Source organism: Haloglomus irregulare (genome assembly GCF_007421925.1).
In the GTDB taxonomy this organism is placed as follows: domain Archaea; phylum Halobacteriota; class Halobacteria; order Halobacteriales; family Haloarculaceae; genus Haloglomus; species Haloglomus irregulare.
The window spans coordinates 1-56,174 of sequence record NZ_QMDX01000008.1 but is presented as its reverse complement, the minus strand read 5'-3'; the positions used below and the strand labels follow the sequence as shown (position 1 = coordinate 56,174).

Annotated in this window: 53 protein-coding genes (1 of these 53 running past the window's edge); 30 read left to right on the top strand and 23 right to left on the bottom strand. The window is 71.1% G+C overall.

The features are described from left to right. Positions 1-438: the 3' portion of an HAD family hydrolase gene (locus DP107_RS12620; RefSeq protein WP_144262511.1), read on the top strand. 240 nt of this gene lie to the left of the window's left edge; the window shows 438 of its 678 coding nt (coding positions 241-678); the start codon falls outside the window, past its left edge; the stop codon is at positions 436-438. Positions 439-461: 23 nt separating this feature from the next. Here the strand turns inward: DP107_RS12620 and DP107_RS12615 are convergent, their stop codons facing one another. The 4 genes from DP107_RS12615 to DP107_RS12600 all read right to left on the bottom strand — a co-directional run bounded on the left by DP107_RS12615 (position 462) and on the right by DP107_RS12600 (position 4,355). Continuing rightward, complete coding sequence (locus DP107_RS12615) at positions 462-2,465, bottom strand: AMP-dependent synthetase/ligase (protein ID WP_144262510.1); 2,004 nt, start codon at positions 2,463-2,465, stop codon at positions 462-464. A gap of 168 nt (positions 2,466-2,633) precedes the next feature. Further along, positions 2,634-3,074 (bottom strand): Hsp20/alpha crystallin family protein, encoded by a 441-nt coding sequence (locus tag DP107_RS12610; RefSeq protein ID WP_144262509.1) that lies wholly within the window; start codon positions 3,072-3,074, stop codon positions 2,634-2,636. Positions 3,075-3,106: 32 nt separating this feature from the next. Continuing rightward, positions 3,107-3,565 carry a hypothetical protein gene (locus DP107_RS12605; protein ID WP_144262508.1) on the bottom strand — a complete coding sequence of 153 codons (459 nt, stop codon included), beginning with the start codon at positions 3,563-3,565 and terminating at the stop codon, positions 3,107-3,109. 46 nt (positions 3,566-3,611) lie between these two features. Next, a complete protein-coding gene (locus DP107_RS12600; protein WP_144262507.1) occupies positions 3,612-4,355 on the bottom strand; it encodes a CehA/McbA family metallohydrolase in 744 nt (247 codons plus the stop codon). Between the two features lie 203 nt (positions 4,356-4,558). On the opposite strand from DP107_RS12600, the gene DP107_RS12595 reads away from it, so the two are divergent. The 3 genes from DP107_RS12595 to DP107_RS12585 all read left to right on the top strand — a co-directional run bounded on the left by DP107_RS12595 (position 4,559) and on the right by DP107_RS12585 (position 9,288). Then, positions 4,559-6,526, top strand: a complete 1,968-nt coding sequence (locus tag DP107_RS12595) for an AMP-dependent synthetase/ligase (RefSeq protein ID WP_144262506.1) — start codon at positions 4,559-4,561, stop codon at positions 6,524-6,526. 287 nt (positions 6,527-6,813) lie between these two features. After that, entirely contained in the window at positions 6,814-7,584 is a 771-nt protein-coding gene (locus DP107_RS12590) for a fumarylacetoacetate hydrolase family protein (protein WP_144262505.1), read from the top strand. 51 nt (positions 7,585-7,635) lie between these two features. Continuing rightward, positions 7,636-9,288: a GMC family oxidoreductase gene (locus tag DP107_RS12585; protein WP_144262504.1), complete on the top strand. Its 1,653-nt coding sequence runs from the start codon at positions 7,636-7,638 to the stop codon at positions 9,286-9,288. Positions 9,289-9,406: 118 nt separating this feature from the next. Here DP107_RS12585 and DP107_RS12580 read toward each other — a convergent pair whose 3' ends face one another. Continuing rightward, on the bottom strand, positions 9,407-9,766 hold the full coding sequence (locus DP107_RS12580) for an alpha/beta fold hydrolase (protein WP_144262503.1): 360 nt from the start codon (positions 9,764-9,766) through the stop codon (positions 9,407-9,409). A 26-nt stretch (positions 9,767-9,792) separates the two neighbouring features. Here DP107_RS12580 and DP107_RS12575 point away from each other — a divergent pair, with 26 nt between their 5' ends. Next, positions 9,793-10,002 (top strand): hypothetical protein, encoded by a 210-nt coding sequence (locus DP107_RS12575; protein ID WP_144262502.1) that lies wholly within the window; start codon positions 9,793-9,795, stop codon positions 10,000-10,002. 36 nt (positions 10,003-10,038) lie between these two features. On the opposite strand, the gene menD is transcribed toward DP107_RS12575, so the two are convergent. The 5 genes from menD to DP107_RS12550 all read right to left on the bottom strand — a co-directional run bounded on the left by menD (position 10,039) and on the right by DP107_RS12550 (position 16,732). After that, complete coding sequence (gene menD, locus DP107_RS12570; protein ID WP_144262501.1) at positions 10,039-11,898, bottom strand: 2-succinyl-5-enolpyruvyl-6-hydroxy-3-cyclohexene-1-carboxylic-acid synthase; 1,860 nt, start codon at positions 11,896-11,898, stop codon at positions 10,039-10,041. A 123-nt stretch (positions 11,899-12,021) separates the two neighbouring features. After that, positions 12,022-13,470, bottom strand: a complete 1,449-nt coding sequence (locus DP107_RS12565; protein ID WP_144262500.1) for an isochorismate synthase — start codon at positions 13,468-13,470, stop codon at positions 12,022-12,024. 206 nt (positions 13,471-13,676) lie between these two features. Beyond that, positions 13,677-14,144 (bottom strand): MaoC/PaaZ C-terminal domain-containing protein, encoded by a 468-nt coding sequence (locus DP107_RS12560; protein WP_144262499.1) that lies wholly within the window; start codon positions 14,142-14,144, stop codon positions 13,677-13,679. Beyond that, complete coding sequence (locus DP107_RS12555; protein ID WP_238330877.1) at positions 14,137-14,769, bottom strand: PaaI family thioesterase; 633 nt, start codon at positions 14,767-14,769, stop codon at positions 14,137-14,139. Before DP107_RS12555 ends, DP107_RS12560 begins: the two co-directional genes overlap by 8 nt. Position 14,770: 1 nt before the next feature. Beyond that, entirely contained in the window at positions 14,771-16,732 is a 1,962-nt protein-coding gene (locus DP107_RS12550) for a 3-hydroxyacyl-CoA dehydrogenase/enoyl-CoA hydratase family protein (protein ID WP_144262498.1), read from the bottom strand. 177 nt (positions 16,733-16,909) lie between these two features. On the opposite strand from DP107_RS12550, the gene DP107_RS12545 reads away from it, so the two are divergent. Then, positions 16,910-18,904: a DUF7527 domain-containing protein gene (locus tag DP107_RS12545; protein ID WP_144262497.1), complete on the top strand. Its 1,995-nt coding sequence runs from the start codon at positions 16,910-16,912 to the stop codon at positions 18,902-18,904. Between the two features lie 30 nt (positions 18,905-18,934). Here the strand turns inward: DP107_RS12545 and DP107_RS12540 are convergent, their stop codons facing one another. Continuing rightward, entirely contained in the window at positions 18,935-19,240 is a 306-nt protein-coding gene (locus tag DP107_RS12540) for a hypothetical protein (protein ID WP_144262496.1), read from the bottom strand. A gap of 191 nt (positions 19,241-19,431) precedes the next feature. Between DP107_RS12540 and DP107_RS12535 the strand changes: the two genes are divergently transcribed. The 4 genes from DP107_RS12535 (at position 19,432) to DP107_RS12520 (ending at position 24,835) form a co-directional block, all read left to right on the top strand. Next, complete coding sequence (locus DP107_RS12535; RefSeq protein WP_144262495.1) at positions 19,432-20,844, top strand: adenylosuccinate synthase; 1,413 nt, start codon at positions 19,432-19,434, stop codon at positions 20,842-20,844. Between the two features lie 77 nt (positions 20,845-20,921). Beyond that, complete coding sequence (locus DP107_RS12530; RefSeq protein ID WP_144262494.1) at positions 20,922-21,155, top strand: hypothetical protein; 234 nt, start codon at positions 20,922-20,924, stop codon at positions 21,153-21,155. 244 nt (positions 21,156-21,399) lie between these two features. After that, positions 21,400-23,541, top strand: a complete 2,142-nt coding sequence (locus tag DP107_RS12525) for a flippase activity-associated protein Agl23 (RefSeq protein WP_144262493.1) — start codon at positions 21,400-21,402, stop codon at positions 23,539-23,541. A gap of 82 nt (positions 23,542-23,623) precedes the next feature. Beyond that, positions 23,624-24,835: a 5-(carboxyamino)imidazole ribonucleotide synthase gene (locus DP107_RS12520; protein WP_144262492.1), complete on the top strand. Its 1,212-nt coding sequence runs from the start codon at positions 23,624-23,626 to the stop codon at positions 24,833-24,835. Positions 24,836-24,956: 121 nt separating this feature from the next. Here the strand turns inward: DP107_RS12520 and DP107_RS12515 are convergent, their stop codons facing one another. Further along, entirely contained in the window at positions 24,957-26,819 is a 1,863-nt protein-coding gene (locus DP107_RS12515; RefSeq protein WP_144262491.1) for an acetyl-CoA carboxylase biotin carboxylase subunit, read from the bottom strand. Positions 26,820-26,951: 132 nt separating this feature from the next. Beyond that, positions 26,952-28,502 carry an acyl-CoA carboxylase subunit beta gene (locus DP107_RS12510; RefSeq protein ID WP_144262490.1) on the bottom strand — a complete coding sequence of 517 codons (1,551 nt, stop codon included), beginning with the start codon at positions 28,500-28,502 and terminating at the stop codon, positions 26,952-26,954. A gap of 419 nt (positions 28,503-28,921) precedes the next feature. Between DP107_RS12510 and DP107_RS12505 the strand changes: the two genes are divergently transcribed. Next, positions 28,922-30,088, top strand: a complete 1,167-nt coding sequence (locus DP107_RS12505; RefSeq protein ID WP_144262489.1) for a hypothetical protein — start codon at positions 28,922-28,924, stop codon at positions 30,086-30,088. Positions 30,089-30,203: 115 nt separating this feature from the next. Here DP107_RS12505 and DP107_RS12500 read toward each other — a convergent pair whose 3' ends face one another. The 4 genes from DP107_RS12500 to DP107_RS12485 all read right to left on the bottom strand — a co-directional run bounded on the left by DP107_RS12500 (position 30,204) and on the right by DP107_RS12485 (position 33,785). Continuing rightward, a complete protein-coding gene (locus tag DP107_RS12500; RefSeq protein WP_144262488.1) occupies positions 30,204-30,827 on the bottom strand; it encodes a CDP-alcohol phosphatidyltransferase family protein in 624 nt (207 codons plus the stop codon). Next, positions 30,824-31,477 (bottom strand): adenylate kinase family protein, encoded by a 654-nt coding sequence (locus DP107_RS12495; protein WP_144262487.1) that lies wholly within the window; start codon positions 31,475-31,477, stop codon positions 30,824-30,826. Before DP107_RS12495 ends, DP107_RS12500 begins: the two co-directional genes overlap by 4 nt. Further along, a complete protein-coding gene (hisC, locus tag DP107_RS12490; protein ID WP_144262486.1) occupies positions 31,477-32,628 on the bottom strand; it encodes a histidinol-phosphate transaminase in 1,152 nt (383 codons plus the stop codon). The genes DP107_RS12495 and hisC overlap by 1 nt, the downstream gene beginning before the upstream one ends. 68 nt (positions 32,629-32,696) lie before the next feature. Continuing rightward, a complete protein-coding gene (locus DP107_RS12485; protein WP_144262485.1) occupies positions 32,697-33,785 on the bottom strand; it encodes an ATP-NAD kinase family protein in 1,089 nt (362 codons plus the stop codon). Positions 33,786-33,906: 121 nt separating this feature from the next. Between DP107_RS12485 and DP107_RS12480 the strand changes: the two genes are divergently transcribed. From DP107_RS12480 to DP107_RS12450, 8 genes are all read left to right on the top strand, one after another. Then, entirely contained in the window at positions 33,907-34,779 is an 873-nt protein-coding gene (locus DP107_RS12480; RefSeq protein ID WP_144262484.1) for an HpcH/HpaI aldolase/citrate lyase family protein, read from the top strand. 140 nt (positions 34,780-34,919) lie between these two features. Further along, positions 34,920-36,179, top strand: a complete 1,260-nt coding sequence (locus tag DP107_RS12475) for a Glu/Leu/Phe/Val family dehydrogenase (RefSeq protein ID WP_144262483.1) — start codon at positions 34,920-34,922, stop codon at positions 36,177-36,179. A 67-nt stretch (positions 36,180-36,246) separates the two neighbouring features. Further along, on the top strand, positions 36,247-36,927 hold the full coding sequence (locus DP107_RS12470) for a DUF1330 domain-containing protein (RefSeq protein WP_144262482.1): 681 nt from the start codon (positions 36,247-36,249) through the stop codon (positions 36,925-36,927). A gap of 201 nt (positions 36,928-37,128) precedes the next feature. After that, positions 37,129-38,091 carry a phosphomevalonate decarboxylase MvaD gene (mvaD, locus tag DP107_RS12465; RefSeq protein WP_144262481.1) on the top strand — a complete coding sequence of 321 codons (963 nt, stop codon included), beginning with the start codon at positions 37,129-37,131 and terminating at the stop codon, positions 38,089-38,091. Between the two features lie 362 nt (positions 38,092-38,453). Then, on the top strand, positions 38,454-39,659 hold the full coding sequence (locus tag DP107_RS12460; protein ID WP_144262480.1) for an alpha-hydroxy-acid oxidizing protein: 1,206 nt from the start codon (positions 38,454-38,456) through the stop codon (positions 39,657-39,659). A 179-nt stretch (positions 39,660-39,838) separates the two neighbouring features. Continuing rightward, positions 39,839-40,000, top strand: a complete 162-nt coding sequence (locus tag DP107_RS20115; RefSeq protein WP_185977303.1) for a hypothetical protein — start codon at positions 39,839-39,841, stop codon at positions 39,998-40,000. Positions 40,001-40,288: 288 nt separating this feature from the next. Beyond that, complete coding sequence (locus tag DP107_RS12455; RefSeq protein WP_144262479.1) at positions 40,289-40,654, top strand: hypothetical protein; 366 nt, start codon at positions 40,289-40,291, stop codon at positions 40,652-40,654. A 39-nt stretch (positions 40,655-40,693) separates the two neighbouring features. Beyond that, positions 40,694-40,879: a hypothetical protein gene (locus DP107_RS12450; protein ID WP_144262478.1), complete on the top strand. Its 186-nt coding sequence runs from the start codon at positions 40,694-40,696 to the stop codon at positions 40,877-40,879. Positions 40,880-40,893: 14 nt separating this feature from the next. Here DP107_RS12450 and DP107_RS12445 read toward each other — a convergent pair whose 3' ends face one another. Further along, complete coding sequence (locus DP107_RS12445; RefSeq protein ID WP_144262477.1) at positions 40,894-41,721, bottom strand: enoyl-CoA hydratase/isomerase family protein; 828 nt, start codon at positions 41,719-41,721, stop codon at positions 40,894-40,896. 117 nt (positions 41,722-41,838) lie between these two features. Here DP107_RS12445 and DP107_RS12440 point away from each other — a divergent pair, with 117 nt between their 5' ends. Next, positions 41,839-42,186 (top strand): uracil-DNA glycosylase family protein, encoded by a 348-nt coding sequence (locus DP107_RS12440; RefSeq protein ID WP_144262610.1) that lies wholly within the window; start codon positions 41,839-41,841, stop codon positions 42,184-42,186. Between the two features lie 30 nt (positions 42,187-42,216). Here DP107_RS12440 and DP107_RS12435 read toward each other — a convergent pair whose 3' ends face one another. Both DP107_RS12435 and DP107_RS12430 read right to left on the bottom strand, forming a co-directional pair. Continuing rightward, positions 42,217-43,143, bottom strand: coding sequence for a DUF5794 domain-containing protein (locus DP107_RS12435; protein WP_202877402.1), 927 nt, complete (start codon positions 43,141-43,143; stop codon positions 42,217-42,219). Position 43,144: 1 nt separating this feature from the next. After that, complete coding sequence (locus tag DP107_RS12430; protein WP_144262476.1) at positions 43,145-43,366, bottom strand: hypothetical protein; 222 nt, start codon at positions 43,364-43,366, stop codon at positions 43,145-43,147. A 274-nt stretch (positions 43,367-43,640) separates the two neighbouring features. On the opposite strand from DP107_RS12430, the gene DP107_RS12425 reads away from it, so the two are divergent. From DP107_RS12425 to DP107_RS12405, 5 genes are all read left to right on the top strand, one after another. Continuing rightward, the gene (locus DP107_RS12425; RefSeq protein ID WP_144262475.1) at positions 43,641-44,573 is read left to right on the top strand and encodes a shikimate kinase; all 933 of its coding nucleotides are present in this window, start codon (positions 43,641-43,643) and stop codon (positions 44,571-44,573) included. Further along, the gene (locus DP107_RS12420; RefSeq protein ID WP_144262474.1) at positions 44,570-44,896 is read left to right on the top strand and encodes a chorismate mutase; all 327 of its coding nucleotides are present in this window, start codon (positions 44,570-44,572) and stop codon (positions 44,894-44,896) included. Before DP107_RS12425 ends, DP107_RS12420 begins: the two co-directional genes overlap by 4 nt. Before the next feature lie 796 nt (positions 44,897-45,692). Then, positions 45,693-46,091 carry an ArsR/SmtB family transcription factor gene (locus tag DP107_RS12415; protein WP_144262473.1) on the top strand — a complete coding sequence of 133 codons (399 nt, stop codon included), beginning with the start codon at positions 45,693-45,695 and terminating at the stop codon, positions 46,089-46,091. Then, positions 46,084-47,244 carry an ACR3 family arsenite efflux transporter gene (gene arsB / locus DP107_RS12410; protein ID WP_144262472.1) on the top strand — a complete coding sequence of 387 codons (1,161 nt, stop codon included), beginning with the start codon at positions 46,084-46,086 and terminating at the stop codon, positions 47,242-47,244. The genes DP107_RS12415 and arsB overlap by 8 nt, the downstream gene beginning before the upstream one ends. A gap of 6 nt (positions 47,245-47,250) precedes the next feature. After that, a complete protein-coding gene (locus DP107_RS12405) occupies positions 47,251-47,697 on the top strand; it encodes an arsenate-mycothiol transferase ArsC (RefSeq protein WP_144262471.1) in 447 nt (148 codons plus the stop codon). A gap of 6 nt (positions 47,698-47,703) precedes the next feature. On the opposite strand, the gene DP107_RS12400 is transcribed toward DP107_RS12405, so the two are convergent. Further along, positions 47,704-48,384, bottom strand: a complete 681-nt coding sequence (locus DP107_RS12400) for a carbonic anhydrase (protein WP_144262470.1) — start codon at positions 48,382-48,384, stop codon at positions 47,704-47,706. 109 nt (positions 48,385-48,493) lie between these two features. On the opposite strand from DP107_RS12400, the gene DP107_RS12395 reads away from it, so the two are divergent. Then, a complete protein-coding gene (locus tag DP107_RS12395; protein ID WP_144262469.1) occupies positions 48,494-49,600 on the top strand; it encodes an AI-2E family transporter in 1,107 nt (368 codons plus the stop codon). A gap of 8 nt (positions 49,601-49,608) precedes the next feature. Here DP107_RS12395 and DP107_RS12390 read toward each other — a convergent pair whose 3' ends face one another. Beyond that, complete coding sequence (locus DP107_RS12390; RefSeq protein ID WP_144262468.1) at positions 49,609-50,415, bottom strand: aminoglycoside N(3)-acetyltransferase; 807 nt, start codon at positions 50,413-50,415, stop codon at positions 49,609-49,611. Between the two features lie 115 nt (positions 50,416-50,530). Here DP107_RS12390 and panB point away from each other — a divergent pair, with 115 nt between their 5' ends. Then, the gene (gene panB / locus DP107_RS12385) at positions 50,531-51,343 is read left to right on the top strand and encodes a 3-methyl-2-oxobutanoate hydroxymethyltransferase (protein WP_144262467.1); all 813 of its coding nucleotides are present in this window, start codon (positions 50,531-50,533) and stop codon (positions 51,341-51,343) included. Between the two features lie 350 nt (positions 51,344-51,693). Here the strand turns inward: panB and DP107_RS12380 are convergent, their stop codons facing one another. Beyond that, positions 51,694-52,464, bottom strand: coding sequence for an alpha/beta fold hydrolase (locus DP107_RS12380; protein WP_144262466.1), 771 nt, complete (start codon positions 52,462-52,464; stop codon positions 51,694-51,696). Positions 52,465-52,656: 192 nt separating this feature from the next. Here DP107_RS12380 and DP107_RS12375 point away from each other — a divergent pair, with 192 nt between their 5' ends. From DP107_RS12375 to DP107_RS12365, 3 genes are all read left to right on the top strand, one after another. Beyond that, positions 52,657-52,938 carry a DUF7127 family protein gene (locus tag DP107_RS12375; RefSeq protein ID WP_144262465.1) on the top strand — a complete coding sequence of 94 codons (282 nt, stop codon included), beginning with the start codon at positions 52,657-52,659 and terminating at the stop codon, positions 52,936-52,938. Next, positions 52,935-55,196 (top strand): CDC48 family AAA ATPase, encoded by a 2,262-nt coding sequence (locus DP107_RS12370; RefSeq protein WP_144262464.1) that lies wholly within the window; start codon positions 52,935-52,937, stop codon positions 55,194-55,196. The genes DP107_RS12375 and DP107_RS12370 overlap by 4 nt, the downstream gene beginning before the upstream one ends. Before the next feature lie 155 nt (positions 55,197-55,351). Beyond that, positions 55,352-56,174, top strand: an 823-nt coding sequence (locus DP107_RS12365) for an acyl-CoA dehydrogenase family protein (RefSeq protein WP_144262463.1), incomplete at its 3' end; no start/stop codon positions are given.

Here is a 56,174-nt window from a genome sequence, read left to right as displayed (position 1 = left end):
GACGCACAGCTCGACGCGTTCCGCGCCGGCGAGCGTGCGACGTACGACGATATCGGTGCCCTGGCCGACGTCGCCGGGCCACGTGCCGTCGTCAGCAACAACCACCACAGCACCGTCTCGTTCGTGCTCGACTTCTTCGACCTCGACGCCCGGTTCGACACGCACTACGGCCGGCCGATGACCCTCGAGAGTCTTACCCGGAAGAAGCCGGAGCCACACTACCTGAACCGCGCTCTCGCCGACCTCGGCGCCTCGTCGGGGCTCTACGTCGGTGATAGCGCGAGCGATATCGTCGCCGCCGAGCGCGCTGGGCTGGACTCCGTCTTCCTCCGCCGGTCACACCGGCCGACCGTACCGGCCGACGTCACGCCGACTCACGTGGTCGACGGGCTGGAGGCGGTCGCGACGCTGGCGAGCGACGCGGACGCAGCGGAGTAGGAGGGGAGCGGGGACGGGCGGGGTCAGTCGTCCGCGGCGGCGCGGGCGGCCTGCTCGCCGTAGATCTCGTCGTACGCCTCCGAGAACCGTTCGAGCACCCTCCGGCGCTTCACCTTCATGGACGGGGTGAGGAGGTCGTTCTCCGGGGTCCACTCTGCCGGGACCATCCGGAACTCCTTGATGCGCTCGTACTTCTCGAACCCCTCGTTGACGCGGTCGACCTCCTGCTGGACGTACTCGTGGACACGGTCGTCCCGGCAGATCGCCTCGTTCGTGTCCGGGATGTCGATCCCCTCGCTCTCGGCCCACCGGCGGATGGCCTCGAAATCGGGGACGACCAGCGCGGAGACGAACTTCTCGTCGTCGCCCATCACCATGATCTGCTCGACGCGGTCGGAGGTGGCGAAGCCGTCCTCGATGGGGCCCGGGGCGACGTTCTTCCCCGTATCGAGCACGAGCAACTGCTTCAGCCGGTCGTGGTAGACGAGATAGCCGTCGGCGGTCCGCTCGATGATGTCGCCGGTCCGGAACCAGCCGTCGTCGGTGAAGGCGTCCGCGGTGGCCTCGGGCTTCTCCCAGTAGCCCTCGAAGAGGTTGGGGCCCTTCACGAGCAGTTCGCCGATCTCGCTGTCGGGCCGGGCCTTCTGTGCCTGTTCGACGGTGATGACGGAGCTGTCGAGGTCGAGGTCGACGTTGGCCAGCGCGGGGCCGAGCGTCCCGGGGCGGGGGTCCTCGGGCGGGTTCGTCGAGACGACGGGCGCGGTCTCGGTGAGACCGTACCCCTCGAGGATTGGGAGGCCCATCCCCTCGAACAGCTCGGCGAGGCGCTTGGAGAGCGAGCCGCCGCCGCTGATGAAGAAGTCGACGTTGCCGCCCATCTGCTCCTTCACCTGCGAGAATACCAGCCGGTCGGCGAGCGTGTGCTTCAGGCGGAGTCCGATGCCGGGGTCCTCCGTGCGGGCGTGCTCCCGGCCGATCTCGATGGCGCGCTCGAAGATGGACTGCCTGAGGTCGGACTCGGCGGCCTGGGCCCGCATCCGGTCGAAGATACGCTGGTACACCCGCGGGACGCTCGTGGCCGTGGTCGGCTCGACGAGCTGGATGTCCTCCGAGACGGTATCAGTCGACTCCGCGTAGGCGACGGTCCCGCCGGCGGCGAACATCACGAAGTTACCCGCGGTCCGCTCGAAGACGTGCGCCAGGGGGAGGAAGGAGAGCGACCGCGCGGTCTCATCGAGGGTCGGCACGTCGTCGGGCTTGTCCGGGCGCGGGCCGAACCGCTTGCGGACCCCGTTGACGTTCGCCCGGAAGTTGGCGTGGCTCAGCTGGACCCCCTTGGGCTGGCCGGTGGTCCCGGAGGTGTAGATGAGGCTCGCCAGGTCCTCGGGGTCGCGGCTGTCGAGCCACGAGGCCCACTCGTCCGGGTCGAAGGCAGCGTCGCCGCGCTCGTACACATCGGCCAGCGTGAGGACGTCGAACCGGCTCGTGGGCGCCTCGGTCCCCAGCTCGTCCATCACGACGACGAACTCCAGGTCGAGGTCCGTCTCCACCTCGATGACGCGCTCGAGCAGCTCCTCGTTCTCCACGATGACCCCATCGGCGTCGGGGTCGTCCAGCAGATAGCTGACCTGGCGAGGGCTCGACTCGCGGTAGACCGTCGTGACGACGCCGCCGGCCGAGAGGACCGCGAGGTCACTCTGTGCCCACTCCATCCGCGTGTCGGCGAAGATGCCGATACGGTCGCCGTTCCCGACGCCGATATCGCGAAGTCCGGCGGCGAGCCGCTGGACGATGTTGCGTAGCTCCTCGTAGGTGAGCGCGGCGTACTGGCCCGGTGGCGCCGCCGGCACCACCCCATCGGCCAGCGACCGCTCGTACACCCCACCCTTGTACCACTGGGCCTCGCGGTCCGCGTGGCGGGTCGCGCTCTCCTCGAACAGCCGCGGGATCGTGTCCGTCCCGATGACCGCGTCCTCGTAGTCGCGCTCCGCCTGGAGCCACGGCGGCTCGTTTGAGCTGTCGGACATGTCTGTTGACCTGACTCAACGTCCCGGGGATAATCAATGGTGACGTTCGTTCGCCGGCGACGGGGAACAGCGCGGTCGAACCGAGTACTCGGGCCTCGAACGTATCTGAGACGACCGACTCGCGGAGGAGGGAGCGTCCGAGACATCCACCGTGTGGACCGTCCGTCCTCAGTCGATGTCGATGCGGTGGGCGCCCTCGTCCGCGTCGGTCACCGGGACGTGGATCTCGAGGACGCCGTTGTGGTAGCTGGCCTCGATCTCCGCCACGGCGATGTCGCGGGTGAGGAGGTGGACGCGCTCGAAGGCGCTCCGGGACCGGGTGTGGCTCATCGTCTCGTCGTCCTCGTCGACCGTGTGCTCGGCCTCGATGGTGAGGGCGCCGTTCTCGAACCGGAGGTCGATCCCGTCGCGCTCGAAGCCCGGCAGATCCGCGAGGACGACGTAGCCGTCGTCGCCCGCCTCGATGGTGAGGTGGATGTCGCCACGGCCCATCCGGCCCTCGCCGTCGTAGCCCATGCCGACACCGCTCTCGAGGTCGCGCCACACGGTGTGGAACATCCGGCTCATCATGCTCTCCATCCCGTCGAAGGGGGTTCGTCGTGGTGTCATTCTCACTCACCACCTGTAGGTCACTCGGGATATTAAGTCGGCAGGAGCACTGCTAACTCGACGCGCTGTGGCAAAAACGGCATCGAGGACTCTGCCTGCCGGTCTTGCCGTTCGAGCGCCTGTAGTGACCGCCCCGACGGCTGCGCCGTCACGACGGGATAGTCCCGGTCACGCGACGGGGGTGTGACCGTCGTCTCGGCCGAGTGCTCGGCCGTCGTGGCCGTCACCCGGTCACTCCCCTCGTCGACGAACACCTCCCTGAGCCAGGGGTCATTGGCCTCGCCGGTGTCCGGGAGGGCGACCTCGATATCACGGGAGAACGGGCCGTCTTCGAGGGCCGTCCGGATCTCGGACCGGACCGCGGACCGCGTGTCGTTGTCGAATCTCATCGGGGCGGTGGCGGCGCCGGAGAGTGCGGCACAGTCCGCACTCGTCGTCAGGAGGCCGAAGAGACCGGCCCCATCGAGGCGGAGGGCATGGCGGCGGCGCACGCGTGATGGCACAGATCGGAGCCACAGAACCGTTGCCGGCGCCGGCTCAGCCGTGGCGCCCCGGCAGTCCCGGGACCGCCGCCACGGCGGACCGGGGCGCCTTCCGGAGCGCGTAACGGACCTTCCGGGCGGCGCCCTTCAGGTAGTGGCCGGCGCAGCGGGCGAGCGGTGCGCGGCGGCCGTGGACGGCGGTGTCGCCACGGCGGATGGCCGCCACCACGTCGTCGGGGGTCACACTCCCGTCGGTGGGGAGCTCGAGCGCGGTGTAGGCGCGGCCGACCGTCCCGACCCGGTGAGCGTCACTACCAGCGAGGTCGGCGTGGTCGTACCGTCGCGCGAAGGCGGCCGCACGGCGGTTCCGGTACCCGGTGAACAGCCAGGCGTTGTACGTCTCGATGCCGTCCACGTCGATGCCCGCGAGCCGTCGGCGCGGGACGCCGTGGCGCGTCCGCTGGAACGGGTGCGGGACGACCGCGACGCCGCCCTGCGCCCGGACCGCCGCCACCGTGTCCGGGAGCGGTCGGCCGGGCGGTGGGCACTCCGTCACGCCGATGGCGAGCAGGTGGCCGTCCGCGGTGGACACCTCGACCCCTGGCACCCCGACGAGGCCGTACGACGGTGCGAGCCGGGCCGCACGCAGCGAGTCGTCGATGTCGTCGTGGTCGGTCACGACGATGCAGTCCAGCCCGATGTCGGCGGCGTGCTCCAGCAGTAGCTCGACCGGTTCCCGCCCGTCGTATGAGCCCTCGGAGTGGACGTGCGGGTCGACGCAGAACGACTCGTCCTCCATCGCGCTCCGATACGGGGGGTGGCTGCAAAAGGCCGCCGGCCGGCCGACGGTCCGCCCGGGCGGACCGAACCACACGGCGGCGCCCGGGGCGTGGGCGCACCGCTCGACGGCGCTCCGGCCGCTGTGCCGATCGACCATTCTAAACGCGTGTTCGGTTTCGTCGTTTGGGCAGCGTTAAGTGGGGACCATCCCAGAGACCGCTCATGACTGGGGACTGGACGGAGGCCGAACTGGGGTACGAGGACGAGGTCATCGGACGGAACACGGTCCCGGCACTGTTCCTGGGGTCGGTCGACCGACACGGCGACGCGCCGTGCCAGCAGTACAAGGGTGGGCTCGGGGACCGTTCGATGACGCCCGGCGTGGCACCCGAGCCGCCGGCCGGCGAGTACGGCATCCTCTCCTACGCGGAGGTCGGTCGCATCGTCCGGAACCTGGCAGTCGGGTTCCGCGAACTCGGCATGGAGCCGGGCGACCGCGTGGGGTTGTACGCCGACACCCGGCCGGAGTGGATCCAGGCCGACCTGGCGGTCCAGGCCGCCGAGGGCGTCGTGACGACCGTCTACACGGAGTCGAGCGAGCCACAGGTGGAGTACCTGCTGGACGACCCCGGCGCCAGCGGCGTCATCGCGGGGACGCCCGAACTGGTCGAGACCATCACCGACGTCGAGGCCGGGCTCGACCTGGAGTTCATCGTCACGCTGGACGAGGCCGGCGAGTACGCCGACCGCGATGACGTCTACACGCTCGCGGAGGTCCACGCGATGGGCGAGACCGGGCGCGAGTCCGGCCAGGTCGACGAGTGGGTGACCAACCGCTCGTACGACGACCTGGCGTCGCTGGTCTACACCTCCGGGACGACCGGCGACCCGAAGGGCGTGCAGCTCACCCACGAGAACCTCCGGGAGGCGATCAACACCGTCTGGCGCCGCGTCGGCCCCCGGCCGGACAAGCCCGACGACGTCCCGACGATGGAGCACGGGATGACCGTCCTCTCCTTCCTGCCGCTGGCGCACGTCTTCGAACGGTTCAACCATTTCGTCCAGTTGGGCGCCGGGCTCACCATCGCCTACGCCGAGTCGCCGGACACCGTCGGTGAGGACATGGCGCAGGTCGAGCCCGACGGCGCGGCGTCGGTCCCACGCGTGTACGAGCGCATCTTCGACCGGATGCGCGAGCAGGCCTCGGAGTCCGATATCGGCAAGCGGATCTTCGAGTGGTCGGTCGAGACCGCGAAGGCGTACGACGACGCCGAGTCACCGGGCGTCAGGCTCCGACTGAAGATGCAACTCGCCGACAGGTTGGTCTTCTCCAAGGTACGGGAGACCCTCGGCGGGAACGTCGAGCTGTTCATCAGCGGCGGCGGCTCGCTGTCGAAGGGGCTGGCCAAGATGTACCGCGCGATGGGGCTCACCATCCTCGAGGGCTACGGGATGACCGAGTCCGCGCCGGTCATCTCGCTGAACCCGCCGGAGGACATCCGCGTGGGGACGATGGGCCCGGCCCTCTCCGCGGTCGACTACCGGCTCGACGGGTCGGTCGTCGGCCCGGAGCAGAAGAAGGCCGAGACTGGCGACGTCGGCGAACTCCTGGTGAAGGGGCCCAACATCACGGACGGCTACTGGAACAAGCCGGACAGGACCGAGGCGGCGTTCACCGAGGACGGCTACTTCCGGACCGGCGACGTGGTCGCCGTCGACGAGGGCGGCTACTTCACCTTCGTCGACCGCGTCAAGCAGCTCATCGTGCTCGACACTGGGAAGAACATCGCCCCCGAACCCATCGAGGACGAGTTCGCCACCTCCGCCCGGGTCGACCAGATCATGGTCGTCGGGCAGGACCAGAAGTTCATCGGCGCCATCGTGGTGCCGAACTTCGACCGGCTCGAGGATTGGGCCGACGACGAGGGGATCGACCTGCCCGACGACCCCGTCGAGATCTGTCGCGACGAGCGCGTCCGCGGATGGGTCGGCGAGGAGATCGACGGTATCAACGGGCGACTCGGCCACCACGAGACGGTCAAGGAGTTCCGCCTCGTCCCGCGGGAGTGGACCGCGGACAACGACCTGCTCACCCCGTCGATGAAGAAGAAACGGCGCGACATCGTCGCCGAGAACCGCGAGGCCATCGCCGACATCTACGACAAGCCGCCCGGGGAGGTCTCCGGCTGAGTTCAGCTATACCCGACCAGCTCGCGGCGCGCCTCGCCCGTGGCTTCGGTATCACGGTCTGGGCTCTTCGGCGGGAACCGGCAGAGTAACCCGTATATAGCACGTATATTGACTCAATACTCGGTATATCCACACGGGTTCTACATGAACACGGAAACCGACATCGGCCGGGCGGCCTCACATCGAACGGGGCGAGTAGCCGGTCCATGGAGTCCCGACGGGTCGGGTCGCTGGCCGGACCGCCGGACAGCACAACGCATAATTCCCGACCGCCCGAGCGCCCGACCATGCGATACGTCCGTTTCCGCGACGCCTCGGGTGATGTCCGCACCGGCGAGTGGACCGGCGAGGACGGGGCCGAGATCACCCCCTTCCCGGGGGCCAGCAGCCGCCTCGACCTCGCCCCCGACCCGGTGGCAGCGGCCGACGTGGCGGTTCTGCCCCCGTGTGACCCCTCCAAGGTCGTCTGCGTGGGGCTCAACTACGCGGACCACGCCGCCGAGCAGGGCAAGGAGCTCCCCGACCGGCCGCTCCTGTTCCTCAAGACGCCGAACACCGTCACCTCGCACGGCGCGCCCGTCGAACTCCTGCCCGGGAAGGAGCGCATCGACCACGAGGCCGAACTCGGGGTGGTCATCGGCGAGCGCGCCCGGAACGTGACCGCCGAGGGCGCCGAGTCGGTCATCGCGGGGTTCACCTGCGTCAACGATCTCTCGAACCGGGACGACCAGGCCGTCGAGCAGAACTGGGTCCGGGGGAAGGCGTTCGACGACGCCTGCCCGCTGGGGCCGGTGCTCGCGACCCCGGAGGAGGTCCCCCCCGACGCGACCGTCGAGTGCCGCGTGAACGGGGAGACCCGCCAGTCCTCCAGCCGCGAGGAGTTCATCTTCCCCGTCGCGGAGCTCATCGAGGAGGTCACGGCCTCCCTCACCCTGGAGCCCGGCGACGTCATCTCCACGGGGACGCCGGCCGGGGTCGGGCCGCTGTCCGACGGCGACACCGTCGAGGTGGTGGTCGAGGGGGTCGGCACGCTCCGGAACGAGATGTCGATCCCCTGAGCCCCGTCCCGGATGCCAACGCCTAAGTTTAGGTTCGCCTAATCGGTCGGTGTGACCAGCGACGGCCGCGACCGGACGCCGAGCGAGCGGGTCGACGCCTGCGTCGTCGGGAGCGGCCCGGCCGGCGCGCTCGTCGCCCGCGAACTCGCTGCGGCCGGCCACGAGGTCGTCGTGCTGGAGGCCGGTCCGTGGTTCGACCGGGAGGACCGCCTGAAGCGGATGGAGCGGGCCATCCGGCCGGCGTTCGACGGCGGCGACGTCTGGGGGATGGGGGGCGAGCGCGACGCCTACAGCTCGACCGGCGACCGCCACTACCCGCTGAACCGGGCCCGGGTGAAGGGTGTCGGCGGGTCGACGCTCCACTGGCAGGGGATGGTGATGCGGCTCCACGAGGACGACTTCCGCCGGGCGACCGTGGACGGCGTGGGCGTCGACTGGCCGCTCTCGTACGACGACCTGCGGCCGTTCTACGCCGACGCGGAGGCGGCGCTCGGTGTGGCCGGCGCCAGTGACAACCCGTTCGCGCCGCCCCGCGAGGAGCCGTTCCCGATGCCCGCCTTCGAGCCCTCCTACTCCGACGCCCTGTTCGCCGAGGCCTGCGAGCGGCTCGGCGTCGCCACCCACACCGTCCCGAACGCCCGCAACTCCGAGCCCCACGACGGCCGGTCGGCGTGTGCCGGCTACGGCACCTGCAAGCCGGTCTGCCCCTCCGGCGCGAAGTACAGCGCCGATCACACCGCCGACGCCGCAGTCGAGGCCGGTGCGCGCCTCATCGACCGGGCGCCGGTCCAGCGGCTCGTCCCGTCGCGGGACGGTTCGACGGTCGAGGCCGCCGTCTACGCCACCCCGGACGGGCGCGAGCACCGACAGGCGGCCCGCCAGTTCGTCGTCGCCGCCGGCGGCGTGGAGACCCCGCGCCTGCTCCTGCTCTCGGCGGACGCCGACCGCGGCCACCCCGACGGCCTCGCCAACGGCTCCGGCTGGGTCGGCCGCGGCTTCATGGACCACCTGTTCGTCGGCGCGGGCGGCCGGCTGGACGAGCCGACCCGGCAGAACCACATCGGCTTCCTCACCAGCGAGAGCCACGCGTTCTACGACGACCCCGGTCGCGCGACCGAGGGGGCAGACGGGGGGATTCCGGGGAGCGACGCGGACCTCGGCCCGTTCAAGCTGGAGTTCCTCAACTACGCCGGGCCCTCGCCGGTCGAGCTCGCGATGGACGCCGAGGAGTTCGGCGACGACCTGCTGGACGGGCTACAGGGCGCCTACGGCACCCACATCGCGATGGGCGGGCTCGTCGGCCAGCTCCCGCGCAAGGAGAACCGCGTCACGCTGGACCCCTCACGGACGGACGACCACGGCAATCCCGTCCCCGACGTCCAGTGGTCGCTCGACGCCCGGACGGAGCGGACGATGGAGCGGGCGCTCGACATCCAGGTACGCATCATGCGCGAACTCGGCGCGACGGTCGAGTCGACGGTGACCCCGGACGGCACCGGCCCGGCATACCACCAGATGGGCGCCACCCGGATGCACGCCGACCCGGCGGCGGGCGTCGTCGACGCCCGCCTGCGGACCCACGAGCTCTCGAACCTCTCGCTGGTCGGGTCGTCGACCTTCCCGACGGGCGGCGCGATGAACCCGACCCTGACCATCGCCGCGCTGGCGCTGAAATGCGCGAGTCACCTGCGGGCGGACCTCTGAGGGGAGGCGCTCCGCCCCGCGACTTCGGCGGTACCCAGCACGTTCCGGCCTTCAGGGGTGGTATTACGGGCCAGTCCCAGTAATTACCGGACGATACGGCCCCTATCTCGGATATCCCTCACTGTCCACCCGCGCGCCGCTCGGCCAGGAACCGACGGATGTCGGCGGCGGTCGGCGCCGACACCTCCTCCATCGGCGTGTGGCCGACCCCGTCGTACCGGACCGCCTCGGCGCCGGGGACGGCATCGCCGAACTGCTCGGCGAACCAGGGGGGAGTCCAGTAGTCGTCCCCGCCCTCGGCGGACGCAGGTTCGAGGGCCTCGACCGGGACCTCACGGTAGGTGTTCCGCGCCAGCGCGGCGCCGGCGACCCCCGCCAGCGCGAGTCCGCCGAGCCGGCCGCGCCGCTCGCTTCGGGCACGGACGGGGGTGCGGCCGAGACGAATAAGTCCGGCGTTCGCCGCGGGCCCGGGAGACACTTATCCGCGCGGCACCAAGCGTTGACGTGCCCGATAGAGCCGGCGGACGAGTCGATAGCGGTGACGGCCCGACCCACTGTATCCCGCCACAGACCGACGAGATGATCGCCGAACTCGAGGCGGGCAACCGGCAGTTGCTCCACTGCCTCGACTGCGGCCGGCAGGTCGTGGCCCGGCGCCACGGTGGGAGCTGCATGCTCTGTGGGTCCGACGCCATCGTCATCGAGACCGTCTGAGCAGGGGAGCCCCCCGCCCCCGACCGACGCCGTTTCTCATCCCAGGTCCCGAGCGACGGCCCCGCGGACGCGCTCGTGCAGCGCCTCGCGGGTCCGATGCGAGCCCTCGCCGTCGATGACGACCTCGACGACGTGGCCACCGGGCGCGTCGACGGCGGCGTCGAACAGGTCGGCGAAGGCGTCCAGCCCGTCGGCCGCCGCGTGGACGCGCCCGAAGCCGTAGCCGTACATCGCGGCCAGATGCGAGAGGTCCAGCCCCAGCGGCGTCCGGAAGAACTCCGTGAACGCCTGGTGGGCCTCGATGGGGAGGACGTGGAAGATGCCGCCGCCGTCGTTGTTGATCACGACGACGGTGGCGTCGAGGTCGTTGCGCGGGAGCGCGAGGAGTCCGTTCGAATCGTGGTAGAAGGCGAGGTCGCCCGTCACGAGCACCAACGGGTCGTCGTCGGCCGCGCCCGCGCCGAGCGCCGACGACGTGATGCCGTCGATGCCCGAGGCGCCGCGGTTGCCGAGCACCCGGAGGTCGGCCGCCCGCGGCTCCCCGAAGCGGTCCAGGTCACGGACCGGCATCGAGTTCGAGACGAACAGCGTCGCCGGCGCGGGCGTCCGCCGTGCGACCGTCGCGAGCACCTGCCCCTCGTAGGGGGGCTCGTCCGCGGCCGGCGCCTCGGCGACGGCCTCCCAGTGGCGTCGCTCGGCGGCGGCGAACCGCTCGCGCCAGCCCGGCGCCGCCCGCGACGCCACGCGCCCCGAGACCGCGGCCGCCAGCCGCGTCGGGTTCGCCACCACGGCGTCCGAGGCGACGAACGAGGCCTCCCGCCAGCCCCCGGCCGGGTCGACCACGAGTTGGCGCGTCCCCGCCGCTCGGGTCGCGTCCCGGAGGTACTCCCGGAGCGTCTTCGAGGTCGGGGACGCGCCGAACCGGAGGACGAGATCCGGGAGCGGTGGGTCGTCCACGTCCGCGTCACCCGGCGCGAACGCCGGCGCGTCGAGGAACGAGTCGTAGCCGCCACAGACGAGAACCCCGTCCGCGTCGACGTGGTCGCCGAAGCGGAGCCCGGAGAGCGGGTCCGACAGCACCGGGAACCCCGAGGCGCGGGCCAGCCCCAGCAGGGCATCGCGGTCGGGCGTCGGTGCATCGGCCGGGCCGGCGACGATGAGCCCCCGTTCGGCGGCCTCGACGGCCTCGACGACGCGCGCCCGGTCGGCCGCTGCGGGCTCCGGCCGGCCCGGCGTGGTCGCCACGTAGGGCCGGTCCTCCCGCCCGGTGGCCGCGAGCGCATGCGACGGGTCGGCCCAGTCCGCCGGCACGTCGCCCGCGACGGGCGTCGGCTCCAGGGGTTTCTCGAACGGGACGTTCAGATGCACCGGCCCCGGTGGCCCGGCCTCGCGGGTCGCCGTCGCCACCGCCCGCGAAACCGCCGTCCGGAGGGCCCGCACCGTGCGGTCCTCGGCCGCCGGCTCCGGGAGCGTGCGGTAGGCACGCACGGCGTCGCCGAACAGCTTCTCCTGGTCGACGGTCTGGTTGGCGCCCGAGTCCTGCAGGGTCCGCGGGCGGTCGGACGTCAACAGGAGCATCGGCACCCGGGCGTTGGCCGCCTCCACCACCGCGGGGTGGTAGTTGGCGACCGCGGTGCCGGAGGTGCAGACCAGCGGCGTCGGCTGCCCGGTGGCCTTCGCCCGCCCCAGCGCGAAGAAGGCCGCCGACCGCTCGTCGATGTGGGTCCACGTCTCCACTGCGGGATGCTCGGCGAACGCGTTCGTCAGCGGGGTACAGCGGCTCCCCGGCGTGAGGCAGACGTCACGGACGCCGCTCCGGACGAGCTCCTGCACGACGACGCGGCCCCACAGCGTGTTCCGGTTGGGGGCGTCCGTGGTGGGGGGCTCGTCGCTCACGGTCGTCGCCCCCGGTGGCGGTCGCGCATGGCCTGGTCCATGGGTCGCCGTAGGAGTGGTCGCCGCTAAGAACCTCCGGACGAGCGTCGGCGCCCCCCGTGGGAGCGGGCGAGCGCCGGCCGCTCACTCCAGCTCGTCGAGGATGGGCCGGTATTTGAGCTGGACCTCGTCCCACTCGCGGTCCGGGTCCGAGTCCGTGACGAGGCCGACGCCGGCGAACAGGGACACCCGGTCACCGTCCGGGCTGGCGACGGCCGAGCGGATGGCGACCGCGAACGAGCCGTAGCCCGCGGCGTCGAACCAGCCGACCGGCGCGGCGTACCAGCCGCGGTCGAACGGCTCCGTGTCGCGGATGGTCCGCAGCGCGCGCCCCGGGGGGAGCCCGCCGACCGCCGGGGTGGGGTGGAGCGCCTCCACGAGATCGAGCACGTGACGGTCGGCGCCCAGCTCGGCCGTGATGGGCGTCTCGATGTGCTGGACCGTCGCCAGCCGCCGGATCCCCCGCTCGCCGGTCGCGACGGACGCGGCGTACGGGGCCAGCTGGTCCCGGATGGCGTCGGCGACGATCTCGTGTTCGTGGACGTTCTTCCCGTCGTGGAGCAGCTCGCGGGCGAGCCACTCGTCCTCCGCGGGGGTCTCCCCCCGGCCCGTCGTGCCGGCGAGCGCCCCCGTCTCCACCGTGCGTCCGGTCAGGTCGACCAGCCGCTCCGGCGTCGCGCCGAAGAAACTCGGGCGCCCGCCGACCGTCGCGTCACCGTCGGGCGTCGAGTCGCCGCCATCCGGGCTGATAGGTTCCAGCAGGAAGCGGTAGCAGTCCGGGTACCGCTCGGCCAGTCGCGTCAGCGTGGCGGGGATGTCGAGCGGCCGCTCCAGGTCGGCCTCCAGCGCCTGCGCCAGCACCACCTTCCGGAGGTCACCGGCCTCGATGCGGGTGAGCGCGGCGTTGACAGAGTCGTGCCACGCGTCGCGGTCGGTGGTCCGCCGGCGGTCGGCGACCCCCGGCGGCGCCGCGACCGGGTCGGGCTCTGACAGTGACTCCAGAGCCGTGCGCGCGTCGCGCAGTCGCGCCTCCACGGCCTCGGGCGCGGCGTCTGGGCCCGCAGCGGTCACGGTGAGCCACGCCTCGCCACCGGCATCCGGATCGCCCGTGGTCGGGTCCGTCCCGGTGTAGGTGACCTGCACCCGGGGCAGCAGGAAGCCCGCCGCCGGGTAGCCCGTCCAGGGCGCCGTCCCGTCGTGCTCGTCGTGGTAGGCGAAGCCGCCGAACAGGCGCGGCCGCGCCGCGAGCGTCCCGGCGTGGACGTCACCGCTCGCGAACAGGTCGGCGGCGGCGTCGCGGATGGCGGTGAACCGGTCCGCCCCGGCCGCCGTGAGCGTCGCCGCCGCGCCGCCGCCCACGACCGTCGCCTCGCCCGGCGCGGCCCACACCACGCGCGGGCTATCGGCCGCCGCGACGACCGCCCGGAACGGCGGCGCCTCCACGCGGACCGAGCGGCTGACGAGTCCGGACCCGCCCTCGCCGTCACCCGTCCGGCCGGCGCGAACCGACGACTCGCCGCGCGGTGGTTCCATCGGCATCCGGTAGGGGTTCCAGTGGTTTGAGGTTAGCCCTCTCGGACGATGCGGGGACCGTAACCCGGTGGGGCCGGGGGCCTCTGCGCGGGTGGGAGTTCTCGGCCGGATTCGCATACGAGTCTCCGCGGAACCGGGTTCCCCCGACAGATCGGTGGTATATCCGGGACTCCGGCTGGAGGATCCGAGCTCGGGGCGTAACCGGGTTACTCCACCAGCGACAGCATCGAGCAGGAGATGGCGGTCGAGCCGTCCTGCTTCACCACCTCCACCTCGTAGTTGATGGTCCCCGTCGCCTGCGGGTTGTCGGACTCGCGCTTCTCGACGACCTCGGCCTCGACGTGGATGGTGTCGCCGGCGAAGACCGGGCCGCGAAAGCGGAGGTCGTCGACGCCGTAGAAGGCCACAACGGCGTCGCGTTCGGCGGGGGTCCGGTTCTGCCAGAGCAGCCCCGTCGCGGCCGAGAAGACCAGCATCCCGTGGGCGATGCGCTCGCCGAACATCGAGTCCTCCATCGCCTCGGCGTCCATATGCAGGTGGTTGAAATCCCCGCTGACGCCGGCGAAGTTGGCGATGTCGGCCTCCGTGATGGTCCGGCCGCCGGTGACGTCCGTCTCGCCCTCGACCGTGTTCTCGTAGATGCTGTACCCCTCGCCATCGTCGGAATCACTCATGGGTGTCCTCCTCGGCTGTGGTTCGGTTCGCGCCGCCGTCCCTGAACAGTCGATACGTCGTGCCGCCCGTCGCGACGACCTCGCGCTCGCCACCGTCGGACTCGCCCTGCTCGTCCGACGAGGATCGGCCCGCTTCGCTCGCCTCACCCTCGTGCAGCGTGGTGACCTCGCACTCCGTGACGCCCATACTCGCCCCCGCGCGGACGACCGTGGCCTCGACGCGCAGGTCGTCGCGTGCGGGGCGGACGTAGCGCACGTTGAGGTCGGTCGTCGTCAGCGCCGCGGCCCCGGGGTCGTCGAACGTCGACCGGAGGGCGAAGCCGCTGGCCGTGTCGATGACCGTCGCGGTGACGCCGCCGTGGACGGTCCCCGACGAGAGGTTCGCGAACTTCCCGTCGAACGGCAGGTCGAACACCGCCCGTCCGGGCTCCACGGCCACGATGTCGAGGTCGAGCCACGCGAACAGCCCGTGGTCCCGGAGTTCCCGCTCCAGCGCCTCCGAGCCCGGCAGGTCGCCCGCGTCGCCGTCGTCGGCCGCGCCGGAGCCGCCGGCGAGGTCCCGCGAGCGGGTCGCCGACGCCGCGTCGCCGTCACCGTCGGCGCCGCTGCCCTCCCTGTCGGTCACGCTACTTCCCCTCGAACTCCGGCTCGCGGTCGCCCATGAACGCCATGGCGCCCTCCTCCATGTCGTCGGTGGTGAGGAGCAGGCCGAACGCCTGTGACTCCATCTCCAGGCCGGCAGCCATGTTCTCGTCGGCGCCCCGGTTCATGACCTGCTTGGCCTTCCGGAGCGCGATGGGCGGGCCGTTGACCAGGTCGTCGACGAACTCCTGGCAGATCTCCTCGAACTCCTCGCTATCGACGGCGCAGTTGATGAGGCCCCACTTGTGAGCGCGCTCGGCGGAGATCCGGTTGCCGCGGAAGACGAGCTCCTTGGCGCGCGCCTCGGGCAGCATCCGGATGGCGCGCTGGGTGCCGCCGCCGCCCGGGATGAGACCGAGGTTGATCTCCGGGAAGCCGAACTCCGAGTCCTCCGTGGCGACGCGGAGGTCACACGCCATCGCGAGTTCGTGCCCGCCGCCCAGACAGAACCCGTCGATCTTCGCCAGCGTCGGCCGCGGGAAGTCGTTGACCGTCTCGAAGAACTCCGTCACCTCGACCTCGTGGGGCGCGACGCCGGAGAAGCCCGTGATGTCCGCGCCCGCGGAGAACGCGCGGTCGCCGTTACCCTCGAACGTCACCGCGCGGACCTCGTCGACGTCCACGCTGTCCAGCAGGTGGACGGTCTCCTCCATCAGGTCGTCGTTGAGCGCGTTCATCCGCGAGGGCCGGTCGAGCTCGATCTCGAGCAGGCCGTTGTCGTGGAGCTCGTGGTCGATGGTGGTGTAGTCCCGCGTGCCGTCCTCGCCGCCGTAGTCGTAGAAGCCGCTCCCGGCGTCCTCGCCGGTCTCGCCGGCTTCGACCTTCTCGACGAGCCACGGGTCCGGCTCGTACCGCTCGGCGCTGTACTCCTCGTGGAGGTCCCGGAGCTTCTCGACGATGGTGTCGAGACCGATCTTGTCCGCGCGCCGACACGGTCCCTCCGGGAAGCCCGTCCCCAGCCGCATCCCGGTGTCGATGGCGTCCGGCGTGGCCACGTCCTCGCGGATGAGGTAGGCCGCCCGGTTGACGATGCGGGCCTCGATACGGAGCGTGTCGACGCCCTCACCGTCGCCCGGCTCGTAGGTGGTGCCGTCGCCGTCCTCGTAGTCGTAGTACCCCTTGCCGGTCTTCCGGCCGAGGTGCTCGTTCTCGACCTTCTCCTCGACGATGGGCGCCACCTCGCGGCCGGCCTCCTTGGCCACGTCGTAGCCGATGTCGATGCCGGTCATGTCCGACAGCTCGAACGGCCCCATCGGGTAGCCCCGCTGGTGGACCATCGCGGCGTCGATCGCTTCGACGGTGGCGACACCCTCACTGGCCATCCACGCGGCCTCGTCGCCGAACGGCCCGAGGACGGTGTTGACGACGAACCCGCGGACGTCCTTCCGGACGTAGATCGGCGTCTTGTCGATGTCCTCGACGAACTCGTAGGCGAGTTCGGCCGTCTCGTCGCTGGTCCCCTCGCCGTAGATGACCTCGACGAGATCCATCTTCACCGGCGGGTTGAAGTAGTGGGTCCCGACGACCTGCTCTGGCCGGTCGGTCGCCTCGGCGATCTGCGTGATGGGCAGCGAGGAGGTGTTCGACGCGAACACCGTGTGGTCGGGCGCGAACTCCTCTAGGTCGGCGTAGATGTCCCGCTTCAGGTCGAGCTTCTCCGGCGCCGCCTCGATGACGAGGTCGGTGTCGGCAACGGCGCTCTCGAGGTCCACGGCCGTCGAGATGCGCCCGAGCACCGCCTCGGGGTCCTGGTCGATGCGCCCCTTCTCGGAGAGCTTCTCCAGGGACCACTCGATGTCCTGATAGCCGTCCTCGACGATCTCCTCCTCGATGTCCCGCATCGTCACGTCGTAACCGCCCAGCGCGACGACCTCCGTGATGCCGTGGCCCATGCTCCCCGCACCGAGCACGGTGACATGGTCGACGTCCTCGAGTTCTAAGCTCATGCGCGGATTGGTGGCAGGCGAGCGGGCTTAATACCACCGGCACGCATTACAGGTGTTAGATGTTTCTGCTCGCCTTCTGACCAGCGTAAATGCCCCGCGTGGCCGGTCGGCGCGAGCCACCCCACGGGGACGGCGGTGCCCGGAAGGACTTTGGGCGGACCGGTCCCAGCGGCGGACATGACGACCCGCGCGGTCCCCGAGATGCGTGAGTGGGACGGGCGCCCATACGACGGCGGGTTCGACGGGCTACACGACCTCGCCGGCCGGGAGTTCACGGGCGCCGTCGAGGCCGCCGACCACGCGCTGTTCATGCTCCGCGGGCGCGTTGTCGGCGTCTTCGCGCTCGACGACCGGACCGAGAGCGGGCTGACGCCCGCCGACATCGACGCCTTCGAGGGCGCGTCGGGGACGGCCTACGAGGCGCCCCACGCCGCGCTCCCGCTGCTGTTCGCGATGCAGGGGGTCGGCGGCGAGGAGCGTGGCCGCTACTACTCCGAGGATACGCCCCTCTCAGAGGTCCACGACCGGCTCTCCGGTGGGTTCACCGGCTACGTCGAGCTGTCGGAGAACGTCCTCTCCGGGGACTACTTCTCCGTCTACCACGGCGGCCGCGCCAAGCACGTCGCCTACGTCGGTCAGTCCCGGCGTCTCCTGGAGGACGAGGCGGCGTTCGAGCGCGCCTGTGACGAGGTGGGTATCTACACGGTCACCGCCGTCGACCTGGACACCGTCGACATCCCCGGCGAGCCGAGCGGGGACGCGGCCGCCGATGTCGGCGCCGGTGCCGCGGGCGGTGTCGCCGGCGGAACTGTGGGCGGCACCACTACGGGCGACGGCGAGGAGGCCCCACGCGACGGGTCGACGCACGAGGAGGTGACGAGTGACGGGAGTTCCGCCGCGGATGACGCGACCGACGGGTCCGACATCGGGACCGCGGTCCCGGAGATCGACCTCGGCGGCGGCGACGACATCACCTCGGCCGGGTCGGCGACGGACGGGGCCGAGCCGTCGGGCGGCGAGGGGGATGTGAGCGAGCCGGACCCGGCGGAGGCGGAGGGTGTCGCTTCGACCGCCGAGACCGTTACCGACGTCGGGGAGCCCGGCGACGGGACGGCCGACCCCGGGGGCGACCGGGCCGCCGACCCCGAGCCGGCGGCCGACGACTCGGACGTGACCGCGGCGATACGGAACGTCGAGAGCGGGGCGGCCGAGTCGGGGGCGCAGCCGGACACCGAGGCGGAGGCACCGGACCCGACTGCCGCCGAGGCCGAGCGGCTCCGCGGGGAACTGGCGGCGCGGGACCGGGAGGTCGAACAGCTGGAGGCCGAGGTGGCCGAGCTGGAGTCGGAAGCGACCGGGCTGAAGCGGGCGCTGCAGGACGCCCGCGACGAGCGCGACGACCTCGCGGCCCGGGTCGAGGACCTGGAGGCACGGCTCCGGGACCTCGGCTCGGGCGACGCCGCCCCCGAGCAGTCGCTCTCGCGCGCGGAGGCGCTCTCGGGCACCAGCCTCTTCGTCCGCTACGGGTCGAAGAGCGAGCCGACGCTGGAGGCGCTCGACCAGGGGGCCAGCCGCGAGGCCATCGCCGGCAACCTCCGGCTGGAGCGGCACACGGAGTTCGACGCGGACGCCATCGCTGTCGAGGGGCGCTCGTTCGACGCCTTCCTGCGTGATAGCCAGGAGTACGGGTTCGTCCGCTGGCTGATGACGGACCTGCCACTGGAAATCCGGGAGACGGGGAGCCAGCGGAAGCTGAGCGGGCTCTATGCCGCGCTGCCCGATATCGACCGCATCTCGTTCGGTGAGACGGTCGCGTTCGGCGGCGACGAGCGGACGTTCGACCTCGTCGCACGCGACCGCATGGGCGACCCGCTGGTGGTCACGACGCTGGACGAGGCCCGGGAGCCGGCCGACGACGAGCGGATGGCGAGCCTCGTACGCGACGCGACGGCGGTGGCACAGGCCCAGCCGTCACTGGCGGGGGCGATGGCCGTGACGGCAGCCTACTTCGAACCAGCGGCCCTCTCGACCGCGGAGGAGGCGACCGGCGGGAGTCTGCTGAGTCGGGACAAACGCGAGAGCTTCGTGAAGCTGTCCCGCGACCGGGGCTACCATCTCTGCCTCGTCGAGGACCGGGAGGAGTCGTTCTATCTCTCGGTACCGGGACTCTGAGCCATCCGATTCATCGGCCGTTGCAGGTCCTCAGCCCTCGATCTCCGGGATGTCCTCGATCTTCATCCCGTCGAGCTTCTCGACGATCTCGTCGATCTTGTCGTCGAGATCGTCGACGAAGTCGGCGGTGTCCTCGGTGGTGATGGCGCCCTGGCTGGAGGGCTCGATGAGGTTCTCCTCCTCGAGCACGCGGAGCGAGTAGCGCACCTTGTGGTGTGGGTAGCCGGTCTCGTTCGACATCTTCACGATGCCGATGGGCTCGTTCTCGATGACCATCCGTAGAACCTGGAGATGGCGTTCGAGCATGTCGACTTCTTTCTCGAGTCGATCTATCATGGCATGTGTTAACTCGTGAGTCCATGGTTTAAAAGTTGCCCTCGAACAGCGCCCGTCGCACTGTGCTACCGCCGCTGATAGGTCGATACCGCACGTTACCGGTTAACCCTTTGGACCTGTCCGGGGCGTGCCGTGCGCGGCGGCCCGCGAATCGCAACCGGTTTGTTCGCGCCCACCGCACCACTCGCCGGATGACTGTCACTATCGTCGGCTCGCAGTTCGGCGACGAGGGGAAGGGCGGCATCGTCGACGTGTTCGGCGAGGCGGCGGACGTGGTCGTACGGTACCAGGGCGGCGACAACGCCGGCCACACCGTCGTCCACGAAGGGACCGAGTACAAGCTCTCGCTGGTCCCGTCGGGCGCGGTCCGCGGGAAGGTCGGCGTCCTCGGGAACGGCTGCGTGGTCAACCCCGCGACGCTGTTCGACGAGCTGGACACGCTCGCCGAGCGCGGCCTCGACCCCGACGTGCGCGTCGCCGAGCGCGCGCACGTCATCCTCCCCTACCACCGGGTCCTCGACGGGCTGGAGGAGGACGTCAAGAGCGATGACGACATCGCCGTCGGGACGACCGGCCGCGGTATCGGGCCGACATACGAGGACAAGGCCGGCCGGCGCGGCGTCCGGGTCGGCGACCTGCTCGCGCCCGAGGTGCTCCGGGAGCGCCTGGAGTACGCCGTCCCACAGAAGCGCGCGCTGGTCGAGGAGGTGTACGGCCTCGACCCGGACGCGCTCGACGCGGCGGACTTCGGCATCGACCTGTCGCCCGCCGAGGCGTTCGACACCGACGCGGTGTACGAGCGATACCGCACCTTCGGCGAGCGGCTCGCCGACGAGGACATGACCGTCAACTGCGGCGCCTTCCTGGACCGCCGGCGTGGGGCCGGCGACCAGGTGATGATGGAGGGCGCCCAGGGGACCGGCATCGACATCGACCACGGGAGCTACCCCTACGTCACCTCCTCGAACCCGACTGCCGGCGGCGCGGCCGTCGGAACGGGCCTCGGCCCGACCGTCGTGGGTCGCGGCGAGGTCGTCGGCATCGTGAAGGCGTACATCTCGCGTGTCGGGACCGGGCCGCTGCCGACCGAACTGGGCAACGTGGAGGGCCAGACCGCGCCCGAGGGCGGCGACACCTCCGAGCGGGGGCAGGAGCTGGCGACCGACATCCGTGACGCCGGCGGGGAGTACGGCACCGTCACCGGGCGACCGCGACGGGTCGGCTGGCTGGACATGCCGATGCTCCGCCACGCCGCCATCGCGAGCGGCTTCACCGGCCTCGCTATCAACCACGTCGACACGCTCGCCGGGCTGGACACGGTGCGTGTCGGCCACGCGTACAAGATAGACGGTGAGGAGCTGCTGACCGTGCCGGGCACCACGGAGCGGTGGGCCGACTGCGAGCCGGTCTACCGCGAGTTCGATGGCTGGCCCGACATCGACTGGAGCGCGGCCGCGGACTCCGGCTACGACGCCATCCCGGAGCACGCACAGGAGTATCTCGGCTACATCGCGGCCGAACTCGACGCCGACATCTACGCCGTCGGGGTCGGCCCCGGCCGCGAGGACACCGTCGTCGTCCAGGACCCGTTCGACCACGCCTGAGGTGACCGCCGCCCGCATCCCCCGGGGCCCGTCCGCGGCTGCGCCGATATCGAATCCGACCGCGCCACGAGTCGTCGATGCGTATACCTCCGGAAGCCCGTGATACCACGTCCGACAGTGACGACGACGGGACGACCGAGCATAGGGGGCCGCCGTGCGAGGCGGCTACCGCGACCCGGTCGGACCTGTGCACCCACCTGGAGGCGACACACCGGAAGAGCGACATCGTGACCGAACCGCTCGACCGGGGCGGCGGGGCCGACTCCACCGCCTCGGCCTCCACACCGACGGCCGCGTCCCCCTCGGGCTGAGAACCGTTCACGACCGCGGCGGGTCGAGTGACGGCCACCGACGGCACGTTCGACCGTAGAGAGTGGGGCGAGTCCTGTCAGCCCTGAACGCCAGCTCTCGACTCTCGGTCGCCATCTATACCGACCAGGACGCGTTTTTCCGATAGTATCACCCGGATCGGCCGGTGCCGGTGGCTCGGCATCCGGCGACGAGGAGCACGCGCAACCAGAAGGATTCTAAGGATGCCACCAACAGTCCGTAGCGATGGGTGCCGCCCCTGACGACGACGCCTCGACCCCTGGCGACGGCGACCCCTCCCCGCCGGGCGACGACCCCCCGGACGCGGCGGACGCTCATGCCGATGACGAACCGTCGAACGGCGCGACGGGGCCGCCGGCCCCGGATGGCTCGGCGGATACGACCGACCCCTCCGACGGTCGGCCCCCGAGAGGACCCGTGCTGGCCGACTACCTCGGTACCGGGCCGGAACGGACCCTTCGGCTGGTGGTCGGCGTGACGGTCCTCGCGCTGGTCGCGCGCCTCCTGCTGCTGGGCGACCGCGTCCAGCATTTCGACGAGGGCCGGGTCGCCTGGTGGACCCTGGAGTTCATGCGCACCGGCTCGTTCCGCTACCGCTACATCATCCACGGGCCGTTCATCCAGCATCTCAACACCTGGCTGTTCAGCCTGCTGGGGACGACGGACTTCGCGACCCGGCTCGTCCCCGCGGTGGTCGGGGGGCTCCTCCCGGCGACGGCGCTGCTGTTCCGGGAGCACCTCCGTCGGACGGAGCTCGTGGCGCTCGCGCTGTTCCTGAGCTTCGACCCACTACTGCTGTACTACTCGCGGTTCTCCCGCTCGACGATCCTCGTCGCGGGGTTCTCCTTCGTCGCCTTCGGGTTCCTCGTCCGGGCGTACGACGCGTACACGGCCCCGGGACGGGCCCCAGAGGCGTCCGGCGCCGTGGCGACGGACGGCGGTGCAGCGGCCGGCGCGGCGACACCCGACGTGACGAGCACGCGGCTGACGGACCTGTTCGACCTCCGGACGACCCGCCGACCCGCGGTGTACGTCCACGTGGCAGTGTTCTTCGTCGCGCTCGCGTTCGCCGCCAAGGAGAACGCCGTCGTCTACGTCCTCTGCTGGCTGGGTGCCGGCGCGCTGGTGACCGACCGGCTGCTGTCGGCACCCGGCTCCAACGGGTTCGCCCGGCTGGAGGCGATGCTGGAGCGGCTGGTCCTGAACGCGGGCTACTACCTCGGCCACGCGCTCCTCGCGCTGGGTGTCCTGGGCGCCGTGACGCTGTTCTTCTACGCGCCGCGGGGCGCGGCCGCCCCGGACGGCGTTGGTCTCTACGCCGCGCTGGGTGACCCCACGAAGCTCCCGGCGCTCGTCGACTCGACGTCGGCCAGCATCCGGACCGGGCTGGAGTACTGGTTCGGCGGCTCGACCGACCCCGGCTGCAACAAGGAGGACCTCGTCGGCGGCTACCTCTGCTATCTGGGTCGGTTCGCCGAGTCGCTGGCGCTGTACGCCGCGCCGCTTACGATACTGTCGGTCGTCGGCTTCGTCGCCGAGCGGTACGCGAGCGGCCGGGCCCGCGGGCTGGTGATGTTCGCGGGCTTCTGGGGCTTTGCCTCCGTGGTCGGCTACCCACTCGGGACCGACATCTACGGCTCCTGGATCACGGTCAACGCGCTGGTCCCGCTGGCGATTCCGGCGGCAGTCGGCCTGGCGCTGCTGTTCCGCTGGGGAGTCCAGGCCTACCGCGAGGACGACGGGCTCAGCGTCGTGCTGGTGCTGACGCTCCTCACCCTGACGGCCGGCTTCGCCGGCGTCCAGGGGGTCGACGGTGTCTACACCGAGCCCGAGGAGGGATCGGACGCGCTGGTCCAGTACGCCCAGCCCGCCGGCGACTGGCGGCCCGTCATCGAGGAGATGAACACCATCGCCCCCGCCAACGAGGGCGACGACGTGCTGTTCCACGGCTCCTACTACGTCGACGGCGACAGCTCGGCCGTCCGGACCCCGGCCTGCGTGAAGTGGTTCAAAGCGCTCTCCCTGCCGTGGTACACGGAGAAGGCGGACATGCAGGTCGCCTGCACGAACTCGACGGCCGACCTGGACGCCCGGGAGTCGGTCCCCCCGGTCGTCATCGCCCGGGCATCCCATCAGGACGAACTCGACGAGCGGCTCGGCGGGAGCCACGAGAAGCGCGTGACGTCCATCCGCCGGGACGCCATCCCCACGGTGGTCTACATCGACCGCACCGCGCCGCGGGCCGACCTCGCTCCGGTCGGTGCCACCGGGGCCGCCGTCGACTCGGGCGTCACCCCCCGGGACCGTCGTCACACCGGCCGGGCACGGCTCCGCGCGCTCGATACTGCCCCGGCGGCCGGCGGCTGACCCGCTCCTGCTGTTGGGCCTGCACGGCCCGCGCCCGCGCTGAAGCGAAAGCGGTAGGTCTGGTGCCCGTGCATCCTCGCGTATGCAGGACTCGGACGGATTCGACGGGACGCTCGCGGCGCCGGGGCCGACGCTCGGCGTCGTCGGCGGCGGGCAGCTGGGCAGGATGCTCGGCGAGGCCGCGGGGCCGCTCGGCGTCGAACTGGTCGTCTCGGACCCGACGCCGGACTGCCCGGCCCGCTCGGTCGTCCGCGACCAGGTGGTCGGCGACTTCGACGACTACGGGACGCTCCGCGAACTCGGGGAGCGGGCCGACGTCCTCACCTTCGAGATCGAGTTGGCCGACCCCGACACGCTGGACCGGGTCAGCGAGGAGACCGGCACCCCGGTCCATCCGGCGCCGGAGACCCTGCGCACCATCCAGGACAAACTCGTCCAGAAGGAGGCCCTCGCGGGGCGGGGCATCCCGGTCCCGGCGTATCGGCGCGTCGACACCGCCGACGACCTGCTGGCGGCCGGCGACGAGCTCGGCTGGCCGCTCATGTTGAAGGCCCGCCAGGGGGGGTACGACGGCCGCGGGAACCTCCCCGTCGCGGGGCCCGATGAGGCCGAGGCGGCGCTCGACGCGGTGGCGGGCCCGGCGATGGCCGAGGAACTGCTGGACTTCGAGCGCGAACTGGCCGTGATGGGCCTGCGCGGCGCCGGGGAACGCGACAGCTTCCCCGTCACGGAGACCATCCACCGCGAGGAGATCCTCCGGGAGAGCGTCTCGCCCGCGCGTGCCAGCGAGGGGGTCCGCGCCCGGGCCCGGGAGGTCGCCGACGAGGTGCTGGACGCGATGGACGGCCGCGGCGCCTTCGGCATCGAGCTGTTCCAGGTCGATCCGGACCACCACGGCGGGGAGGCCATCCTCGTCAACGAGATCGCCCCGCGCCCGCACAACTCCGGCCACTGGACCATCGAGGGCTGTCTCACCTCGCAGTTCGAGAACCACGTCCGGGCGGTGCTGGGCTGGCCGCTCGGCGCGACGGACCGACGCGCGCCGACCGTGACCGCCAACCTGCTCGGCGATGTCGACGAGACCCGTCCCGCCGAACTCCGCGGCGTCGATGCGGTGCTGGAGGCGGACGGCGCGGCGCTGCACTGGTACTGCAAGCGCGAGGCCCGACCGCTCCGGAAGCTCGGCCACGTCACGCTCCCGGGCGACCCCGGGGACCGGGTTGATGACCTGTTGACGCGGGTCAGGGAGCTACGCGACGCCACGACGTTCCGGCCAGGGGGCTCCGCGGAGTAGCCGTATATCCGTCGGATACGGCCCACATCTCCGTTGATCGCGTTTCTGCTCCGCTAAATCCCGAACATGTTCGATGGACGGGCCGGGGTTCGGGAATGGAACGCCGCCGGAGCGGCCGTCGTCAGTCCAGCACGACCAGCACGTCGCCCTGGTCGACGGACTGCCCCTCCTCGACGGGGACCTGCTTGACCGCGCCGCCGAACTCGGCGACGATGTCGTTCTCCATCTTCATCGCCTCCAGCACGACGACCACGTCGCCGGATTCGACCTCGTCGTCCTCGCCGACGTTGACCTCGAGGACGGTTCCCTGCATCTCCGCGTTGATCGTCTCGCCCTCGGCGGTGACCTGCTGACCGCCGCCGGAACCGCCACCGCCACCGCCGCCACCGCCACCGCCGCCACCCGACGGGCGACCGCCGCCGCCACCGCGCCCGGCGGCACCGGCCGCGGCGAGCGCGTCGGCGCTCTCCTCCAGGTTGACCTGGAACCGCTTGCCGTTGACCTCGACCGTGAACTCCCGCTCGACGGTCTCCTCGTCGCCGTCGCCGCTCGTGGCGTCACCGGTGCCGTACGTCTCCTGGGCCTCCGCGAACCGGGAGCGGTCGATCCCCTCGTCGAGGTACTTCGTCGTGTGCTCCCCGTTCAGGAACGTCTCGTCCTCCAGCATCAGCCGGTGGAACGGGATGATGGTGGGGATGCCCTCAATGCGGTACTCCGCGAGCGCGCGCTTGGAGCGGGCGATGCACTCCTCGCGGTCCGACCCGTGGACGATGAGCTTCGCGATCATCGAGTCGTAGTCGGTCACGAGGTCGTCACCCTGCCGGGAGGCGTCGTCCAGGCGGACGCCGATGCCGCCGGGCGTGTCGTAGGTCTCCAGCTCCCCGCCCGTCGCGGGCGCGAAGTCGTCGGCCGCGTTCTCCGCGTTGATGCGGTACTCGATGGCGTGGCCCTCCAGCTCCACGTCGTCCTGGTCGAAGGTGATCGGCTCGTCGGCCGCGACCCGGAGCTGCCACTTCACGATGTCGACGTCGGTCAGCTCCTCGGAGACGCAGTGCTCGACCTGGATGCGGGTGTTGACCTCCAGGAAGTAGAACTCCGTGTCCGCGCCGAGCAGTTCGTCGGGCCCGTCGCGGTCGGGAGCCTCCTCCACGAGGAACTCGAAGGTGCCGGCGTTGTAGTAGCCGGCCTCGTCGGCGCCGCGGCGGGCGGCCTCGGTGATCTCCGCGCGCAGTTCGTCGGTCAGCGCCGGCGAGGGCCCCTCCTCGATGACCTTCTGGTAGCGGCGCTGCAGCGAACAGTCCCGCTCGCCGATGTGGCGGACGTTACCGTGGTGGTCCGCGAGTATCTGCACCTCGATGTGGCGGGAGCTCTCCAGATACCGCTCCATGTAGACGTTGTCGTTGTCGAAGTAGGCCTCGCCCTCGCGCTGGGCCGTCTCGAGCTTCTCCTCGGCCTCGTCGGGGCCGCGGACGACCTTCATCCCGCGGCCGCCGCCGCCGCCCTCGGCCTTGATGGCGATGGGGTAGCCGTACTCCTCCCCGAACTCCTCGACCTCGCTCGGGTCCTCGACGGGGTCGGTCGTCCCCGGGACGATGGGGACGTCGGCCTCCCGCATCGTCTTCCGGGCCTGGGTCTTCTCGCCGAGCTGGCGCATCGAGTCGGCCGACGGGCCGACCCAGGTGACACCCGCCGTGTTCTCGACGCGCTCGGCGAACGACGCGTTCTCCGCGAGGAAGCCGTATCCCGGGTGGATGGCGTCGGCGTCGGCCTTCTTCGCGGCCTCGACGATGGCCTCCTGGTCGAGGTACGACTCCGCGGCCCGCGCGGGGCCGACGTTGTACGCCTCGTCGGCGAACCGGACGTGGCCGGCGTGCTTGTCCGCCTCGCTGTAGACGGCGACGGTCCCGACTCCGAGGTCCTCACAGGCCCGCATCACGCGAACCGCGATCTCGCCCCGGTTGGCGACGAGAACCTTGTCGAACATTAGTAGCGGACCCTGCCGGTGCCTCTCCCGTTAGTGTATCGGTTTCGGCACGCTACAACGCGTTGTACGTTTCTCAACGGTCGTTGCGTTTCCGGAGCGGGACCGGAGCCGCCGGAGGGGCGCCGACCGCGTTCAGAGCGGGATGTTGCCGTGTTTGCGGTCCGGCGTGTCCACGCGCTTGCGCGACAGCATCTCCAGGTCCTGGATGAGCCGGGGGCGGGTCTCGGGCGGCTCGATGACGTCGTCGACGAAGCCGCGCTCGGCGGCCTTGTACGGGTTGGCGAACGTCTCGCGGTAGTCGTCGATGAGCTCCTGGCGCCGGGCCTCCGCGTCCTCGGCCTCGGCGAGCTCCTTCCGGTAGAGCACGTTCACCGCGCCCTGGGGCCCCATGACGGCGATCTCGGCGGTCGGCCAGGCGTAGTTGACGTCCGCGCCGATATGCTTCGAGGCCATCACGTCGTAGGCGCCGCCGTAGGCCTTCCGCGTGATGACCGTCAGCAGCGGGACCGTCGCCTCGCTAAAGGCGTACAGCAGTTTGGCGCCGTGCTTGATGATGCCGCCGTGCTCCTGGTCCTTGCCGGGCATGAACCCGGGCACGTCGACGAAGGTGCAGATGGGGATGTTGAACGCGTCGCAGAAGCGGACGAAGCGCGCCCCCTTCAGCGAGGCGTCGATGTCGAGCGTCCCGGCGTTGACCCGGGGCTGGTTCGCGACGATGCCGACCGAGCGCCCGTCGAGGCGGGCGAAGCCCGTGAGGACGTTCCGGGCGTACCGGTCGGCCACCTCGAAGAAGGAGTCCTCGTCGACGACCCTGTCGATGACGTCGTGCATGTCGTACGGCTTCTGGGGGGCCGAGGGGACGACGTCGTTCAGTGCCTCGTCCGCGCGGTCGGGGTCGTCCCACGGCCCCACGCGGGGCGGGTCCTCCATGTTGTTCTGCGGGAGATAGGAGAGGAGGTAGCGGAGGTCATCGAGCGCGGCCTCCTCGTCCGCGCGGGTGAAGTGGGCCACGCCGGACTCCGAGGAGTGGACGCCTGCCCCCCCGAGCTCGTCGAAGGTGACCTCCTCACCGGTCACCGTCTCGATGACGTCGGGACCGGTGATGAACATGTGGCTGGTGTCCTCGACCATCAGGACGAAGTCCGTGATGGCGGGCGAGTAGACCGCGCCGCCAGCGCAGGGCCCCATGATGGCCGATATCTGCGGGATGACGCCGCTGGCCTGCTGGTTGCGGTGGAAGATGTCGGCGTAGCCGGCCAGCGAGTCGATCCCCTCCTGGATGCGGGCGCCGGCGGAGTCGTTCAGCCCGATGACCGGGACGCCGGTGTCCATCGCCGTGTCCATCACCTTGCAGACCTTCTGGGCGAACACCTCGCCCAGCGAGCCGCCGAAGACGGTGAAGTCGTGGGCGAAGACGGCGACCTGCCGGCCCTCGACCGTGCCGAAACCGACGACGACCCCGTCGCCGGGGTATTTCTCGTCGGCCATGTCGAAGTTGGTCGAGCGGTGCTCGCGCAGCGTGTCGACCTCCCGGAAGGAGCCGTCGTCGAGGAAGTAGTCGACCCGCTCGCGGGCCGTCATCTTCCCCTTCTCGTGTTGCTTCTCGATGCGCTCCTCGCCGCCGCCGAGTTCGGCCGCCCGCTTGCGGTCGCGCAGGTCCTCCAGGTCCTCCTCGTCTACCACGATGACCACCCAACGAGCGCCGGTGCGCGAATCATGGCCGGCCGGACGAACGGCCGGGGCAAATGCGTTCCGGGACACCACCAGACCCGTCGTAGACCGGGCCGGCGGGGGGAACCGGGTAACCAACCACGAGCCGGTCGCCGTCCCGCCCACCCGGATCGGGTCCGTCGCGGGGAGTGCGATGCGCACCGATGCATCACTGGCCACGGCCGTTCCTCCCGCGGCCCCCGAGTATACGCTTCCCCATCACCGATATGGGGGACGCGCTGGACCGCATCAGGCGGGCCACGGGCGACGGGGCCGCGCTGGACGCGGCCGACCCCCGTGTGACGGGTGGGCCGCCGACGCGGAGGTGGTAGTCGGGTTCGGGCGGTCGGCGCCGGAACCCTCTTCTCACCACGCTCCGACAACCTGAGGGTATGGACGACGAGGGCGGGAACAGGAGGAACGGTGCCGACCCCGAGACCTACCGGCTTGGCCCCGACGGAACGCCCGTCGACGCCGGGACGGACGGACCCGAGAGGTCGGAGCCCGAGACGGCCGTCGAGTACCGGGAGGCCGGCCGGCGCGCGCTCGCCGGCGACGAGTACGGGACGGCACGCGAGCGTTTCGACCGCGCCCTCGAACTGGCGACGGCGGCCGGCGACGACGAGCTGGCCGCCGGCGCGCTCCTCGACCGCGGGAACGCCCGTCTGGAACGCGTCGGCGGCGACGCCGGGGATCCACGTCCCGCGCCGGATGCCGGGACGACCCGTGCCGCCATCGAGGACGCCATCGCGGACTACACCGCGGCCATCGAGCGCGCCCCCTCCGGTCGGGCCTACTTCAATCGGGGGCTGGCGCGTGCCCGCCTGGGCGACCGCGAGGCCTCCACCACGGACCTGGAACGCGCCGCCGAGCGCGGCGAGGGGCAGCCGTTCCTCGTCCGCGGGAACGCGTACGCGGAGGCGGGGGCAGACGAGGCCGCCCGCGACGACTTCACCCGTGCCATCGAGCGGACCGACGCCGCTCGGGCCTACTCCAACCGCGGGAACGCCAACCGCCGGCTCGGCGACGTGGCGGCCGCCCGCGAGGACTACGCCGCCGCGCTGGACCGCGCCACGGAGCTCCCCGACGGCGGGCGTCGGGTGCTGGTCGAACTCGCCGGGGTCGACGACCGGGCCGCGACCCACCGCGTCCGTGCGGCGTTCCTCGCGGTGACCGGCCGCGACCTCTGGCGGGGCGTCAGCCTCGCCGATGCCGCCCTCCCCGACGCCGACAGTGGGACTCCGACGTGGAGCGACGCCGCCGCGCTCGTGGTCGCGGGCGAGGCGCTGCGCGAGGCTGCTGGCTACGGACGGGACGCGGCGGTCGAGGCCGACGTGTCGGCCCTGCGGTCGGGACTGGCGGCGGCCGATCTCCCGATGCCGACGGCCGCGCTCGTCCGCGCCACGGCGGGCGACGACACCGAGGCCGACCCGTTCGAGACCATCGGGGCGCTGGAGACGCCCGACGACCTCGCGGGCGCCGTCGCCGACCGCGACGACAGGGCACTGCGGGCCGCCGCGGTCGCGGAGTTCGGGCGGCAGCTCCGGCTCTACCGGTGAGCGGGCGGTCAGGTGGTGGCCCTGTTCGGTGGCAACTAGTTCGATATCGGCATAAACACGTACGTATCGCGTCAAACGGCCGTCCTCGAACTGAACTCGCCCCGTTGCCTGCGAACTACGTCAGTTCACGGTACGCGTAGTAGAACCGCTGGAGCGCGGTGAGATGGCCGATGACGGTGAAGAAGGCCAGCAGACCGCCGACCAGCCCCAGCCGTCCCAGCGGGCCCGCGGCGACGGTCGTGGGGAGGAACGCGGCGGCCGCGGCGCCGACCCCGATGACGGCGAGCCGGTCCGCGCGGCCGACGAGGCCGCCGTAGACGCGGTCGAGCCCGACCGCCTGGGCCTGCGTCCCGAGGTAGGAGGTCATCAGGACGCCGGTGACGGCGCCGAGGCCGAGCGCGTACTGGCCGGTCCCCGCCGCGAGGCCCACCAGCAGCAGGACGTCGGCGTACCGGTCGAGGACGTGGTCCAGCAGGTCGCCCGCGTCCGAGTCCGTGCCGAGTTCGCGGGCCAGTTCCCCGTCGAGCAGGTCGAGCATCCCGTTACCGAGGACGAGCACGGCGCCGACCAGGTACAGGAGTCGGGTCGTGGCCGCGAGCGCGAACGCGAGCCCGGCCGCGCCCGCCAGCACGACGGCGGCGACGCTCACGCCGTTCGGGGTGAGCCCCAACCGGACCGACAGCGACACGAACGGGTCGACGACGCGCTTGGCGGTCGAGCGGTACTGGTCGAGGGTCACCCGCCGTCACCCCCGCCATCGGCGTCGGGACCCGACTCCATCGGCGCGAACCCCGGTGCGCCCTCGCCGACGAGGTAGTCACTGAACTCCACGACGCCGACCGCCGGGTCCCGCTCGCCGGCCACGACGGCGGCGATGGCGTCGGCCACGGCCGTCGGGTCACGGTCCGTCGTGTCCACCTCGTGGACAGCGTCGGCGCCGTGCCGGTCGACGGCCGCCGAGAGGATGACGTCGAGCGCCTCGCTCTCGGCGTTCTCGCGGGCCTTGCGAGCGAGGGCGGGCGGCGGTTCCGCCGACGCGGCGTTCTCGGTGGCCGAGGCCTCGGACTCGCCGCGGTCGACCAGCCGCTCGCGGACCGTCACCGGGTGCGCCCGGAGCACGACGACGCGGTCCGTCGGCAGCAGGTGGGCGAGGTGTGACTCGACCAGCAGGTCGGCGTCGTCGTCGTACGCGGTCGCGAGATGCGCACGGACCGCATCGAGGTCGACCACGAGACTGTCCCGTTCCGCGTCGGTCGACTCGACCAGATCGTACTCGCGGACGAGGTCGTTCAGGTGGACGACCTGGTGGTCGAACCCCTCGCGCTCGGCCAGCAGCGCCGTCGCCGTGGTCTTCCCGGTGCCGGGCGTCCCGGTGACGGCGACTCGCATCAGCCACCACCCTCGTCGGTGTCGCCGGCCCCGCCGCCCCCCGCCGGGCCGGGCGTGCCGGTCCCGGCGTACGGGTCCCGCATCGCGAGCACCTCGTTGAGCACCTCCACCGCGCGGGTGGTCTCGCGTCTCGTGCCGCAGGTGATGCGGATGCACTCGGGCAGGCCGAAGCTCGTCGCATCGCGGACGATGACGCCGCGCTCCTTCGCGGCCTCGAACACCGCCTCGGCGTCGCCGACCGCCGCGAGGACGTAGTTGCCCTGGCTGGGCCAGGTCCGGGCGGTCAGGGTCTCGTCGATGAACTCCCGAGCCCAGGCCGCGGACTCGACCGTCCGCTCGACGTGCTCGTGGTCCTCCAGCGCCGCCAGCCCGGCCCGCAGGGCCAGTTCGTTGACCGCGAACGGCGTGTTGATGCGGGCGTAGGCGTCGGCCCAGGCCGCAGGGGTGAGCAGATAGCCCAGCCGAACCCCCGCCAGCCCGTGTGACTTCGAGAACGTCCGGAGGACCGCCACGTCCTCGCGCTCGCGCACGAGGTCGGCCTTCGACGGGGCCTCGGAGTAGACCCCGTACGCCTCGTCGACGAGGACGACCGTGTCGTCGTCGACGCCGTCGGCCACCTCGAGGATGGCGTCGCGGTCGATCTCCCGGCCGGTCGGGGAATGCGGGCTGATGAGGTAGACGACCCGCTCCCCGTCGTAGGCGTCGAGGACGTGCTCGGGCCGCTGTTCGAAGTCCTCGGACCTGTAGAGCGGGTAGGTCTCGACGCGACCGTGGTGGTAGCGCGCCGACATCGCGTAGTAGGCGAACCCGGGGTCGGGGACGAGGATGGCGTCGTCCGGGTCGAGCATCGCCCGCGCGAGGTAGTCCAGCGCGCCGTCGCCGCCGTTGCCCAGCCACACCTGCTCCGGCGAGAGGTCCCAGCGCTCGGCCAGCGCCTCCTGCAGGTCGGCGTGGGCGGCCTTGGGGTAGTGGTGGACGCCGTCGGCGTGTTCGCGCATCGCCTCGACCGCCTTCGGCGAGGGGCCGTGCGGGTTCTCGTTCGACGAGAGCTTGACGAGGTCCGCCGGGTCCATCCCCACCTCGCGGGCGACCTCCTCGATGCCACGGCCGGCCTCGTACGGTGTGAGCGCCGACAGGTCCCGCGGTTGCATGGTCCAAGCGAGCGCGCGGTCGCTCTTAAGACTGAGCTTTCGCTACCGCGGCCGACCCGCCGCGCCCCCTACGTGACCTCCATCAGCCGCCGCTCGAACTTGCCGACGCGGACGCGCTGCCAGCCCCGGAGCTCGTCGTCGAGGTCGGTGTCGCCGGTGTCGACCCGGAGGACGCCCGTCTCCTCCAGCTTCCGGGAGGAGGCGACCACCCGCACCTCGCACTGACGGATGACCGGCGGGGAGATCTGCGGGTTGCCGCGCCCGAAGACGAACCCCTGGCCGCCGATGGGCGAGACGACGATGACGTTCTCGTCGCCGAGGTGGGCGAGGATGTCGGACTCGCCGGCGTCGCGGGCCAGCACCTCGCCGTCGCGCCAGACGTCGACCCCGAGCGGGGAGCCGTCGAAGCCCAGTTCCGTCTTCACGGCGTCCACGGTCGACCCCGGACCCAGGACGTAGCTGGTGTCCGCGTCGGTGCGTATCTCGGCGGCGACCGCCTGCGCCAGCGCCTCGATGGAGCCGCCGCCGATCTGCTTCGAGGACTGCAGCTCCTCGCCGACCGGCACGCGGGCGAGCGCCTTCAGGTCCGTCCGCACGTCGCCGCCCCGGTAGGCGTCCTCGTCGATGTCGTTGACCTCGCGGGTCTCCAGGCGGTCGAAGGTGGCCGCCAGTCGCCCGGCCGCCCGCGGGGTCACCGCGAACACGGACGAGTACACCTTCACCCCCGCGGGGACGCCGAGCATCGGCGTGTCCTCCTCGAGGTCGTCCAGCGTCTCGGCGACGTCGACCGCCGTCCCGTCGCCCCCGACGAACAGTATCAGGTCGACGTCGCGGGCGACGAACGCCCGGACCGCGGCGCGGGTGTCGTCGGCCCCCGTCCCGTCGGGGGCGGTGGGGTCCCCGGGGACCGTCAGCGTCCCGGGGTCGAACCCGGCCGACACGGCGGGGGTCTCGCCCATCCGCCCGCCCCAGACGACGAGTTCGACGTCGGCTCCCTGTCGACGGAGGTGTTCCAGCGCTTCGGTCGCTCGCTCCGGGGCCCGGGGTTCGGCACCGCGGCGGCGGGCCTCCTCGACCTTGTTGTCGGTGCCCTTCAGCCCGACCCGGCCGCCCATGCCTGCGATGGGGTTGACCACGACCCCGACCCGGCGCGTCATATCCATCGGTTTTCCCTCCGCCCACTAACCTCCTCCGGCAGCAGGACGGGGAGCCGGCGGGAGGTGTCCGCCCCGAGGGTCGCGTGGTCGGATTGAAGTGTGACCGGGGTGAGACCGCGACATGGCACGACGCAGTCTGCTGTTCTCGCCGGGCGGCCGGCCCGAACTGATGCGGAAGGCCCCGGACTCCGGTGCCGACGTGGTCGCGTTCGACCTGGAGGACGCGGTCGCACCCGGGGAGAAGGCGGCAGCGCGCGAGGCGGTCAACGAGGTGCTGACCGACTCCGAGTTCGACCCCTCGTGCGAGGTCTGTGTTCGCACCAACGCGGTCCGGCCGAACCCGGACCTGGCGGCGGACGACCTGAAGGCCGTCCTCGCGGGGGAGCCCCGCATCGACTCGGTGATGCTCCCGAAGGCCGAGCGCGCGGAGGACGTCCGCATCCTCGACAGCCTGCTGGCGGGGCGGCGGGCGGACCTCCCGGTGCTGGCCCTGTGTGAGTCCGCCGCCGGTGTCCTCAACGCCGAGGCTATCGCCGCGGCGGACCCCGTGACGGCGGTCGCGTTCGGCGCCGAGGACCTCGCGGCGGACATCGGCGCGGGCCGCACCCGCGAGGGAACGGAGGTGCTCCACGCCCGCGAGCATGTCGTCCTCGCGGCCGCCGCCGCCGGGGTCGACGCCATCGACACCGTGTTCACCGAAATCGGCGAGTCCGAGGCGCTGGCCGCGGACACGGAGTTCGCGCTGGAGCTGGGCTACGACGGGAAGATTTGCATCCACCCGGCGCAGGTGTCGGTCGTCAACGACGCGTTCACGCCGGCCGAGGACCGCATCGACTGGGCCCGCCGGGTGCTGACGGCCGCCGCCGAGGCCGAGGCGGACGGTGTCGGCGTCTTCCGCGTCGACGACGAGATGATCGACGCGCCGCTCATCGCCCGGGCCGAGCAGGTCCGCGAGCGGGCGACGGCGGCCGGCGTCTGGCCCGACGCGGAGTGAGCCGGCGGGTGGCTGGCACGGCCGCCGCCGGTCGTCGGGCCGTGAACGGCCCTCGAACGTGGTGAGTCCACTACAGGGACGGGGCTCCAGTGTGCGATCTCCCCAGCACGTTTTTACACCGACCGGCAGTGACACACATTATGTCCGAGGAAGCCAACCCGTTCGAGTCCCTCCAGGGACAGATCCGCGCCGCCGGCGAGCACGTGGACGTATCGGAGGGTGAGCTCCGACGGCTCTCGCGGCCGGAACGGCTGCTGTCGACCAACCTGACCATCGAGCGCGACGACGGCTCACTGGACACGTTCCGGGCCTACCGGGCCCAGTTCAACGGTGACCGCGGCCCGTACAAGGGCGGCATCCGCTACCATCCGGGTGTCGACGAGGACGAGGTGAAGGCGCTGTCGGGGTGGATGGTGTACAAGACCGCCGTCGTGGACATCCCGTACGGCGGCGGGAAGGGCGGCGTCGCGGTCGACCCGCGGACCCTGTCGATGGACGAGCTGGAGCGGCTCACGCGCTCGTTCGCCAAGGAGCTCCGCCCCATCATCGGCGAGGACAAGGACATCCCGGCGCCGGACGTCAACACGGGCCAGCGGGAGATGAACTGGATCAAGGACACATACGAGACGCTCGAGAACACCACTGCCACGGGCGTCATCACGGGGAAGGCCATCGACTCGGGCGGGAGCGAGGGCCGCGTGAGGGCGACCGGGCGGTCGGTCATGCTCACCGCGCGGGAGGCGTTCGACTACCTCGGTCGGCGGATCGAGGGCGCGACGGTCGCGGTGCAGGGCTACGGCAACGCGGGGTCGGTTGCGGCCCAGCTCCTGGAGTCCGAACTCGACGCGAACATCATCGCCGTCTCCGACTCGTCGGGCGCGATCTGTGACCGGGCCGGACTGGACGCGGCCGCCGTGCGCGACCACAAGGACCGGACGGGCGCCGTGACGGACTACCCGGAGGCCGACGAGGAGCTCACGAACGAGGAACTGCTGTCGATGGACGTCGACCTGCTCATCCCCGCCGCGCTGGAGAACGCCATCGACGCCGACCTCGCCCGGCAGGTGTCGGCCGACGTCATCGTCGAGGCGGCGAACGGCCCCCTGACCCCCGACGCCGACGACGTCCTCACCGAGCGCGGGGTCCACGTCCTCCCGGACATCCTGGCCAACGCGGGTGGGGTGACGGTGTCGTACTTCGAGTGGGTGCAGAACCGCCAGCGGTTCTACTGGTCCGAGGAGAAGGTCAACCGGGAGCTGAAGCGCCACATCGTCGACGCCTTCGACGGGCTGGTGTCGGCCTTCGAGGAGCACGACCTGCGGAACTTCCGGACCGCGGCCTACGTCGTCGCGCTCGAACGCGTGCTGAGGGCGTACCGCGAGGGCGGGACCTGGCCCTGAGCCGGGCGCGTGGCCCCTCGACGGGAAGTCCCTTACCGTTTTACCCCCTGCCATCGTCGCCGGTGGCATGCTCGAGCGCCTCCTCCCGGACCCGCTCGCGGCCGCCTACGAGCGCGACCTGCCGGAGCCGGTCCACGTCCCCAACCTGCTGACGTTCGCCGACCGGCGCTGGTATGAGCGGTACGCCGCCGCCGTCTCCCCGCTGCTCCGGGTCGTCGGCGGTCGACCGCGCTGGTTCGGCCGGCACGAGCGGACCTACCACGGCCAGCGCCAGTGCGAGGAGTTCGGCCTCGTGGAGTACCCCTCACACCGCCGGTTCCTGCTGCTGATCGGGACCCCCTACTACTCGCTGCTCGACGGGCTCCGCGAGCGCGGCGTCTCCCACTTCGAGGCCGGGTTCACCAGCCCCGTCGCCGACGGGCCCCTGGGGCGGCACGACCACCTCCTGACCGTCCACTTCGAGCCGCGGACCGGCCGGGTCGACGGGGGCGACTTCGAGGCCATCCGCGAGGCGTTCGACCCCGGGAGCGGCGCCTTCGTCTACGGCTCCCGGCTCACCAGCGACTTCGACTTCCTCGGCGAGCCCGTCCGGGGTGCCGACCCGCGCCCGCTGTCGTACCCGGGGATCGCCTGCTTCGCCGAGCCGAGTCCGACGGCGGCCGACGCGACGGTCGACGAACTGGGTGATGCGCTCGAGAACGCCGTCGAGGACCACGCGCTCTGTCTCTACCGGCGCGAGGGGTCCTGACGGGCGGTCGTTCGGGACCGGACGACCGTCCCCTGCGGCCACCCGGCGAGTATAACTCCGCTGATACGGGCGTTTCCGTCGGAGTCGCACAGGCGAGCGCGCATCCGTGTCGTTTCGTGGAAACATCGGAGCGCGCGGCCGAATCGCCACGCCGTGTGCGGAACCCGAAGCCTGAAGCGAGCGCCACGCACGAACTGGGGTATGAAGGCCACTGCCGTCGCCCACCCCATCCAGGGGCTCGTGAAGTACCACGGCATGAGCGACCACGACCTCCGGCTGCCGTACCACGACTCCATCAGCGTCTGTACCGCCCCCTCGCGAACGAGGACGACGGTCGCGTTCGAGGAACGCGACGCCGACCGCTACGTCGTCGACGGCGAGACCGTCGAGGGACAGGGGGCCGACCGCATCCGCTCGGTCGTCGAGCGGGTCCGCGAGCTCTCCGACGAGGACCGGCGCGTCCGGATGGAGAGCGAGTCGAACTTCCCGACGAACATCGGCTTTGGCTCCTCCGCGTCCGGGTTCGCGGCGCTGGCCTGGGCGGCGTGCGAGGCCGCCGGCCTCGACCTCGACCACCCGACGGTGTCGGCCATCGCGCGGCGTGGCTCGGCGTCCGCCGCCCGCGCGGTCACGGGGGCCTTCTCGGACCTGTCGGCCGGGCTGAACGACGAGGACTGCCGCTCACATCGCCTCGAGACCGACCTGGAGGACGACCTGCGGGTCGTCGCCTGCGAGGTGCCGGCGTTCAAACACACCCAGGCGGCCCACGACGAGGCCGAGGACAGCCACATGTTCGAGGCCCGGATGGCCCACGTCCACGAGCAGCTCCAGTCGATGCGGGACTCGCTCCGGCGGGCCGACTTCGCCGACACGTTCGGACTCGCCGAGCACGACTCCCTCTCGCTGGCCGCGACCACGATGACCGGCCCCACGGGCTGGGTCTACTGGCAGCCCGAGACGCTGGAGATCTTCGAGACCGTCCACGAACTCCGGGCGGAGGGCCTCGACGCCTACTACTCGACCGACACCGGCGCCTCCGTCTACGTCAACACCACCCCCGAGGACGTCGACCGCGTGCAGGCGGCCATCGAGGACCTCGGCGTCCCGACCCGCGTCTGGGAGGTCGGCGGCCCCGCCCGCATCGTCGACAACGAGCTCTTCTAAACGAGCGTTTTTGCGCTGCGGGTTCGCTTGTGCGCCGGCGAAGCCGGCGCTCTGCGCGAACCGGCTGGCGGCTACGCCGCCAGCTATTGGATTGCCGGCTATGCCGGCGATCCACTTGCGCGAAAAACGTTCAAAAAAAGCTCGTCCTCGGCTCGGGTTCGTCGGCCTCCGGCCGACTCACCACTCGCCTCGGACGAGTGAAACCGCGCCTTCGGCGCGGTATGCAGTCGAGTCGAACAGCACCCACTCCATCGTTCGGACGGTTCCGGCCGGAAGCGGGACGAGGTCCCGTTCTCGTCGTCCGGGTGCCCCCTGGAGTCCGCCCGCTCACAGTTATGTCGCCCCCGGACGCACGCCCGGGTATGTCCGACGGCAACATCGGCGAGCAGCGCCAGCGCGAGATCTTCATCAGCGGCCACGCCGGCGTCGAGCCGGACGTTCCCATCAGGTTCGAGGCGCTGGAGGAGGCCGCCCTGGCGGTCATGGACGACGCGGCTGCGGGCTACGTGGTCGGCGGCGCCGGCGGCGAGAACACGGTCGGCCGGAACCGGCACGTCTTCGACCGGTGGCGCATCGTCCCCCGCTTCCTCCGTGACGTGGGCGAGCGGGACCTCTCCGTGGAGGTCTGCGGCCAGGAGCTGCCCGCCCCCGTCATGCTCGCGCCCATCGGCATCCAGTCGCTCGCCCACGAGGACGCCGAGGTGGCGACGGCCGCGGGCGCCCGGGAGGCCGGGCTCCCGATGGTGCTCTCCTCCGTCTCCTCGCGGACGATGGAGGACGTCGCCGATGAACTGGGTGACACGCCGAAATGGTTCCAGCTGTACTGGTCCTCGGAGCGGTCGCTGGCGGAGAGCTTCGTCGAGCGCGCCGAGGACGCGGGCTTCGACGCCATCGTCCTGACCGTCGACACGCCGGTGCCGGGCTGGAAGGAGCGGGACCTCTCGCGGGGCTACGTCCCGCAGCTGGAGGGCGAGGGGATGGCGAACTACTTCGCCGACGACGCCTTCCTCGACCTGCTGGACCAGCCGCCCGCGGAGAACGAGTTCGGCGCCATCCAGACGTTCCTCGACGTTTTCGGTGACCCGACGCTGACCTGGGACGACCTGGACTGGCTGCGGAATCAGACGGACCTCCCCGTCGTCGTGAAGGGGCTGCTCCACCCGGCGGACGCCCGGCGGGCCGTCGAGCACGGTGCCGACGGCGTGGTCATCTCGAACCACGGCGGCCGGCAGGTCGACGGCGCTATCGGGGCGCTGGAGGCGCTGCCCCGCATCGCCGCCGAACTCGAGGACACCGACGCCGACGTGCTGTTCGACTCCGGTATCCGCCGGGGGGCGGAGGCGCTGAAGGCGCTGGCGCTGGGCGCGGACGCCGTCTGCCTCGGCCGGCCCTACGTGTACGGGCTCGCCATCGACGGCGCCGACGGGGTGGCGGCGGTCTGCGAGAACTTCCTCGCCGACCTGGACCTGACGATGGGGCTGACCGGTCGCACGAGCGCCGCCGACGTCGACCGGTCGCTGGTTGTCGACGAGCGACAGCTGTTCCGGACCCCCGAATCCTACCGCTGACCGACGGCGCCGTCGACTGCTGTACAGGTTCGTCCGTTATCCGAGCGTTTCGATGCGAGCCCGACTGGTTCGACCACAAAACCGGTTGTTACGGGGCCGCACGGCGGAGAAACCATTAATACGGGTCCGCGCACAGTCGGAAGCACGCTCGTCCGGTCGCCGGACGAACGGAGGCCACCATGACCACGACCATCCCCATCCCACCGCTCGCCGCCTCCGGTAGCGGGGCGTTCGCCATCATCGGCGGACGTGCCACTGCCGGCCGGTGGGCCGGCGTCGGGATGCTCGCGTGGTCCGGAGTGGCCACCTGTCGCACGCGGCTCGCGGCCCTGTCGACGTAGGCAGCCGGGACCCCCGCCCGGCGCGCCAGGGGGCGCGAGAGGCCACGTGCGCCGCTCTCCTCCACGACTCCCGACCCGCAGCCGGCCACAGGTCCCGACAGTCACCCCGACAGCGCCGAGCGGCCGGCGCGTCGTCGAGCAGCGGCCCACCCGCCGCCAGGCGAGAGGTATCGCCACGACGAGCTGGGGTCACCATCGGACCCGGTGCGTGACCCCCCGAGTACGCCACCCTCAGGACCGCCCGGTGGGGCGCGCGAGCGCCGCGGGTTCGACTCCCGCCGGTCCCCTATGGCACTCTACCAGACCCAGGCGGATGCACAGGAGACGAACGGGCCGGTCGACGAACCGGTCGCAGTCGAGGTCGACGTCGAACTCCGGGTCCCCCGTGGCGAGATGGGCGACCTCCCCGCCGGCGTCGCGGAGGTGCTGGCCGGCATCGACGGCGCCGCCGTCGTCGACGTCGGCGAGATCGACGCCGTCCGGCCGGCCGCGCTCGACATCTACGTCGACGTGACCGGCCGCGTCGAGGGCGACTTCAGCGACCACGACCCCGACACCATGGCCGACCACGTCGCCGACGCCTTCGGTATCGAGGCGGTCCACGCCGTCGCCGTCGAGTACGGCACGCGCGCGGACGCCGACGACTACGGCTAGCCGGCCCGGCAGTTCGGCTCCGCTGACACCCCTCCAATCATGAGATCACAGGCACGGCAGTACGCACAGTCCGCACAGCACCGACGGGCACCGCCCGTCCGATACTCGGTCGCCGCCGCGGCGGTCCCCATCGTCGCGATGGTGGCCGCCGTCTACCCGGTTCCGATGGCAGTCGTGGTCCTGGCCGTCGTCGCAGTCGCCCGATACGGTCGGGCGGCCGAGTGAGCGTCCGCAGCCGGTCAGCGCCCCTCGAACTCCGGCTCGCGGTCCTCGGCGAAGGCGGTGACCGCCTCCGCGTGGTCGTCGGTCTGCGAGCAGAGGCGCTGGGCCCGGGTGGCGTGGCGGTGCGCGGTCTCCAGGTCGACGTCGAACGCCTCGTTGACGAGGCGCTTGGACTCCGCGAGCGCCACCGGCGGCCCGCTCGCGAGCTCCGCCGCGAACTCGACCGCAGCGTCCTGGAGCTCGTCGTCCGGGACGCACTCGCGGGCCAGGTCCCAGTCGACGAGGTCCGGGCCCGAGACGTGCTTGCCCGTCATGATGAGCTCCTTGGCCCTCGCCTCGCCGACGATGCGTGGGAGCAGGTAGGCGCCGCCGTCGCCGGGGACGAACCCCACGTCGACGAACGTCTCGGCCATCGTCGCGGACTCGCCGGCGATCCGGAAGTCGCAGGCCAGCGCCGTGTCGCAGCCGGCGCCCATCGCGTAGCCGTTGACGGCCGCGACGACCGGCGTCCCCATCCCGCGCAGCGTCGCGACGACCGCCTGGAACATCCCCAGGCCGTCCTCGTACTCGGCGAGGTCCTGGTCGGCCGAGAGCGGCATGTCGTCCAGGTCGACCCCGGCACAGAACCCCTCCCCCTCGCCCGTCAGGACGACCGCCCGGACCGCGTCGTCCTCGTCCAGCGCTCGCAGCGTCGGCACGAGGTCACGCAGCAGCGTCCCGTTGTACGCGTTCAGCGACTCCGGGCGCGAGAGCCGCACCCGCGCGACGTGCTCGTCGGGGTGGTCGAGGTCGAGGACGTCGCTCTCGGCGCTCCGGTCGGTGGCGGTCGGGTCGATGTCGGTCATGGACGACCAGTCGACGGCCGGGGGTTTCCCGCTTGTGCCGGCGGGTCGGGTGGGCGGCACTCGCCCGCGCTCCCCGACGAGTCACGACGCTCATGCTCCGGCGACGCCTACGGCCCCCTGGAGAACGTCACGTCGGAGGTCTCGAACCCGTTCGGCATCCAGTATCCCGGCTCCGCAGTGGCCGGCTACGGGGACGCCAATGCCGATGTCCACGTCGGCGGCGACCATCCGGGGCGCCACGGCGGCGCCGGAGCCGGCGTCCCCTTCACCGACTCCGCCGCGGGCGTCCGGCTCCAGCGGATCCTGCACGCCGAGGGGGTCACCGGCCGCGGGTTCCTGCTGGTGCCGGTCGCCGACCCGGCGGACTGGGCGCCCGCGGACGAGCGGGCGCTCCGGAGGCGGCTGGCGACGGTCCTGTCGCGGGACTACCGGCAGACGAAGGGTGTCGCGACGTTGGTCGGGTAGCCGACGGGGGGCTCGCGGAGTCGCCCGACCCTACAGCCACGGCGCCCGGTCCCCGTCGGAGACGCCGGGCGTGTGGTCGACATCGTCGTCCTGATTCTCCGCGGGTGCGACGGCGCCGACGTCGGGATCGACATCAGGGTCGACGGTCTCGATGGAGGGGTCACGCGCGCCGTCGCCGTCGGCCGCGACCGGCCCCTCCGCCTCCTCGGCGAGGAGTGGTTCGCCGCGCCCGTCGGGGTCGAACGCCAGCAGCGACGTGATTCCCAGGACCGCGAGCGCGAGCGGCGCGTTCGCGGGGATGAGTTCGAGAATCGACAGTGGCAGGACGCCGAGCGCGACGGCGCTCCCGAAGCGGAAGCGGTCGAGGTCGACGACGCCGCGGAGCCACGGCCCGAGCAGGGCTACGACGAGAGCGAAGGCCACGCCGACCCCGCCCGCCGCAGCGCCCCGGGCGACGAGCCACGGGTCCGCGACGGGCTGGATGCTCGCGCCGGAGAGTTCCGCGCTCGCGACCAGCCCGAGGCCGATGATGACGGCCGGGTTGGGGAGGTACTCGCCGACGGTGGCCGAGGCGGTCTTTGCGGCGACCGCGAGGATGACCAGCGCGGCGAACCGGCTGAACGTCTCCAGGTTCAGCATCGTCTCGATGGTCGGCGCGAGCGCGGCCTCGACGGCCGCGAGGGTGATGACTCCGACCCCCACGAGGAGGACCGAGATGACCTGTTCGCGGCGCGTGCCGTCCATCTCCGCGAGGACGACGGCGACGGTGGCGGAGCCACCGAAGACGAGCAGGCCGACCTCAAGGATACCGGTCAGGTCGTCGACCCCGCCCGCGAGGACGAGTGCGGGGAAGATGCCGTCAACCAGCGGCAGCAGCATGACGGTCGCGAGGAGCCGCGTCCCACGGCCCACGTGCTGCTCGAGGCGGAGGGCGATCGGGTGACGGGAGACGCTCATCTCACGGTGCGAGGCCCTCACCCACGGCCGATGGGAGATGGTCCTCGCGATACCCTAAGGCGGCGTCGACGGACCGGTCGGCGGTCGTCGACCAGGAGCCGCGCCATCGGGTCACGAAGGGGTTCTTCGCCTTATTAAATGTCCACGTCGCGAATGTCTTGCCGGTGCCCTGACGGGCCGTCTGCTCTCCGGCGATGCTCGCGGCGGGACTAGCGAAGTCCATACCCTTACGCAATACTTGCGGGGTATTAGTCGTTGTGTGAGACTCGGCACCAACGCACCGCCAACCAGGGGTCGTATCCGGGGGTCGAGCGACGTTCGTCTACTTCCGTGCACAGGACTGGGCGGGTGACGGGGGACCAGCCATGGATGCCGTCGTGCGCGCGACGGGGTACGGCCACCCGTCACCGCGTTCACCATACGGCCACCCGTCACCGCGTTCGCCAGCCTCGCCACGACCGCCATCGCTTAGTGTGGTCCCCGCCGACCGTCGGTCGATGGAGGGTCGCGCCACCGCGCCCGGTGCGGGGACGGTGCTGAACGCGCTCGCGAACGGCTCGGGCAGTGCCTTCGCCATCGACGCGCGGACGACCGCGACCGTCGAACTCGACGACTCGGGGACGGTGACCGGCGAGGTCGCCGGCGCGCCCGACGCGGACACGCGACTCGTCGAGCGGTGCGTGGCGCTGGTCTGCGAGCGCCACGGCGGCCCGGAGACGACTGGTCCGACCGCGACCGGCGGCCACGTCCGCACGGAGAGCGCGGTGCCGATGGCCGCCGGGCTCAAGTCCTCCTCGGCCGCGGCTAACGCGACCGTACTGGCCGTGCTGGCCGCGCTCGACCGAGCGCCCCCGGACGCGCTGCCGGACGGCGAGCGCGCGACGCCGGCGGCCCCGACCCGTGCCGCCGCTTGCCGGCTTGGGGTCGAGGCGGCCCGCGACGCCGGTGTCACCGTCACGGGGGCGTTCGACGACGCCTCGGCCTCGATGCTGGGCGGCGTCACGGTGACCGACAACACCGCTGACGCGCTGCTGGCCCGCGAGACGCTGCCGACGGCATGGCAGGCGCTCGTCTGGACTCCCGAGGAGCGAGCGCTCTCGGCCGACGCCGACGTCGCGCGCTGCGAGCGGGTCGCCCCCGTCGCGGACCTCGTGCGCGAGTTGGCGCTCGACGGCGACTACGCCCGCGCCATGACGGTCAACGGGTTCGCCTTCTGCGCGGCCCTTGGCTTCCCCGCGGACCCGGCGGTCGAGGCGCTCCCCGACGCGGCCGGCGCGTCGCTGTCTGGCACGGGCCCCTCGTTCGTCGCCATCGGCACCGATGACGCACTCGACCCCGTCGCGGCCCGCTGGCGCGAGCGCGAGGGGACCACCCGCCGACTCGCGCTGGACACCACCGGCGGTATCGTAACCCCGGAACATCACCCATGAGCGACAGCCACTCGGACACGGACGACGACGCACAGGACGGAATCACGGTGGAGGAGATGGAGCTCGACGAACTCCGCCAGGAGATACGGGGCATCGACCGGGAGATCGTCGAGCTCATCGCCCAGCGGACCTACGTTGCCGAGTCCATCGCCGCAGTGAAGCGGGAGGAGGGCCGTCCGACGACCGACGAGGACCAGGAGCAGGCCGTCATGGACCGCGCCGGCGAGAACGCCGAGCGGTTCGGCGTCGACTCCAACCTCGTGAAGGCCGTGTTCCGGCTGCTCATCGAGTTGAACAAGGTCGAGCAGCGGGAGTCCCGCTGACCGGCGGTCCGGCCGTTTCCGGACTGTATGTCCGATTTCCCCATTGTTTCCTCGATAGTCCAATGGAGACACCGATAGCCCGGTTTCGACACACGGAGTCCGTAGACTCCCGACGGCCCCCGACCGCGCAGTCCCAGGGGTCACGGGAAGGGCGGCGACGGACGGCAGTAGGACGTTGCCTCTGTCGACCGTCAGCGACGTTCGCCCGTGTGGCGCTCGGAAGCTCGGGGACCCGCCGGCAGCCGGCGGGAGTGATCGTTCCGGGATACCCGCCAACTGCTGTCCGATAGCAGGGGCCACCCCCGGCTCCGTCGATACCTGTGCGACGCCTTCGGGGAGTGCCGGGAGGGCGTCGAACGGCGGGACACGGTACACCTGTAGGACGCATGGTTTCGGCACCAGTTTCGACGGTACGGTCGAAGCTTCGCTCGATTCTACTTCTACTGCCGCCCGGGTTCCCCGCGTCGAGTCCCGTAGCTGTTCCAGCTAGCCACACTCATCTCGGCCGGGAGGAAGGGCTTAGTTGAACGAAAACTGAACTACTGTGTGGAGAACGGATGACCGGACCTACCGAGTATCCCGGGAGGCCGTTCGAGATGTTGGACGAGGACACGGCGGACGAGGTGGACCAGCACGGCGTCTACGCCGAGACACGGACGGAAGGCGCCTCTACTTGATCACGAGCACGCAGTCCGGGAGGGGTACGTACGCGGCGTACGAGTGGCGGGGAATCCGGGGCGCCGGACGGCGGATTCGGACGGAAGTATTAATTGAATAGAATCTCAATCACCTTGTGATGGCACAAGCCACGGACCGGCTACGACGGTACCTCGACGACGAGCTCGGCGAGTGCCGGGACGAGGATGTCGAACGGCGGCTCGAGGAGCTCGGCACGCTCGAAGCGGCGCTCGGCAGCGCGCGCGTCAACGCCGAACTCGACGTACTCTCGGCGCTGGCCAACGGGACCCGGTACACGCTCGTCCGGGTGCTCGTCGCGGCCGAGGGGGAGCTCTGCGTCTGCGAACTGAACGCGGTCGTGGACGTGACCGAGAGCGGGCTGAGTCACGCGCTCTCGGCGCTCGTCGACGCCGGGCTCGCGGAGGGCCGGAAGGACGGGCGCTGGCGGAAGTACCGCGCGACCAACCGCGCGGTCGCCCTCGTCACGGTCCTGGAGGGGAGCGTGACCGATGAGTGAGGTCCACGAGCACGGGCCGGACTGCGGCTGTGAGTCCTGCGGGGACCCGCGGTCGATGGATTTCCTCGACAAGTACCTCACCGTCTGGATCGTCGGCGCGATGGCCGTCGGCGTCGGGCTCGGCACCGTCGCACCGTCGGTGACCGCCCCCATCGAGACCTTCCGCCTCGTCGAGGTGGGGCTCGTCCTGATGATGTACCCGCCGCTCGCGAAGGCCGACTACTCGCAGCTCCCGGCGGTCTTCCGGAACGTCAAGGTGCTGGGGCTGAGCCTCGTCCAGAACTGGCTCATCGGGCCGACCCTGATGTTCGGGCTGGCCGTGGTCTCCTTCGGCGGCGTCGTCCCGGGGCTCCCGGCCCGGCCGGAGTTCTTCCTCGGGCTGGTGTTCATCGGAATGGCCCGCTGCATCGCGATGGTGCTGGTCTGGAACGAGCTCGCGGAGGGCTCGACGGAGTACGTCACCGGGCTGGTCGCGTTCAACAGCCTGTTCCAGATCGTCACCTACGGGGTCTACGTCTGGTTCTTCGCGCTCTTCCTCCCGCCGCTGCTGGGGCTGGAGTCGCTGGTCGCCGGCATCACGACGTTCGATATCACCCCGATGCAGGTGGTCGAGGCCATCGTGATCTTCCTCGGCATCCCGTTCGCCGCCGGGGTCCTCTCCCGGCTCGTTGGCACCCGGGCGATGGGCACGGAGTGGTACGAGGAGGAGTTCGTTCCCCGGATCGACCCGTTGACGCTGGTCGCACTGCTGTTCACCGTCGTCGTGATGTTCGCGACCCAGGGCGGTCGCATCGTCGCCTCGCCGGGGGACGTGCTGCTCATCGCGGTCCCGCTGACGATCTACTTCGTCGTCATGTTTCTCGTCAGCTTCGGTATGGGCCGGGGCGCCGGCGCGGACTACTCGACGACGACGGCCATCGGCTTCACCGCCGCGAGCAACAACTTCGAGCTGGCCATCGCGGTCGCCGTCGCCGTGTTCGGCGTCGGCTCCGGCGTCGCGTTCACCACCGTCGTCGGCCCGCTCATCGAGGTCCCGGTGTTGCTCGCGCTGGTCAACGTCGCCCTCTACTTCCAGCGGCGGCTCGACTGGGGAGGGAGCGAGCCGGACCGCCCCGACGCGGTCGCCGCGGAGGCGGCGACGGACGACGACTGATCCACCATGACATCCGACTCGACGCCGACGGACCCGGTACGAATCGCCTTCATCTGTGTCCAGAACGCCGGTCGCTCCCAGATGTCGACCGCGTTCGCCGAGCGCGAACGCGAGCGGCGTGGCCTCGAGGACCGGATCGAGATACTGACGGGCGGCACCGACCCCGCGGACGGCGTCCACGACGAGGTCGTCAAAGTCATGACCGAGGTCGGCTTCGACCTCTCCGACCGGACGCCCCGCGCCATCACCATCGAGGAGCTGAACGCGTGCGACCACGTCGCGACGATGGGCTGCTCGACGCTCGACGTCGGCGCGGTCGACGACAGCGTCGACGTCCGCGACTGGGCCCTCTCCGACCCGGACGGTGGGGACCCGGAGCAGGTCCGCGGGATACGGGACGAGATCGAGCGACGGGTCGTCGCGCTGTTCGACGACCTGACGCCGGGCGGCTGAGGACGGTCAGTAGACCCACTGGCGTCGGATCCGCGACCCGACGTCGGGGTGGGCCTCGCGGAGCGCTTCGGGGTCGCGCTCGCCGTTCAGATTGATGACGTGGACCTCGCCGCGCCGGCCGCCGTAGACGTCCTGGAAGTCGTAGACGGCGCCGACGATGTCGGCGTCGTCGGGGACGTGGTCGCGGCCCAGCAGGAACGCCACCTGCCGGTCGACGTTGTACTCGACGAGATGGTTGACGGCCGCCGCCCGGTCCAGCCCGTCGGGGAGCGCCTCGATGCCCGGCTCCAGGTGGGGGCCGAGGAGCCCGAGACAGTGGTCGATGCCGGGCGGGACGTCGATGCCGTCGGTCAGCGCGTCGTAGGTCGCGGTCACGGCGCCACAGCCCGTGTGGCCGACGACCACCGCCGTCCGAGTGCCGGTGTTGGCGAGGGGGTAGAGCACGTCGCCCGAGACCACCGTCTCCCCGTCGGCCCGCTGGACGACGCGATTACCGATGTTGCCGACGGTGAACAGGTGGCCGGGCTCGTCGTTGCCCCACATCCGGTCCTGGAGCACGCGCGAATCCGAACAGCAGACGGTGACCGCCTCCGGCTGCTGGCCGTCCTGCACGTCGCCGAACCGTGTCGTGTAGCTGTCGGCGTGGGCGTCGTTCCGACGCAACATCTCCACGACGGTCCGGTTCATGCCCCCCCGTGCGGCGGATGTACCTAAATGTCCCCCGGAAGGGCCGGAAGCATCCGGATGACGGGGTGGTTCCATACGGTTTATCGTAGGGGCTGCTCCAACGGGGAGCATGGACGAGAAGCGGTTCGCCATCGCGATGTTCGGGTTGGCCGTCTCGGTCGTTGTCGGCTATCTGGCCGTCCGGTTCGTGGCGGCACTCACCGTCTCGGTCTTCCTCTACTACTCCACCCGGCGCTACTACGACGTCCTGGGCCGCCTCCGGCTCCCGGCCCGGGTTCGGGCCGTCGTCGTCATCGCCTCGCTGGCGGTGCCGCTGCTCCTGCTCATCAGCTACACCGTCGTCCTGCTCATCGTCGAGGCGCGCCGGTTCATCGACCAGTACGGCGTCATCGGCGTCGTCTCGGAGAACGTCTCCTGGTTCGGTGGCGTCGACCAGTTACCCGAACTGACGCTGCAGGGCCTCGTCCGGGCCTACCGGGCCGGGCAGCTGGACGGACTCCTCACCTTCGCCACGGAGAACGCTACCTTCCTCACGAGCCTGGTTTCCGGGTTCTTCCTCAACCTCTTCATCGTCATCATCGTCGTCTACTACCTCCTCGTCGACGGGCACCGCATCCGGGAGTGGCTGCTCCGGTTCGACGACGACGCCGTCATCCGGGCGTATCTGGAGGCCGTCGACGGCGAACTGGAGGCGGTCCTGTTCGGGAACCTCCTGAACGTCATCGCGACCTCGCTCATCGCCGTCGGCGCGTACCACGGCTACAACCTCTTCGCGCCGATGCAGGCGCAGATACCCTATCCAGCCCTGGCGGGCGTGCTCACCGGCGTCGCCAGCCTCATCCCGGTCGTTGGCATGAAGATCGTCTACCTGCCGCTGACCGGCATCGCGGCGATACCGATCCTGCTCGGGGGGAACGACGCCGTCCTCGTCTACATCGTCGCCTTCCTCGTCGTCGCCGTCGTGGTGGTCGACACCATCCCGGACCTCGTCCTCCGGCCGCTGCTCAGCGGGGAGACGACCCACGTCGGGCTGTTGATGCTGGCGTATACGCTCGGCCCCGTCGTGCTGGGGTTCTACGGTCTCTTCTTTGCACCCATCGCCCTCGTCGTCGGGCTGACGTTCGCCGACACGGCGCTCCCGCGGCTGCTGGGCGCGGCCGAGCCGGACGGCGACGGTCTCCACCGTGACCAGCTGCGGCTCGACCAGTTCCGGTAGGCGCCCGGCTACCGGTTCGCCTCGAACCAGTCCGTCGCGAAGTCGACGAGCGCCGGCTGGTCGAGGAGCCGGCTCCCGGCCGCCCCGACGGTCCCGTGGGCGACCGACGCCCGGGACTCGAACGCCCCGCCGACCGTCCGGAAGTCCCCGGTGTCCGTCTCGATGTCCTCGAACGAGACGCGGACCCGCTCGCCGTCGCGCATCACCGGCGCCTCGCAGGTGATGCGCGGCGGGTCGATGTCGGCCCGGTACTCCGCGAGGTGGAGCGACGTGTTCACGGCGTGGCCGACGCCGAGCAGGAGGACGTCCCCGTCGCGGTCGTACACCCGCGCGAGCGGCGACCCCTCGCCCATCGCGTTCGCGAACCGGTGGTCCGCGACGATGGCATCGGCATCGGCGCCCCACGCGGCGAAGGAGTAGATGGGGTGGGCGCTCCGGTGGACGTCCGGGTAGGTCCGAAAGCACTCCGGGACGGCGCCCATCCCCCGCGTCGGCGTCGAGGCCGGCCGGTAGGCGGGTCGGGCCTCGCGGATGCGTTCGGGCCAGTCCGCCGGCACCGGCGGGTTGCTCCAGCCCGCCGGGTCCGTGTACTGTGGCGTGTGCGTCGGCATCACCAGGGTTCCCGCCTCGGTGACGGTCGCGCGGAGCGCGTCGACGACGGCCTGTGCGTCGCCAGCGACCCAGCCCAGCGCGCTCAGCGACGAGTGGACCAGCAGCGTCCCGCCCGGTTCGACGCCCAGGGCACGGAGGTCCGCCACCAGCGAGTCGACGGTGACCGGGTCCTCGACGCGTTCGAGCGCTGCCTGCTCTCCCATACCGCGACCTGGCACGGCCCGGGGCTTGAGTGTGCAGGGTCCGCCGGCCCGCGTACCGACCACACGGCGGCGAGAGGGGCCACGTTTACCACCGGCCGCGCCGGATGGCGGGTACATGCGAGCGAAGGACATCCGCGCGAAGGCCGGCGAGGAACCGGTCACGATGCTGACGGCCTACGACGCACCAACCGCCGAGCTCGTCGACGCGGCCGGCGTCGACATGATCCTCGTCGGGGACTCCGTGGGGAACCTCCGCCTGGGCCACGAGTCGACGCTCCCCGTGACTGTCGACGACATCGCCAGCCGCACGGCCGCCGTCACTCGCGCCACCGAGGACGCGTTCGTGCTCGCGGACATGCCGTTCCTCTCCTTCGGCGTCGACGAGGCCGACTCCATCGAGCACTGCGGCCGGATGGTGAAGGAGGCCGGCGCCGACGGCGTGAAACTGGAGTGTGGCAAGCACACTGTCGACCTGACCGACCGACTGACCGACCTCGGGGTCCCGGTCCAGGCCCACCTCGGACTGACGCCCCAGCGTGAGAACGAGACCGGGCTGTTCAGGCAGGCGACCGACGACGAGGCCGCCGGCCGGATGCTCGAACTCGCGGAGGCACACGAGGCCGCGGGCGCGTTCTCGCTGGTGCTCGAACACGTCCCCGCGAACGCCGCGGCGGCCGTGACCGAGACGCTCTCGATTCCGACCATCGGCATCGGTGCCGGGCCCGACTGCGACGGCCAGGTGCTCACCGTCGACGAGGTCATCGGGCTGACCGAGGGCGTGGCGCCGTTCTCGAGGGCCTTCGGCGACGTCCGCGGGGAGATGGAGCGGGCTATCGAGAGCTACGTCGACGGGGTCGAGTCCGGCGACTTCCCGGCCGAGGAGCACAGCCACGTCGCCGAGGGCCTGGACACGGACGACCTCTACTGAGCCGGCGACCCCACTGCCCCGCTCCCCGCCTGTCGGGGACGAACCGTGACGCGACTCAGCCGACCGCGGCCCGTGCCTCGGTGCGGTCCGCCGAGCAGTATGCAGCAGGTCGCGGTCACGCCGACGGGCTCCCCACACTCCGGGCACCGCGGGTCGGCGTCCGGGTACGCACGGGCACCTCCGTTCGGGTCGGTCGACTCGCGTCCGGCATCGCTCCCTGTTGTGGGCACACGTATCGCACCCCGGAATGGCTCTGTGGTTCGCGGCGGGCGGGCCGGGGCCGAGTTGACCCGCTGCGCGCTCGCGCGTCAAGGGCCCGGGGGACTCCCGGGAGGCCGTCGACGGACCGGTCAGTCCAGGTCGGCGAGGAACCCGTCGACGGCGTCGTTGAACGGCGCCGGACGCTCGACGTACGGCATGTGGGCGGCGTCGGGGATCTCGACGCGGCGCGCGTCGGGCAGGTGCTCGGCGAGGTACTCGTGGAAGGTGGGCGGCGTCAGCCGGTCGTGCTCGCCGTTGATCACGAGGGTCGGGCAGTCGACCCCGTCGAGGCGGTCGCGGACGTCGAAGGCGTGGCACGCGCGGAAGTCGCGCTCGGTCGCCCGCCGGCCGACCGCCCTGAACATCCCGCGGGCATCGGCGCGGCGCTCGTTGGTCGGCGTGTGATACAGCATGTCGTCGTCGACCAGCGCGTCGATGGCAGCCTCGTAGTCCCCGCCGAGCGCGTCCAACAGGTCGTCCGCGACGCCGAGTTTGGCACCGGTCCCCACGAGGACGAGTCCGTCGAGGGGGAGTTCCCGGTCCAGCGCGACCGTCAACGCGACGGCGCCGCCGAGCGAGTTGCCACAGAGCACGGTCGCGTCAGTCTCGCGGGCGACCGCGACCAGGTCATCGGCGTAGGCGGCCATCGCGTCGAGCCCGGCCCGGGGGCCGAAATCGACGTCCTCGCTGTCCCCGTGTCCGCTCAGGTCCAGCGCGACCGCATCGTGACCCGGGCGCCCGCACTGCTCGCCCCAGACGGAGTGCGTACCGCCGCTGCCGTGGATGTACAGCACCGGGTCCGGGCCGTCGGTCGCGTCGCGGTACGCCGTCTCGCGGCCGTGATGGGTGACGCTCTCCATACCGGGCGTCCGACTCGGGGGCACATCAACGGCGGGGGCCGGGCGGCGCCGGGCACGAGGTCGTCGGTTACGGTGGCACGGCTGGGGGTCGTCGTGCGTGAACCGCAATTCAGCCGTTCGTAGGAAACACGGGGACGTGTTCTCCGCATCAGGAAAAAGTTCATATAGTAGTAGCGCTAACTCTGGGTTAGTATGACACCCACTCAGCGGTTCGAGGACGAGGACATCGTCGCCCGTCAGTACGACTACGCCGACGGCGACGTCCTGGCGTTCGATCTGGGCCCCGGGGCGGAGGCTACCGTCGACGTGGTCGACGGCACCCTGCTGATCGTGACCGGGGACGAGCAGTACGACGTGGACCTGCCCGCGGGCGCGAGCGGCCAAGCGACTTTGCGGAACGGCGTCGTTAGCATCGAGGTGGACGAGACCGCCGCGGAGCCGGCGGAGACCACCGACACGGAGGCCGATCGATGAAACTCACCGTCAAACCACTCAAACAGAAGGACGCCGGTCGCGGGCTCGCGGCCGTCGACCGCGCGGCCATGCGCGAGATGAATCTCGAGAACGGCGACTACATCCTCGTCGAGGGGTCCGAGGGGCGCGCGGTGGCGCGCGTCTGGCCCGGCTACCCCGAGGACGAGGGCAGCGGCGTCATCCGGGTCGACGGCCGCCTCCGGCAGGAGGCTGACGTGGGCGTCGACGACCGCGTCGAGGTCGAGCCGGCCGAGGTGAACCCGGCCACCAGCATCACGGTCGCCCTGCCGCAGAACCTCCGCATCCGGGGGAACATCGGCCCACACATCCGTGACAAGCTGAGCGGACAGGCCGTCACGAAGGGCCAGCAGGTCCCGTTCTCGCTGGGACTGGGCCCGCTCTCGTCGATGAGCGGCCAGAAGATCCCGCTGAAGGTGGCCGACACGGACCCTGACGGGACCGTCGTCGTCACGGACTCGACGGAGATCGAGGTGAGCGAGAAGCCCGCCGAGCAGATCTCCGGCGAGTCGGCCGGCGCCCCGGAGGCGCCGAGCGTCACCTACGAGGACATCGGCGGACTCGACGACGAGCTCGAGCAGGTCCGCGAGATGGTGGAGCTGCCGATGCGGCATCCGGAGCTGTTCCAGCAGCTCGGCATCGAACCACCAAAGGGCGTGCTGCTGCACGGCCCGCCGGGCACGGGGAAGACCCTGATGGCGAAGGCCGTCGCCAACGAGATCGACGCCTACTTCACCAACATCTCGGGCCCCGAGATCATGTCGAAGTACTACGGGGAGTCCGAGGAGCAGCTCCGCGAGGTCTTCGAGGAGGCAACAGAGAACGCCCCGGCCATCGTCTTCATCGACGAGATCGACTCCATCGCGCCCAAGCGTGGCGAGACCTCCGGTGACGTCGAGCGCCGGGTCGTCGCCCAGCTGCTCAGCCTGATGGACGGGCTGGAGGAGCGGGGCCAGGTCACGGTCATCGGCGCGACCAACCGGCTCGACGCGCTCGACCCCGCGCTGCGGCGCGGCGGGCGGTTCGACCGCGAGATCGAGATCGGCGTTCCGGATAAGGCGGGCCGCAAGGAGGTCCTGCAGGTCCACACCCGCGGGATGCCGCTGGTCGACGGCATCGACCTCGACCAGTACGCCGAGAGCACGCACGGCTTCGTCGGTGCCGACCTGGAGTCGCTCGCCAAGGAGAGCGCGATGAACGCGCTCCGGCGCGTGCGCCCCCAGCTCGATCTGGAGCAGGACGAGATCGACGCCGACGTGCTCGACTCCCTGCAGGTCACCGAGCGGGATTTCAAGGAGGCGATGAAGGGCATCGAGCCCTCCGCGCTCCGCGAGGTGTTCGTCGAGGTCCCGGACGTCAGCTGGGACCGGGTCGGCGGCCTCGAGGACACCAAGGAGCGGCTCCGCGAGACCATCCAGTGGCCGCTCGACTACCCGGACGTGTTCGAGCAGATGGACCTCGAGGCCGCGAAGGGGGTACTGCTGTACGGCCCACCGGGCACGGGAAAGACCCTGATGGCGAAGGCCGTCGCCAACGAGGCCCAGTCGAACTTCATCTCCATCAAGGGGCCGGAGCTGCTCAACAAGTACGTCGGTGAGTCGGAGAAGGGCGTCCGCGAGGTGTTCGAGAAGGCCCGTTCGAACGCCCCGACGGTCGTCTTCTTCGACGAGATCGACTCCATCGCCGGCGAGCGTGGCCAGCGGATGGGCGACTCCGGCGTCGGCGAGCGGGTCGTCAGCCAGCTGCTGACCGAGCTCGATGGGCTCGAGGAGCTGGAGGACGTGGTCGTCGTCGCGACGACCAACCGCCCGGACCTCATCGACTCGGCGCTGCTGCGCCCGGGACGGCTGGACCGGCACGTCCACGTCCCGGTTCCCGACGAGGGGGCTCGCCGTGCCATCTTCGCGGTCCACACGGAGCACAAGCCGCTCGCCGACGACGTGGACCTCGATGAACTGGCCCGGCGCACGGACGGCTACGTCGGGGCCGACATCGAGGCGGTCTGTCGCGAGGCGTCGATGGCGGCCACCCGGGAGTTCATCAACTCCGTCTCCCCGGAGGACACCGGGACCAGTGTGGGCAACGTCCTGGTGACGATGGACCACTTCGAGCAGGCGCTGGGTGAGGTTCGCGCCAGCGTCGACGAGGAGACGCGCGACCGCTACGAGCAGATCGAGGAGCGCTTCTCGCGGGGCCAGGAGCCGGCCGACGAGCCCGAGGTCTCCCGGACGTTCCAGTAGCGACACGACCGGGACCGGCTCCCGGAACCGGCAGTAGGAGATGAAGATCCCGGCAGTAACCGGTCGAGTGATTTACAGAGTTAATCCTCACGTGCCGTTTCGCGTATTTCGTTAGAACAGTTGCGTTTTTACGTGTGGGATTGTACGTCAGGCGCATGGACTTCGAACTGTCCGACGAGCAGAAGCAGCTGAAAAGGGAGGTTCGTCGGTTCGCGGAGAACGAGATCAAGCCGGTCGCGACCGAGTACGACGTCGACGAGAAGTACCCGCACGAGGTCATGGACAAGGCCGCGGAGAACGGCCTGCTGGGCGGGGGCCTCCCAATCGAATACGGCGGCGCCGGGCTGGACACGCTGGACACCGCCCTGGTCGTCGAGGAGATGTTCGCGGCGGACCCGGGTATCGGGTTCTGTGTGACCGCTTCCGCGTTCGGGAGCGAGGCCATCGTCGAGTTCGGTACCGAGGAGCAGAAGGAGGAGTACCTGCCACCCATCGCCGAGGGCGAGTCCGTGATGGGGGCGGCCATCTCGGAGCCCGACACCGGGAGCGACGTCTCCTCCATCTCGACGCGCGCGGAGAAGGACGGTGACGAGTACGTCATCAACGGCAACAAGATGTGGATCTCGAACGGCACCGTCGGTGACTACTTCGTGGTCCTCTGTAAGACCGACCCCGAGGCGGAGGGTCGCTACAACGGCTTCAGCCAGATCCTCGTCGAGGCCGACCGTGACGGGTTCGAGGCCGACAAGATCACGGGGAAGCTCGGCATCCGCGCCAGTGACACGGCCGAACTCATCTTCGACGACGTTCGGGTCCCCGAGGAGAACCTCGTCGGGACCGAGGGGATGGGCTTCCTGCAGGTCATGCAGTTCTTCGACGAGACCCGGACGGGCGTCGCCGCCCAGGCCGTCGGAATCGCGAAGGGTGCCGCCGAGCGGGCCCTGGAGTACTCACAGCAGCGCGAACAGTTCGGTCAGC

Excerpts from the sequence above, each read along its gene's own strand:
- DP107_RS12615 (WP_144262510.1), bottom strand. The coding sequence starts at position 2,465 with ATGTCCGACAGCTCAAACGAGCCGCCGTGGCTCCAGGCGGAGCGCGAC.
- DP107_RS12610 (WP_144262509.1), bottom strand. The coding sequence starts at position 3,074 with ATGACACCACGACGAACCCCCTTCGACGGGATGGAGAGCATGATGAGC.
- DP107_RS12600 (WP_144262507.1), bottom strand. The coding sequence starts at position 4,355 with ATGGAGGACGAGTCGTTCTGCGTCGACCCGCACGTCCACTCCGAGGGC.
- DP107_RS12595 (WP_144262506.1), top strand. The coding sequence starts at position 4,559 with ATGACTGGGGACTGGACGGAGGCCGAACTGGGGTACGAGGACGAGGTC.
- DP107_RS12590 (WP_144262505.1), top strand. The coding sequence starts at position 6,814 with ATGCGATACGTCCGTTTCCGCGACGCCTCGGGTGATGTCCGCACCGGC.
- DP107_RS12565 (WP_144262500.1), bottom strand. The coding sequence starts at position 13,470 with ATGGAACCACCGCGCGGCGAGTCGTCGGTTCGCGCCGGCCGGACGGGT.
- DP107_RS12560 (WP_144262499.1), bottom strand. The coding sequence starts at position 14,144 with ATGAGTGATTCCGACGATGGCGAGGGGTACAGCATCTACGAGAACACG.
- DP107_RS12550 (WP_144262498.1), bottom strand. The coding sequence starts at position 16,732 with ATGAGCTTAGAACTCGAGGACGTCGACCATGTCACCGTGCTCGGTGCG.
- DP107_RS12545 (WP_144262497.1), top strand. The coding sequence starts at position 16,910 with ATGACGACCCGCGCGGTCCCCGAGATGCGTGAGTGGGACGGGCGCCCA.
- DP107_RS12540 (WP_144262496.1), bottom strand. The coding sequence starts at position 19,240 with ATGATAGATCGACTCGAGAAAGAAGTCGACATGCTCGAACGCCATCTC.
- DP107_RS12535 (WP_144262495.1), top strand. The coding sequence starts at position 19,432 with ATGACTGTCACTATCGTCGGCTCGCAGTTCGGCGACGAGGGGAAGGGC.
- DP107_RS12530 (WP_144262494.1), top strand. The coding sequence starts at position 20,922 with ATGCGTATACCTCCGGAAGCCCGTGATACCACGTCCGACAGTGACGAC.
- DP107_RS12525 (WP_144262493.1), top strand. The coding sequence starts at position 21,400 with ATGGGTGCCGCCCCTGACGACGACGCCTCGACCCCTGGCGACGGCGAC.
- DP107_RS12520 (WP_144262492.1), top strand. The coding sequence starts at position 23,624 with ATGCAGGACTCGGACGGATTCGACGGGACGCTCGCGGCGCCGGGGCCG.
- DP107_RS12515 (WP_144262491.1), bottom strand. The coding sequence starts at position 26,819 with ATGTTCGACAAGGTTCTCGTCGCCAACCGGGGCGAGATCGCGGTTCGC.
- DP107_RS12505 (WP_144262489.1), top strand. The coding sequence starts at position 28,922 with ATGGACGACGAGGGCGGGAACAGGAGGAACGGTGCCGACCCCGAGACC.
- DP107_RS12495 (WP_144262487.1), bottom strand. The coding sequence starts at position 31,477 with ATGCGAGTCGCCGTCACCGGGACGCCCGGCACCGGGAAGACCACGGCG.
- hisC (WP_144262486.1), bottom strand. The coding sequence starts at position 32,628 with ATGCAACCGCGGGACCTGTCGGCGCTCACACCGTACGAGGCCGGCCGT.
- DP107_RS12485 (WP_144262485.1), bottom strand. The coding sequence starts at position 33,785 with ATGACGCGCCGGGTCGGGGTCGTGGTCAACCCCATCGCAGGCATGGGC.
- DP107_RS12480 (WP_144262484.1), top strand. The coding sequence starts at position 33,907 with ATGGCACGACGCAGTCTGCTGTTCTCGCCGGGCGGCCGGCCCGAACTG.
- DP107_RS12475 (WP_144262483.1), top strand. The coding sequence starts at position 34,920 with ATGTCCGAGGAAGCCAACCCGTTCGAGTCCCTCCAGGGACAGATCCGC.
- DP107_RS12470 (WP_144262482.1), top strand. The coding sequence starts at position 36,247 with ATGCTCGAGCGCCTCCTCCCGGACCCGCTCGCGGCCGCCTACGAGCGC.
- mvaD (WP_144262481.1), top strand. The coding sequence starts at position 37,129 with ATGAAGGCCACTGCCGTCGCCCACCCCATCCAGGGGCTCGTGAAGTAC.
- DP107_RS12460 (WP_144262480.1), top strand. The coding sequence starts at position 38,454 with ATGTCCGACGGCAACATCGGCGAGCAGCGCCAGCGCGAGATCTTCATC.
- DP107_RS20115 (WP_185977303.1), top strand. The coding sequence starts at position 39,839 with ATGACCACGACCATCCCCATCCCACCGCTCGCCGCCTCCGGTAGCGGG.
- DP107_RS12455 (WP_144262479.1), top strand. The coding sequence starts at position 40,289 with ATGGCACTCTACCAGACCCAGGCGGATGCACAGGAGACGAACGGGCCG.
- DP107_RS12450 (WP_144262478.1), top strand. The coding sequence starts at position 40,694 with ATGAGATCACAGGCACGGCAGTACGCACAGTCCGCACAGCACCGACGG.
- DP107_RS12445 (WP_144262477.1), bottom strand. The coding sequence starts at position 41,721 with ATGACCGACATCGACCCGACCGCCACCGACCGGAGCGCCGAGAGCGAC.
- DP107_RS12435 (WP_202877402.1), bottom strand. The coding sequence starts at position 43,143 with ATGAGCGTCTCCCGTCACCCGATCGCCCTCCGCCTCGAGCAGCACGTG.
- DP107_RS12430 (WP_144262476.1), bottom strand. The coding sequence starts at position 43,366 with ATGGACTTCGCTAGTCCCGCCGCGAGCATCGCCGGAGAGCAGACGGCC.
- DP107_RS12425 (WP_144262475.1), top strand. The coding sequence starts at position 43,641 with ATGGAGGGTCGCGCCACCGCGCCCGGTGCGGGGACGGTGCTGAACGCG.
- DP107_RS12420 (WP_144262474.1), top strand. The coding sequence starts at position 44,570 with ATGAGCGACAGCCACTCGGACACGGACGACGACGCACAGGACGGAATC.
- DP107_RS12415 (WP_144262473.1), top strand. The coding sequence starts at position 45,693 with ATGGCACAAGCCACGGACCGGCTACGACGGTACCTCGACGACGAGCTC.
- arsB (WP_144262472.1), top strand. The coding sequence starts at position 46,084 with ATGAGTGAGGTCCACGAGCACGGGCCGGACTGCGGCTGTGAGTCCTGC.
- DP107_RS12405 (WP_144262471.1), top strand. The coding sequence starts at position 47,251 with ATGACATCCGACTCGACGCCGACGGACCCGGTACGAATCGCCTTCATC.
- DP107_RS12400 (WP_144262470.1), bottom strand. The coding sequence starts at position 48,384 with ATGAACCGGACCGTCGTGGAGATGTTGCGTCGGAACGACGCCCACGCC.
- DP107_RS12395 (WP_144262469.1), top strand. The coding sequence starts at position 48,494 with ATGGACGAGAAGCGGTTCGCCATCGCGATGTTCGGGTTGGCCGTCTCG.
- DP107_RS12390 (WP_144262468.1), bottom strand. The coding sequence starts at position 50,415 with ATGGGAGAGCAGGCAGCGCTCGAACGCGTCGAGGACCCGGTCACCGTC.
- panB (WP_144262467.1), top strand. The coding sequence starts at position 50,531 with ATGCGAGCGAAGGACATCCGCGCGAAGGCCGGCGAGGAACCGGTCACG.
- DP107_RS12380 (WP_144262466.1), bottom strand. The coding sequence starts at position 52,464 with ATGGAGAGCGTCACCCATCACGGCCGCGAGACGGCGTACCGCGACGCG.
- DP107_RS12375 (WP_144262465.1), top strand. The coding sequence starts at position 52,657 with ATGACACCCACTCAGCGGTTCGAGGACGAGGACATCGTCGCCCGTCAG.
- DP107_RS12370 (WP_144262464.1), top strand. The coding sequence starts at position 52,935 with ATGAAACTCACCGTCAAACCACTCAAACAGAAGGACGCCGGTCGCGGG.